General features: G+C 72.4%; 46 protein-coding genes (2 of these 46 cut by a window edge). 24 read left to right on the forward strand and 22 right to left on the reverse strand.

The annotated features are described in order from the left end of the window. Nucleotides 1-33: the start of an ATP-binding protein gene (locus tag ACWCO8_RS04830; RefSeq protein ID WP_451030938.1), read on the reverse strand. Its footprint begins 1545 nt before the window's first position; 33 of the gene's 1578 nt are visible here — the first part of the coding sequence; the start codon lies at nt 31-33; the stop codon falls past the left edge of the window. Continuing rightward, complete coding sequence (locus ACWCO8_RS04835; protein ID WP_451030939.1) at nt 30-719, reverse strand: response regulator; 690 nt, start codon at nt 717-719, stop codon at nt 30-32. Before ACWCO8_RS04835 ends, ACWCO8_RS04830 begins: the two co-directional genes overlap by 4 nt. Before the next feature lie 154 nt (nt 720-873). Between ACWCO8_RS04835 and ACWCO8_RS04840 the strand changes: the two genes are divergently transcribed. From ACWCO8_RS04840 to ACWCO8_RS04860, 5 genes are read left to right on the forward strand one after another with little or no spacing between them, the layout of a single operon-like run. After that, nucleotides 874-1530, forward strand: coding sequence for a hypothetical protein (locus ACWCO8_RS04840; protein WP_451030940.1), 657 nt, complete (start codon nt 874-876; stop codon nt 1528-1530). Further along, complete coding sequence (locus ACWCO8_RS04845) at nt 1527-2609, forward strand: peptidoglycan-binding protein (RefSeq protein WP_451030941.1); 1083 nt, start codon at nt 1527-1529, stop codon at nt 2607-2609. The genes ACWCO8_RS04840 and ACWCO8_RS04845 overlap by 4 nt, the downstream gene beginning before the upstream one ends. Further along, on the forward strand, nt 2606-3355 hold the full coding sequence (locus ACWCO8_RS04850; protein WP_451030942.1) for an ABC transporter ATP-binding protein: 750 nt from the start codon (nt 2606-2608) through the stop codon (nt 3353-3355). Before ACWCO8_RS04845 ends, ACWCO8_RS04850 begins: the two co-directional genes overlap by 4 nt. After that, entirely contained in the window at nt 3352-4584 is a 1233-nt protein-coding gene (locus tag ACWCO8_RS04855) for an ABC transporter permease (protein WP_451030943.1), read from the forward strand. Before ACWCO8_RS04850 ends, ACWCO8_RS04855 begins: the two co-directional genes overlap by 4 nt. Nucleotides 4585-4630: 46 nt before the next feature. Continuing rightward, nucleotides 4631-5176 carry a hypothetical protein gene (locus ACWCO8_RS04860; protein WP_451030944.1) on the forward strand — a complete coding sequence of 182 codons (546 nt, stop codon included), beginning with the start codon at nt 4631-4633 and terminating at the stop codon, nt 5174-5176. Here ACWCO8_RS04860 and ACWCO8_RS04865 read toward each other — a convergent pair. From ACWCO8_RS04865 to ACWCO8_RS04895, 7 genes are all read right to left on the reverse strand, one after another. Further along, nucleotides 5173-5574, reverse strand: coding sequence for an SCO4402 family protein (locus tag ACWCO8_RS04865; RefSeq protein ID WP_451030945.1), 402 nt, complete (start codon nt 5572-5574; stop codon nt 5173-5175). The two genes, ACWCO8_RS04860 and ACWCO8_RS04865, sit on opposite strands and share 4 nt — an antisense overlap. A gap of 66 nt (nt 5575-5640) precedes the next feature. Further along, nucleotides 5641-5940, reverse strand: coding sequence for an SCO0607 family lipoprotein (locus tag ACWCO8_RS04870; protein ID WP_451030946.1), 300 nt, complete (start codon nt 5938-5940; stop codon nt 5641-5643). A 95-nt stretch (nt 5941-6035) separates the two neighbouring features. Further along, entirely contained in the window at nt 6036-7241 is a 1206-nt protein-coding gene (locus ACWCO8_RS04875) for a cytochrome P450 (RefSeq protein ID WP_451030947.1), read from the reverse strand. After that, complete coding sequence (locus ACWCO8_RS04880) at nt 7238-8920, reverse strand: phytoene desaturase family protein (RefSeq protein ID WP_451031426.1); 1683 nt, start codon at nt 8918-8920, stop codon at nt 7238-7240. The genes ACWCO8_RS04875 and ACWCO8_RS04880 overlap by 4 nt, the downstream gene beginning before the upstream one ends. A 44-nt stretch (nt 8921-8964) precedes the next feature. Then, nucleotides 8965-10635, reverse strand: coding sequence for a phytoene desaturase family protein (locus ACWCO8_RS04885; protein WP_451030948.1), 1671 nt, complete (start codon nt 10633-10635; stop codon nt 8965-8967). Beyond that, a complete protein-coding gene (locus ACWCO8_RS04890; protein WP_451030949.1) occupies nt 10625-20170 on the reverse strand; it encodes a non-ribosomal peptide synthetase/type I polyketide synthase in 9546 nt (3181 codons plus the stop codon). The genes ACWCO8_RS04885 and ACWCO8_RS04890 overlap by 11 nt, the downstream gene beginning before the upstream one ends. A 155-nt stretch (nt 20171-20325) precedes the next feature. Beyond that, entirely contained in the window at nt 20326-21183 is an 858-nt protein-coding gene (locus ACWCO8_RS04895; RefSeq protein ID WP_451030950.1) for a sterol desaturase family protein, read from the reverse strand. 92 nt (nt 21184-21275) lie between these two features. On the opposite strand from ACWCO8_RS04895, the gene ACWCO8_RS04900 reads away from it, so the two are divergent. The 3 genes from ACWCO8_RS04900 to ACWCO8_RS04910 all read left to right on the forward strand — a co-directional run bounded on the left by ACWCO8_RS04900 (nt 21276) and on the right by ACWCO8_RS04910 (nt 24228). Continuing rightward, nucleotides 21276-21467: a hypothetical protein gene (locus ACWCO8_RS04900; protein ID WP_451030951.1), complete on the forward strand. Its 192-nt coding sequence runs from the start codon at nt 21276-21278 to the stop codon at nt 21465-21467. A gap of 229 nt (nt 21468-21696) precedes the next feature. Continuing rightward, a complete protein-coding gene (locus ACWCO8_RS04905) occupies nt 21697-23082 on the forward strand; it encodes an FAD-binding protein (RefSeq protein WP_451030952.1) in 1386 nt (461 codons plus the stop codon). A 90-nt stretch (nt 23083-23172) separates the two neighbouring features. Further along, nucleotides 23173-24228, forward strand: a complete 1056-nt coding sequence (locus ACWCO8_RS04910) for a LacI family DNA-binding transcriptional regulator (protein ID WP_451030953.1) — start codon at nt 23173-23175, stop codon at nt 24226-24228. Between the two features lie 18 nt (nt 24229-24246). Here ACWCO8_RS04910 and ACWCO8_RS04915 read toward each other — a convergent pair whose 3' ends face one another. From ACWCO8_RS04915 to ACWCO8_RS04925, 3 genes are read right to left on the reverse strand one after another with little or no spacing between them, the layout of a single operon-like run. After that, a complete protein-coding gene (locus ACWCO8_RS04915) occupies nt 24247-24957 on the reverse strand; it encodes a sulfite exporter TauE/SafE family protein (protein WP_451030954.1) in 711 nt (236 codons plus the stop codon). Next, the gene (locus ACWCO8_RS04920) at nt 24954-26474 is read right to left on the reverse strand and encodes an amidohydrolase family protein (RefSeq protein WP_451030955.1); all 1521 of its coding nucleotides are present in this window, start codon (nt 26472-26474) and stop codon (nt 24954-24956) included. Before ACWCO8_RS04920 ends, ACWCO8_RS04915 begins: the two co-directional genes overlap by 4 nt. Further along, nucleotides 26471-27760 carry a uracil-xanthine permease family protein gene (locus ACWCO8_RS04925; RefSeq protein ID WP_451031427.1) on the reverse strand — a complete coding sequence of 430 codons (1290 nt, stop codon included), beginning with the start codon at nt 27758-27760 and terminating at the stop codon, nt 26471-26473. The genes ACWCO8_RS04920 and ACWCO8_RS04925 overlap by 4 nt, the downstream gene beginning before the upstream one ends. Nucleotides 27761-28165: 405 nt before the next feature. Between ACWCO8_RS04925 and ACWCO8_RS04930 the strand changes: the two genes are divergently transcribed. Further along, nucleotides 28166-28870 carry a 4'-phosphopantetheinyl transferase family protein gene (locus ACWCO8_RS04930; protein WP_451030956.1) on the forward strand — a complete coding sequence of 235 codons (705 nt, stop codon included), beginning with the start codon at nt 28166-28168 and terminating at the stop codon, nt 28868-28870. A 49-nt stretch (nt 28871-28919) separates the two neighbouring features. Beyond that, the gene (locus ACWCO8_RS04935; protein WP_451030957.1) at nt 28920-30110 is read left to right on the forward strand and encodes an ROK family transcriptional regulator; all 1191 of its coding nucleotides are present in this window, start codon (nt 28920-28922) and stop codon (nt 30108-30110) included. Nucleotides 30111-30128: 18 nt separating this feature from the next. Here ACWCO8_RS04935 and ACWCO8_RS04940 read toward each other — a convergent pair whose 3' ends face one another. Together ACWCO8_RS04940 and ACWCO8_RS04945 are read right to left on the reverse strand one after the other, a co-directional pair. After that, on the reverse strand, nt 30129-30527 hold the full coding sequence (locus ACWCO8_RS04940) for a VOC family protein (protein ID WP_451030958.1): 399 nt from the start codon (nt 30525-30527) through the stop codon (nt 30129-30131). Next, nucleotides 30524-31045 carry a cupin domain-containing protein gene (locus ACWCO8_RS04945; RefSeq protein WP_451030959.1) on the reverse strand — a complete coding sequence of 174 codons (522 nt, stop codon included), beginning with the start codon at nt 31043-31045 and terminating at the stop codon, nt 30524-30526. Before ACWCO8_RS04945 ends, ACWCO8_RS04940 begins: the two co-directional genes overlap by 4 nt. Nucleotides 31046-31352: 307 nt before the next feature. Between ACWCO8_RS04945 and ACWCO8_RS04950 the strand changes: the two genes are divergently transcribed. From ACWCO8_RS04950 to ACWCO8_RS04975, 6 genes are all read left to right on the forward strand, one after another. Continuing rightward, nucleotides 31353-32525 (forward strand): ATP-binding protein, encoded by a 1173-nt coding sequence (locus ACWCO8_RS04950; RefSeq protein ID WP_451030960.1) that lies wholly within the window; start codon nt 31353-31355, stop codon nt 32523-32525. Then, nucleotides 32522-32923 (forward strand): roadblock/LC7 domain-containing protein, encoded by a 402-nt coding sequence (locus ACWCO8_RS04955; protein WP_362010740.1) that lies wholly within the window; start codon nt 32522-32524, stop codon nt 32921-32923. Before ACWCO8_RS04950 ends, ACWCO8_RS04955 begins: the two co-directional genes overlap by 4 nt. Next, nucleotides 32920-33297 carry a DUF742 domain-containing protein gene (locus ACWCO8_RS04960; protein WP_362010738.1) on the forward strand — a complete coding sequence of 126 codons (378 nt, stop codon included), beginning with the start codon at nt 32920-32922 and terminating at the stop codon, nt 33295-33297. The genes ACWCO8_RS04955 and ACWCO8_RS04960 overlap by 4 nt, the downstream gene beginning before the upstream one ends. Then, nucleotides 33272-33865 carry a GTP-binding protein gene (locus tag ACWCO8_RS04965; protein WP_362010735.1) on the forward strand — a complete coding sequence of 198 codons (594 nt, stop codon included), beginning with the start codon at nt 33272-33274 and terminating at the stop codon, nt 33863-33865. The genes ACWCO8_RS04960 and ACWCO8_RS04965 overlap by 26 nt, the downstream gene beginning before the upstream one ends. A gap of 15 nt (nt 33866-33880) precedes the next feature. Next, nucleotides 33881-35230, forward strand: coding sequence for a cytochrome P450 (locus ACWCO8_RS04970; RefSeq protein ID WP_451030961.1), 1350 nt, complete (start codon nt 33881-33883; stop codon nt 35228-35230). A 104-nt stretch (nt 35231-35334) separates the two neighbouring features. Beyond that, nucleotides 35335-36558, forward strand: a complete 1224-nt coding sequence (locus tag ACWCO8_RS04975) for a DMATS family aromatic prenyltransferase (protein ID WP_451030962.1) — start codon at nt 35335-35337, stop codon at nt 36556-36558. Nucleotides 36559-36573: 15 nt separating this feature from the next. On the opposite strand, the gene ACWCO8_RS04980 is transcribed toward ACWCO8_RS04975, so the two are convergent. Next, entirely contained in the window at nt 36574-37911 is a 1338-nt protein-coding gene (locus ACWCO8_RS04980) for a flavin-containing monooxygenase (RefSeq protein WP_451030963.1), read from the reverse strand. A 349-nt stretch (nt 37912-38260) separates the two neighbouring features. On the opposite strand from ACWCO8_RS04980, the gene ACWCO8_RS04985 reads away from it, so the two are divergent. The 3 genes from ACWCO8_RS04985 (at nt 38261) to ACWCO8_RS04995 (ending at nt 41380) form a co-directional block, all read left to right on the forward strand. Continuing rightward, complete coding sequence (locus ACWCO8_RS04985; protein WP_451030964.1) at nt 38261-39064, forward strand: endonuclease I family protein; 804 nt, start codon at nt 38261-38263, stop codon at nt 39062-39064. Nucleotides 39065-39217: 153 nt separating this feature from the next. Further along, the gene (locus ACWCO8_RS04990) at nt 39218-40474 is read left to right on the forward strand and encodes a serine hydrolase domain-containing protein (protein ID WP_451030965.1); all 1257 of its coding nucleotides are present in this window, start codon (nt 39218-39220) and stop codon (nt 40472-40474) included. 138 nt (nt 40475-40612) lie between these two features. After that, nucleotides 40613-41380 (forward strand): hypothetical protein, encoded by a 768-nt coding sequence (locus ACWCO8_RS04995; RefSeq protein WP_451030966.1) that lies wholly within the window; start codon nt 40613-40615, stop codon nt 41378-41380. Here ACWCO8_RS04995 and ACWCO8_RS05000 read toward each other — a convergent pair. The 5 genes from ACWCO8_RS05000 to ACWCO8_RS05020 all read right to left on the reverse strand — a co-directional run bounded on the left by ACWCO8_RS05000 (nt 41365) and on the right by ACWCO8_RS05020 (nt 48009). Then, the gene (locus ACWCO8_RS05000; protein WP_451030967.1) at nt 41365-42663 is read right to left on the reverse strand and encodes an MFS transporter; all 1299 of its coding nucleotides are present in this window, start codon (nt 42661-42663) and stop codon (nt 41365-41367) included. The two genes, ACWCO8_RS04995 and ACWCO8_RS05000, sit on opposite strands and share 16 nt — an antisense overlap. Nucleotides 42664-42858: 195 nt before the next feature. Continuing rightward, nucleotides 42859-43452 (reverse strand): DUF998 domain-containing protein, encoded by a 594-nt coding sequence (locus ACWCO8_RS05005; RefSeq protein ID WP_451030968.1) that lies wholly within the window; start codon nt 43450-43452, stop codon nt 42859-42861. Between the two features lie 100 nt (nt 43453-43552). Continuing rightward, nucleotides 43553-44362, reverse strand: a complete 810-nt coding sequence (locus tag ACWCO8_RS05010; RefSeq protein WP_451030969.1) for a pyridoxamine 5'-phosphate oxidase family protein — start codon at nt 44360-44362, stop codon at nt 43553-43555. After that, nucleotides 44359-45753 carry a globin domain-containing protein gene (locus tag ACWCO8_RS05015; protein WP_451030970.1) on the reverse strand — a complete coding sequence of 465 codons (1395 nt, stop codon included), beginning with the start codon at nt 45751-45753 and terminating at the stop codon, nt 44359-44361. Before ACWCO8_RS05015 ends, ACWCO8_RS05010 begins: the two co-directional genes overlap by 4 nt. A gap of 207 nt (nt 45754-45960) precedes the next feature. Further along, the gene (locus tag ACWCO8_RS05020) at nt 45961-48009 is read right to left on the reverse strand and encodes a prolyl oligopeptidase family serine peptidase (protein WP_451030971.1); all 2049 of its coding nucleotides are present in this window, start codon (nt 48007-48009) and stop codon (nt 45961-45963) included. A 357-nt stretch (nt 48010-48366) separates the two neighbouring features. Between ACWCO8_RS05020 and ACWCO8_RS05025 the strand changes: the two genes are divergently transcribed. The 4 genes from ACWCO8_RS05025 (at nt 48367) to ACWCO8_RS05040 (ending at nt 54715) form a co-directional block, all read left to right on the forward strand. Then, nucleotides 48367-48618 (forward strand): hypothetical protein, encoded by a 252-nt coding sequence (locus ACWCO8_RS05025; protein ID WP_362010705.1) that lies wholly within the window; start codon nt 48367-48369, stop codon nt 48616-48618. Nucleotides 48619-48736: 118 nt separating this feature from the next. Beyond that, nucleotides 48737-49543, forward strand: a complete 807-nt coding sequence (locus ACWCO8_RS05030) for an HlyD family efflux transporter periplasmic adaptor subunit (protein WP_451030972.1) — start codon at nt 48737-48739, stop codon at nt 49541-49543. After that, nucleotides 49540-51810, forward strand: coding sequence for an NHLP family bacteriocin export ABC transporter peptidase/permease/ATPase subunit (locus tag ACWCO8_RS05035; RefSeq protein WP_451030973.1), 2271 nt, complete (start codon nt 49540-49542; stop codon nt 51808-51810). Before ACWCO8_RS05030 ends, ACWCO8_RS05035 begins: the two co-directional genes overlap by 4 nt. Before the next feature lies 1 nt (nt 51811). Further along, nucleotides 51812-54715 (forward strand): NHLP bacteriocin export ABC transporter permease/ATPase subunit, encoded by a 2904-nt coding sequence (locus tag ACWCO8_RS05040; protein ID WP_451030974.1) that lies wholly within the window; start codon nt 51812-51814, stop codon nt 54713-54715. On the opposite strand, the gene ACWCO8_RS05045 is transcribed toward ACWCO8_RS05040, so the two are convergent. Then, nucleotides 54703-55929 (reverse strand): MFS transporter, encoded by a 1227-nt coding sequence (locus ACWCO8_RS05045; protein WP_362010700.1) that lies wholly within the window; start codon nt 55927-55929, stop codon nt 54703-54705. The two genes, ACWCO8_RS05040 and ACWCO8_RS05045, sit on opposite strands and share 13 nt — an antisense overlap. After that, the gene (locus ACWCO8_RS05050) at nt 55926-56777 is read right to left on the reverse strand and encodes a DMT family transporter (RefSeq protein ID WP_451030975.1); all 852 of its coding nucleotides are present in this window, start codon (nt 56775-56777) and stop codon (nt 55926-55928) included. Before ACWCO8_RS05050 ends, ACWCO8_RS05045 begins: the two co-directional genes overlap by 4 nt. 150 nt (nt 56778-56927) lie before the next feature. Here ACWCO8_RS05050 and ACWCO8_RS05055 point away from each other — a divergent pair, with 150 nt between their 5' ends. Next, nucleotides 56928-57671, forward strand: partial view of an AI-2E family transporter gene (locus ACWCO8_RS05055; RefSeq protein ID WP_451030976.1) — the 5' portion only. It continues 393 nt past the right edge of the window; 744 of the gene's 1137 nt are visible here — the first part of the coding sequence; its start codon is at nt 56928-56930; the stop codon falls past the right edge of the window.

The raw sequence follows: 57671 nt of genomic DNA on the forward strand, positions 1-57671 counted from the left end.
CGCGCGGTCCCGGGTCAAGTCGGTCCGGGTCATATCGGCCCGAAGCGGTAGCCGAAGCCGCGGACGGTCTGGATATAGCGGGGCCGCGCGGGTTCGTCCTCGATCTTGGCGCGCAGGCGCCCCACCGCGGCGTCGACGAGGCGCGAGTCTCCGAGGAAGTCGTGCTCCCAGACCCGTTCGAGCAGCTGCTCCCGGCTGAGCACCCGGCCGGGTGCGGCGGAGAGTTCCAGGAGGAGCCTCAGCTCGGTGGGCGGCAGGGCGAGCGGGTTCCCGTTCTTGGTGACGGTCAGGCCGGCCCGGTCGAGGACGAGTCCGGTGTACTCGGAGCGTTCCGGGTGCGCGGGCATCGGCTCGGCGCGGCGCAGCGCCGCCTTGATGCGGGCCTCCAGGACGGGGGCGGTGACGGGCTTCACGACGTAGTCGTCGGCGCCGGCCTCCAGGCCCCGGACGATGTCGGAGTCGTCGCCGCGGGCGGTGAGCATGATGACGGGCACGGTGGAGCGCGTACGGATGCGACGGCAGACCTCGAATCCGTCGATGCCGGGCAGCATGAGATCGAGGACCGCGAGCTCCACGGCCCGCCCGGCGGGTCCTTCGAGGAGGGCGAGGGCTTCCTCGCCGGTGGCCGCGGTGTCGACGTCGTAGCCGTGTCGGCGCAGGACGAGTTCCATCCCGTCGCGCACGGCGGCGTCGTCCTCGATGAGCAGAACATGGGGCATGCGCCAGATTATGGGCGAGATTCTCGTCCGGAAACCGCGATCGGCGCCCTGGATCGAAGGCCGCCCGGCATTGTTACGTGCTCATCATGTGATGTTACGTATCCATCGAACGGCGCGGGAGAGACCATCACGTCCTCGCCCGAGAGTCGTCCGCATGACCTCGAAGAGCACTCCTCGATCCCGTTCCTCCCTCCCTTCCGGGCTGCGTCTCGCCGCGCTCGTCGCCGTCCCTCTCCTCACCTTCACGGTGGCCTGCGGCTCCGACGGGCAGGCGCGGGACGCCGGTGTCGCCACCGTCCCCGAGGAGCCGGCGGGCCCGGGCACGACCCCGACCACGCCTTCCGGAGAGGGTGACGGAGCCTCGGCCGCCGGCGACAAGGGGGCCTTCTACGACGCGCAGATGAACTACGTCCGGTGCATGCGCGGCAAGGGCGGCGTCAAGGAGTTCCCCGATCCCAAGCTGAGCGGCTACCTGGACTGGACGAAGATCGACGAGCTGAGCCCCAGGTACCCGGAAGTCTCCAAGGGTGGCAAGAACGGGGTCTGCGTGACCGAGATGACCGAGGCGACGAACCACGAGCCGGACCGCGACGCGCAGCAGGAGTACGAGTCGATGCTCGCGCACGCCCAGTGCATGCGCGAGAAGGGCGTCTCCCGTTTCCAGAACCCGACGATGTCCGGCGGCAACGTGCTCCCGGGCGGCGACCCCAACCCGGCGAATCCCTCGTTCAGCCACGACTCCCCCGCGTACAAGCAGGCCCGTACAGCGTGCGCGGACAAGCTGCTCGACGGCCTGGACGGCATGCAGTGACGCGGCGCAGGACGCTCCTGGTCGCCGGTGCGCTGACGGTGGCGATCACGGGCGGCGCCGGGGCGGTGGTCGTGCTCGGCGCCGAGGACGAGGCCAAGGGCGGGGCCGGTGCCTCCGGCCTTCCGCCCGCCACCACCACGGTCGTCCGCACCGACCTGGTGAGCAGCAAGACCGTCGACGGGCGCCTCGACTTCGCGGGCCGGCGGCCGGTCAAGGCGGCGGTCGAGGGCACGGTCACGGTCGCGGCCCGGGAGGGCGCGACCGTGAAGGCGGGGCAGCCGCTGTACGAGCTGAACGACAAGCCGGTCACGCTGCTGTACGGGCAGGTGCCCATGTTCCGCGAGATGAAGACCGGTGACCGGGGCACGGACGTCCTCCAGCTCGAACGCAACCTGCGCGACCTGGGGTACGGCGGCGGCCTGTACGTGGACCCCCGCTACGACGCGGCCACGGAGGCGGCCGTCAAGCGCTGGCAGAAGTCGCTGAACCGCGAGCCGACCGGGCGGGTCGGCAAGGGTGACGTGGTCTTCCAGCCGGACCGGGTGCGGATCGTCTCGGCCGACGCGGCTCTGGCCGACCAGGTCGGGCCGGACAAGCCGGTGCTCACCGCCGCGTCCCCGCGTCCCGTGGTCAGGGCCGCGCTGGAGCAGTCGGACGCCCCGCTGACCGCGCCGGGCACCCGCGTCGAGGTGACCCTGCCCAGCGGTACGACCGTACGCGGAAAGGTCACCGGCACCGTCCGGCCCGAGGGCGCCGGCTCCGGGGAAGGGGCGGGCGGCGCCGCCCAGGACGGGATCACCGTCGAGGTCACCTTGGAGGGGCCCGCGCCGACGGGCGAGGACACGCGGGCGACCGCGAGCGTGAAGTTCGTCAGCGAGAGCCGGAAGGGCGTGCTCGTGGTGCCGGTCGAGGCGGTCGTGGCGCTGCGCGGCGAGAAGGGCGGCTACGGACTCGAAGTCGTCCAGGGCACCGGCACCCGCATGGTGCGGGTGGAGACCGGGATGACCGCCGACGGCAAGATCGAGGTCAGCGGCGCCGGTCTGCGCGAGGGCATGACGGTGGGGGTGGCCGCGCCGTGAACCCGCACGCGTCCCCGCCGGCCGCACGCGCCACCCCGGCCACGCCCTCCCCACCCACCTCGGCCGGCGTCCCGGTGATCGAGCTCCGGGGTGTGTCGAAGACCCACCCCGGCCCCGTCCACGCCCTGCGCGCGGTGGACCTGACCGTCGGTGCGGGCGAACTCCTCGCCGTCGTCGGCCCTTCGGGCTCGGGCAAGTCGACCGTGCTGAACATCATCGGCACCCTCGACCGGCCCACCACTGGAACCGTCCATGTCGCGGGGCACGAGGTCGGCGCCCTGAGCGACGCCCAGCTCTCCGCGCTGCGGGCCCGGCACATCGGCTTCGTCTTCCAGCACTTCCACCTCTCCCCCGGGCGGGACGCGGTCGACAACGTCGGCGACGGGCTGCTGTACGCGGGCGTCGGTGCGAAGGAACGCCGGGCGCGGGCCCGTGCGGCGCTGGAGCGGGTGGGGCTCGGGCACCGCCTCGACCACCGGCCCACCGAACTCTCCGGTGGGGAGAAGCAGCGCGTCGCCATCGCCCGGGCGCTCGTGGGCGAGCCGGACCTGCTGCTCGCCGACGAGCCGACGGGCGCCCTCGACACGGCGTCGGGCCGGATCGTGATGGAGCTGCTGCACGAGCTGAACGCGGCCGGCACCACCGTGTGCGTGATCACCCACGACCAGGACATCGCCGACTCCCTGCCCCGGCGGGTCCGTTTCCGCGACGGCGAGATCGTCGACGACGCGGGGGTGGCGGCATGATCTCCACACCGTCACGCCCCGGGGCTCGGTACGAGACCTCCCGTAGGCTGCGGCCGGCCCGGCTGGCTCCCCGCGATGTCCTGCGTACGGGAGCGGTCGGCCTGCGGGCACGCCGTACGCGGGTCGTGCTGTCCGCCCTCGGGATCGCCATCGGCATCGCGACCATGATCGCCGTCGTCGGTCTCTCCACGTCCAGCCGCGCCGACCTGATGAGCCGCCTCGACCGGCTGGGCACCAACCTGCTGACCGCCGAGGCCGGTCAGGACGCCTACGGGCAGCGGGTCAAGCTGCCCAAGAACGCCGTCGCCATGGTCGAGCGCATCGGACCTGTCCAGCACGCGACGGCCACGGCGGACGTCGACGCGCGGATCCGCCGGAGCGATGTCGTCCCCGAGGAGCGGACGGCGGGTGTCACCGCCCAGGCCGCCCGCCCCGACCTGCTCGCGGCGCTCGGCGCGGAGGTCGGCCGAGGGGTGTGGTTGGACGAGGCGAACGAACGGCTGCCGGTGACCGTTCTCGGATCGGTCGCGGCGAGGCGGCTCGGCATCACCGCGCCGGGCGAGAAGATCATGATGGACGACGAGTACGTCGTGGTCGTCGGCATCCTCGAACCGATCGAGCTGGTCCCCACTCTGGACCGGGTCGCGCTCGTCGGATTCCCGGCCGCCGAGCGTTACTTCGGCTTCGACGGCCATCCCACCACCATCTTCGAACGCTCGTCGGACCCGTCGGTGGCGGACGTGCGCGCCGTGCTCGCCCGGACGGTCAGCCCCGGCAGTCCGGCCGGGGTGAAGGTCTCCCGTCCCTCCGACGCGCTCGCCGCGAAGGCCGCGACCGACGAGGGTCTCACCACGCTGATGCTCGGCCTTGGGGCCGTGGCCCTGCTCGTCGGGGGTGTGGGGGTCGCGAACACGATGGTCGTGTCCGTACTGGAACGGCGTCAGGAGATCGGTCTGCGCCGCGCGCTGGGCGCCACGCGGAACGCGATCCGTCTCCAGTTCCTCACCGAGTCGCTCCTCCTGTCCGCTCTCGGCGGCCTGGCGGGCGCGGCTCTGGGCACGGCGGCCACCCACGGCTTCGCCCTCGTCCAGGGCTGGACGCCGGTGGTCCCGCCGTGGTCCCTGGCGGGCGGACTGGCCGCGACCCTCGCCATCGGCGCCCTCGCGGGCCTCTACCCCGCGATCCGGGCCTCCCGCCTGGACCCGACCACGGCGCTCAACGCGACCTGACGAAAATCCCTGGCCCGATCCGGTCGCCGTCGGGCACGGTCTCTCCATGACTCACGCAGAGGTGCTGCTCATCGGAGGACGTGCCGGTGTCGGCAAGACGACGGTCGGCTGGGAGGTCTCGGCCCTCCTGAGGGCGGCAACGGTCCCCCACTGCGTCCTCGAGGGGGACTACATGGGCCAGGCGCACCCCGCTCCGGAGGACGACCCGCACCGCGTCGCCCTCGGCGAGCGCAACCTGACCGCGGTCTGGTCGAACTTCGCGGACCTGGGCTACCGCCGCCTGATCTACACGAACACGGTGAGCGTGCTCCCGGCGAACACGGCCATGTTCCAGCGCGTCATGGGCAGCGACGTCAGGATCATCCGCGTCCTGCTCACCGCCACCGACACGACGGCAGGCGAGCGCCTGCGGGGCCGGGAACTGGGCTCGGAACTGGAACACGAACTCCGCACCAGCACCCGCAAAGCCCGCCTCCTGGACACGGAGTCCCCCGAGGACACCCTCCGAGTCCCCACGGACGCCCGCTCCGTCCCCGAGATCGCGACGGAGGTGGCGACAGCCACGGGTTGGCTACGCGGCCTGGGTGGTTAGGCCCCCGCCTCCTGCTCGCCCTCGGCCACGCGGTCGTTCGCCACCATCACCTCGGCCAGCCGACCTGCAGCCGTCACCACGGCCGCCCACCCCGGCGCGGCGAGGTACACCTCGTCCCGCGCATCGGCCCCGACCGCGTCCTGCACCGCGCCGTAGGCGACGCCGAGACGCGCCATCAGTTCGACCTCCTCCTCGGTCCGGAGGCTCTGCCCCAGCCAGGGCAAGGGATCGTCCGCGTCGCAGAAGTCGTCGAAGAGCACGTGCACGGTGTAGTCGAGATTCTCGAACGCGGCCGGGTCGAGCCACACCTCTCGCTGCCACGCCGGGCTCGCAAGCGCCACCACCGCCGGCACGACGTGCTGGCGGTAATAGGGCAGGGCAATGCCGTGATCGATCACGAGGCGAGCGTACGCACCCTGCGATCGCCCGACCAGGACCAGTCATCGGCCGGCCGGCGCAGTCGGTCACGGCGCGTCGATGATCTTGCCGTCCTTGTCCAGCGTGTGGGTGTTCCAGTAGACGTCCCACTTGTCGTCGACCTTCAGGGGGACCTTGCCCTCGGGATAGCGGACGTAGCCCTCCGGGGGCTGCTCCTCGTTGGGTACGCAGGCGGAGCCCGTGGCGCCGACGGTCATGACCGGGTACTCGCCGCTGCTGCAGATGTCCTCCTCGTACGCGCAGCCGGTGAGGACCCAGGCCGCCGCCACGGCGGTGACGGCGGCGAGGGCGAACCCTCGTGCGGTGGAGGGGCGGGGGGTGGACATCGTGGTCTCTCCTGTCGGTCGGCGTGGGCACCACCCTCGCCGACCGTGATCGCCGTGCCATGAGTACGCGTACTCAGAGACCCCGTGTCGTGCACTCACCAAGCAACCGGCAACGCCTTCAGTCCGCTGAAGAACTCCCGTGAGCGCCAGCGCAGTTCCTGCTCCGGGACCGCGAGGCGCAGCCCCGGGAAGCGGGTCGTGACGCGTTCGAGGGTGATCTGGAGTTCCAGGCGGGCCAGGTGCGCGCCCAGGCAGTAGTGGATGCCGTGGCCGAAGCTGATGTGCGCGGCGCCCGGCCGGTCCAGGACCAGGCGGTCGGGGTCCGGGAAGACGGCCGGATCGTGGTTGGCGGCCGCCTGGGAGACCACGACCGCCTCGCCCTCGCGGATCAGGACGCCCCCCAGTTCCACGTCCTCGCGGGCGTAGCGGGGCAGGGTGAGGCCGTTGAGCAGGGGGACGTAGCGCAGGAGCTCCTCCACCGCCCGGGGGATCAGTTCGGGTTGGGCGCGCAGGGTCGCGAGCCACTCGATGCCGTCGCCCCGCGCCTCGCCCGGCAGCAGCAGGACCGCGAAGAAGTTGGCGATCTGGTTCGTCGTCGTGACGAAGCCCGCGATGAGCAACTCGCCCAGCAGGCCCGTCAGTTCCGGCTCCGTCAGGGTGCCGTCCTCGTGCGCGCGGACCAGGAGCGTGAGCAGGTCATCGGCGGGGGCCCGCCGGCGCTCCTCGATCCAGCCGTGCATCCGGGTGAAGAAGTCCTTGCCCCGCTGCTCAAGCGCCTCGGGCGTCTCGCTTCCCGAGCAGATGACGTCCGCCCACGCCCGCACGGAGGGCACGTCTGCCGCGGGGACGCCGATCAGTTCGCAGATCAGGGTCATCGGCAGCGGGAAGGACAGGTCCTCCACCAGGTCGGCAGGCGGCCCGGACTCCTCGATCCGGTCGAGCAGTTCGTCGGCCACCTCCCGGACGCGGACCCGCAGGCCCTCCATGCGGCGTGCCGTGAACTCCTTGGCCAGCAGCGCCCGCAGGGGCGTGTGGCGCGGCGCGTCGAGGGCGATGAGGCCACCGCCGGCGCGGGGCATCGGGTCGATGCGCGGATGGTCGCGCCGCAGCGCCTCCGCGAGGGAGAACCGGCCGTCCGAGAGGACGGCGCGCACGTCCTCGTACGAGGTGGCGAGCCAGGCCTCGTCGCCGTACGGGAGTCGGACCCGGGTCAGCGGCCCGCCGCGCAGCGGCGCGTACCCGGCGGAGACGCCGAGTCCGTGGTCGGTCCAGAAGGGGTACGCCAGCGGGGTCGCGGTCATGGGGCGGTGCCTTTCTCGGCGGAGGCGGAGGGGGCCTGCGGGCCCGGGCCCACGGGGACGAGGACGTGGGTGGGCGGGGGTGCGCTGGTGTCGACGTCGGCGGTGAAGTCGAGGCCGTCGTCCCGGCAGACGAACTGCATGACCTGGCGTCCGGCCGCGGCGGCCCGGATCAGGCCGCCGGTGGTGGCCCACACCCCGGAGAGGTAGAAGTTGCTCAGCCCCGGCAGGACGGGGCCGTTCTTCTTGACGAGCTCCTCCATCGCCTCGCCGCTCTCCACGAAGGGCTGCCAGCCGAGGAACGTGCCCTCGTAGCTGCCCGTGTAGCGGATCTGGGTGAGGGGCGTGCTGGTGTCCCGTACGGCGATGGAGTCCTTCAGTCCGGGGTAGCGGGCGTCGAGGAAGTCGACGACGGCGTCCCGGGTCCGGCGCTTGGCCAGGGCATACGGCTTGCCCCGCCGCACCGGCAGGGTGTGCAGCTCCGTTCCGCGCCGGGGCCGGCTGAGCCGCTCGGGACCCTCGGCAAGCTCCCGCCAGGGCGCGGTGTCGGAGAAGTACGTGGCGTAGATGACGGTCGTGTCCTCGGGCGACAGCTCGGGATAGAACCGGTTGCGGAACTGGACGTTGAGGCTCGGGTGCCGGATCCCGGTGAGCCGTCCCGCCGTCTCCTCGTCGAGGAGGTGGGTGGTGGTGGGGTCCGCGTCCGGGAAGGGGCGGCGCAGGCCCAGGAAGACGCTGACGTAGCCGGGGAAGACCATCCCGGGCTTGTGCAGGGTCTCCCGGTAGAGCGTCCCGTAATCCTCGTCCAGGTAGCGGCCGTCGAGGAGCTTCAGGAGCGTGGTGGGGCCGTCGCACGCGGAGACGACGATGTCCGCGTAGTGCTCCTCGCCGTTGGCCAGCCGGACGCCGATCGCGCGGTCGCCCTTGACGAGGATCTCCTCGACGAGGGCGTTGTAGGTGATCTCGCCGCCGAGCCGGAGATAGCGCTGCTCGATGGAGCGGGCGAGGCCGAGGGAGCCGCCCTCGGGGACCCCCGCAGAGCGGTGGGCCTGCGCGGCCATCTGGAAGTAGAACGGCAGGACCGGGAAGCCGGGGTGCTTCTCGTACAGGATGTAGTTGAACGCCTCCCTCAGCAGCGGGTCCTTGAAGCGCGTCGAGTACTCCGTCATCAGCACGGACATCGAGGTGCGGAAGAGGTTGAAGTACGGCACGAAGCCGGCCAGCATCCGCCAGCGCTCCCGGCGGGTCATCAGCGGCACGGGCTTGAGGAAGGGGTACGAGGGCAGGCAGGTGATGAACTTGCGCAGGCCCGCGCAGAAAGCCCTGATGGGGCTTGCGTCCGCGGGCGAGAGATCGAGGAGATGCGCTTCGAGGCGGTCGGGGTCGCAGTAGAAGTAGACGGCCCGCCCGTCCGCACCGCGCACGGTGTTGAAGACGTCGAAGTGGCGCATCTCCTTGCCCTGGAGCGCCCCGAGTTCGAGCCAGATCTGGTGCATCTCGTTGCCGGGTCCGTTGCCGAGGAGCCAGCTGATGCAGGCGTCGAAGGTGTAGTTGCCCCGGTCCCAGCCGGTGCAGCAGCCGCCGGGGATCTCGTGCATCTCGAAGATCCGGGTGCGGTAGCCGTTCATGCGGGCGTACGCGCCGGTGGAGAGGCCGCCGAGGCCCCCACCGATGATGATCATGGTTTCGCGGCGCTTGGAAGGCGTCTGCGTACTCGTCACAGCCGTCACCTGACCCTGCGGGATTCGAGTTGGGGCAGCCGGCCGAGCCGGTCCGGGTGCCACGGGGTGGTGTCGGTGGACTCCCAGGCCTGGAACTCCAGGCCGAGGTCCCGGCACAGGTACTGGGTGACGAACCGACCGCTCGCGGCGGCGCGGATCAGGCTGCCGCCGCCGAACCACTGGCCCGCGAGCGAGAGCCCGTCGAGGCCCGGAAGCCGCATCCGGTCCTTGTTGATGAGCGCGGTGATGACGTCGTCGGCCGGGGTGAAGGACTTCCAGCCGAGGATGGAGCCGCCCCGCACGCCGGTGTACCGCTCGGTCGTCACCGGGGACGCCACGTCGACGACCTCGATCGCCCGCCCGATGCCCGGGTGGTGCCGTTCCAGGAAGCCCCGGACGAAGTCGGCGACCTCCTGCTTACGGGCCCAGTACGCCCGCCGGTCGGTGCGCCGCAGCTCCTTCCAGGATGCGTAGTCGCTGAAGTACGTGCAGTGGACGACGGACTTGCCCGGCGGGGCGAACCCGTCGGAGTACCGGGAGCGCATCTGCACCACGAGGCTGTTCTGCAGGACGCCCGGCAGGGCCTTGCTGTCCTCGTCGGAGAGCAGATACGTGACGCTGTGCCGGGCGGCCGGGTCCAGCTCGTCCTTCAGGCCGACGAAGGCGGAGACGACGCCCGGGTAGACCACATCCGGGCTCTCGGTCATCTGGGCGAAGAGCTCCTCGACCCGCGGGCTGGTGTAGCGGCCGTCGAGCAGGCCGTGAAGGGTGGTGGCGCCGTCACAGGCGGCCACCACATGGTCGGCGAAGTGCCGTTCGCCACCGCGTAGTTCGACGCCGATCGCGCGGTCGTTCTCCACCAGGATCCGTTCGACCCGGGCCCGGTAGTCGATCCATCCACCGAGTCCGGTGTAGCGGTCCTCGACCGAACGGGCCAGACCCAGCGAACCACCTTGCGGAAAACCGGCGTTGAGGTGGTAGGCGCTGGCCATGTTGAACAGGTACGGCAGCAGCGGGAAGACCTCGTGGTCCTGGAAGAAGATGAACGGGAACGCGCGGCGCAGCAGCGGGTCCTGGAACCGTTCGCAGAAGGTCTCCATCCGCGTCACCGCCGTCCGCCACAGCACCAGGAAGGACGGGAGGACCGCGCGGAGCGTCGCGAGGCGCTCGCGCGGGGACTGCAGCGGCGAAGGGGTCAGGAACGGGTAGAGGTTGATGCGGGTGAAGCGCCGCAGGTCCCGGCAGAACGCCCGGATCGGGCGGGCGTCCGCCGGCGACAGCTCCAGGAGGTGGGCTTCGAGCCGGTCGGGGTCGTTGTAGAAGGTGACGGAACGGCCGGTCTCGTCGGTGACGGTGTTGAACATCTCGAAGTTCGCGATGCTCTTCCCGTCGAGCGCGCCCAACTCCCGCCAGACACGGGCGGCGTCGTTGTCCCGGCCCGTGCCGGTGAGCCACTCGATGCAGTAGTCGAAGACGTAGTCCTGGCGCGACCAGGCGGTGCAGCAGCCCCCGGGCAGCACGTGCCGCTCGAAGATCCGCGTCTCGGCGCCGCTCATCTGGGAGTACACACCGGTGGAGAGCCCGCCGATGCCACCCCCGATGATGATCACCCGGGGCGCCTCGCCCGGCGCCGTGGCCTCCCGCCGCTCCCACACGGGCCTCTTCTCACGCGACATCGGTCTCCTCCTCCGTCGTGGGCGCGGCGGCGAGGAAGGTGAGGCCCTCCCGCGCGGCGGCGGCGATGTCGTCGTCGAGGGCGGCCCGGGCGAGCGCCGCGTTGCGCGCCGCCGGCTTCTCGTCGAGCATCTCGGCGTGCAGGCCTGAGCCGCGTACGAGCCGGTTGCCGGTGGTGGAGGCGGCGGCCCAACTGCCGCGCTGCCCCGCCGCGTACAGCTCGGCCTTGGCCTCGTCGGCGATCACGGTCACCGCCGCGGTCACCGTCCCGAGGTTCGGGGTCCGGCCGCAGAATTCCAGGTAGTCCCTGGCCTGGCTGAGCGTCTGCGCCGTGACCGTCTCGGAGCCGGTGTGCCGGCGCAGATGGTCGCGGAGTTCGTGCTCGAACACCTGGACGTGCTCGGCGGCGATGCCGTACGCCTCCTCGATCCGGTACGAGTCGAGGATCACCACGTGGGACACCTCGCGGCCCCGCCGTTCCAGCTCCTTGGCGACCTCGAAGGCGAGGTTGCCGCCGAGGGAGTAGCCGAGCAGGAGGCACGGGCCTGTGGGCCGCAGTTCCTCGACGAGATCGGCGTATCGGCCGGTCTTGTCGCCGTCGACGTGGTTGAAGGCGATCACTTCGTACGAGGGAAGATGCGCGGCGAAGTGCCGGTAGACGAGGCCGTGGCCGCCGGCCGGCGGGAAGCAGAACAGGGCGGGGCCCGCGCCCGCGTTGAACGTCAGCTGGGGCAGGGTTCCGGAGACCCGGCCGGTGACGATGGACTCGACCGTGCGGGCCATGCCGTGGAGCGTGGTGACCTTGAAGAGCAGGCCGACCGGGATGGCGATGCCGAACTCCTTCTGCAGATGGTGGATGAGTTCGATGAGCGTGATGGAGCTGCCGCCGGAGGCGAAGAAGTCGGTGCTCAGGCCGATCCGTTCGATGCCGAGCACCGCCTTCCAGTGCGCGGCGACCCGCTCCTCGTAGAGCGTCACGGGCGGTTCGTGGTCCTCCTCCGCTGCTTCGGCCCGGGGCTCGGGGAGCGCAGCCGGATCGACCTTGCCGTTCGGGGTCAGGGGCAGGGCGTCCAGGACGGTCAGATGGGCCGGGATGAGGTAGGTGGGTAGGTGGGCGGCCAGGTGACGGCGCAGGGCGAGCGGGTCCGGTGTGCTCCCGGCCGCCGCGACGACGTACGCGCCGAGCGCCGCCTCACCCGACGCTCCGGCACGGACCGTCACGAACGCCTCGGCGATGCCGGGGACTTCGAGCAGCAGGGACTCGATCTCGCCCGGCTCGATGCGGTGGCCGCGCAGCTTGATCTGGGCGTCGGCGCGGCCGAGCAGATGGATCCGGCCCCGGTCGTCCCTGCGGGCCAGGTCCCCGGTGCGGTAGAGCCGCTCGGGGGCCGCGTCGGGGCCGTGGTCGAGGGTGAGGGTGAGGAAGCGCCGGGCGGTCTGCTCGGGGTCGCCCGCGTAGTCGAGGGCGAGGCCGGGGCCACCGGCCCACAGCTCGCCGACGACCCCGGGCGGTACGGGCTCGAGGCGGGCGTCCAGGACGTGCAGGACGCAGTTGGGCAGGGGTGCGCCGACGGGAACGGTGCCGTTGGGGTCGAGGCCGTCGGTGGAGCCTTCGAAGCAGGCGCTGTCGACGGTCGCCTCCGTGAGGCCGTACGAGTTGATGACCCGGGTCTCCGGGCCGCAGAGCCGCCGCAGCCGCTCGTACTCCGCGACCTTCCACGTGTCGGAGCCGACGATCATCAGGCGCATGAAGTCGAGCCGGTGACCGCCCTCCTCGCAGTGGGCCATCAGGGCGCGGGCCGTGGCGGGCACGAACTCGGCGCAGTCCACGCGCTCGGCCGTCATCGCCTCGTACAGCCGTGCCGTGTTGAGCAGCAGCTCACGGTCGGCGAGGACGAGCCGGCCACCGGAGCACAGAGCGCGGACCAGGTCGCCGGTGAACACGTCGAAGGAGACAGCGGCGAGCTGCAGATGGACGCCGGGCTCGGCGGCGAGGCCGTACTCCTCGCGCCAGGCGCCGTGGACGGCGGCGAGGGCGCGGTGGGAGACGCGGACCGCCTTGGGCCGGCCGGTGGAGCCGGAGGTGTGGATGACGTAGGCGGGGGTGTCCAGGGAGTCTGGGGTGTCGAAGGGTGTTCCTTCGGGGCCCTCCTCCGTGAGCACGTCCGTGAGGAACTCCGTGCCGAGGGCCGCGAGCCGCTCCGCACCGTCGGGCTCGGCGACGACCAGCGCGGCACCCACGTTGCCCGTCATCACGGCGAGCCGGTCGACCGGGTGGCCGGGGTCGAGCGGCAGGTAGGCGGCCCCGGCGCGCCAGACCGCGAGGAGCGCGACGATCAGCTCGGGCGACTTCGGCAGGCAGACGGCGACCACGTCACCGGCGCCCACCCCGCGGGCCCGGAGCCGTCCGGCCAGAGCCGCGGAGGCCTGCTCCAGCTCGCCGTACGTCAGATGGCGCGCCGCTCCCCCGGTCCCGGCGGCGGGCACGGTGACCGCGACCGCGTCGGGTGTACGGGCGGCCGCGTCCTCGAACAGGCGGTGCACCGGGCGGTCCTGGGCGACCACCGGCCCCCGGGCGGCCCGGCCGTGCAGGATCTCGTGGCGCTCGTGCGCGCCGAGCATGTCGAGCTCGGCCACCGGCCGGTCGCCCGTCGCGCGGGTGAGGGCGTCGAGCAGCGTGCGGTAGTGGTCGGCCATGCGGCGGACGGTCCGGGGCCGGAACAGGTCGGTGTTGTACTTCAGGACGCAGTGGAAGCGGCGCTCGCTCTCGTCCTCGTACGCGGAGAGCGTGACGTCGAACTGCCCTTCCTCCTCGGGGAGTTCGATGTAGTCGAGGTGGTAGCCGTACTGCTGCGATGACACCTTGTGGGCCAGCAGGATGAACATCGCCTGGAAGACCGCCGAGCGGCTCGGGTCGTGCTGCAGGCCCAGCTTCTCGACGAGCAGCACGAAGGGGTACTCCTGGTGGTCCAGGCCCCCGAGGACGGTCCGGCGGACCTGGGCGAGCAGCTCGCCGACGGTCGGGTCGCCGGCCAGGTTCACGTGCAGCGGCAGCGGGTTGACGAAGTAGCCGTAGACCGAGCCGAGTTCCTCGTCGGTGCGGCCGGTCACCGGGCTGCCGACGACGAGGTCGTCCTGACCGGAGTGGCGGTGCAGCAGGAGGTAGTACGCGCACAGCAGCACCATGAAGGGCGTGACGCCGTGGTCGCGGGCCAGCGAGTGCACGCGGGCGCTGAGTTCCTCGTCGAGGACGAAGAACTCGGAGGCTCCGTTGTGCGTCTGCACCGGCGGCCGGGGCCCGTCCGTCGGCAGGGCGAGAGGCGGGATCTCGGCGGGCAGGGCGCCGCGCCAGTACTCCAGCATGCGGTCGGCGTCCGGGGAGGCCAGGAAGCGGTTCTGCCGGTTGAGGAAGTCGAGGTACCGGGCCGGGACGGGCGGCAGCTCGACCGGCCGGCCCGCGCGCATGCCCTCGTAGAGCGCGAGCAGCTCCTCGATGAAGGTGAAGGTGGAGATGGCGTCCGAGACGATGTGGTGGACCGCCTTCATGATCACCCAGCGGTCGGGGCCGCGCCGGAAGAGCCGGAACCGCATCAGCGGGTCGTGGGCGAGGTCGTACGGCTCGCGGTACTCCGCGACGATCAGCTCGCGGATCTCGTCCCAGGGCAGGCCCTCGACGTCGAACACCTCGAAGTCCGGCTCCATGGAGTCGGAGACGGTCTGCACCGGGCGCCCGTCCTCCAGGACGAAGTTCGCCCGCAGGACGGGGTGGCGGGCGACGAGCGTACGGACGGCCTCCGCCATCAGTTCGGGCTCGATGACCGTACGGACCTCGACGGCGCCGCCGATGTTGTAGGCGAACCCGTCGGGGTTGAGCTGCTTGAGGAACCAGAGCGCCTTCTGGTTCTGGGTGAGGGGGTGGCGGCCCGGGTCCTCGTACAGCTCGATCGTCGCCGCTCCGTCCTCCGGCCCCTCGCCCTGAGCCGCGAGCGCCTCGGTGGCGGCGTACAGCTGGGCGATCAGCTCTCGTACGGGCGCGCCGCTGAGCAGTGCGACGACGGGCAGCGCGACACCGGTCTCCGCCTGGATCCGGGCCCGCAGTTCCATGGCGAGGAGCGAGTCGAGACCGAGCTCGCCGAGTCCGGCGTCCGGGTCGATCCGCTCGGCGCCCACCCGCAGGACGGTGGCGGCGGGGGCGAGGAAGTGGTCGGCGGCGAGCCGGGCCCGCTCCTCCTCGTCGGCGGCGGCACGGAACCGGGCGAGATAGCCGCCGTGTCCGTCACCCCCGGCCGGGCCGCCGGCGGACGCGGCGGCCTCCGCGGCGAGTCCGGCGACGAGTGGGGGTGAGGTGGGGTACCAGGCGAGGAAGGTCTTCCAGTCGCTGATCGTGGCGATCAGGAGCTGCGCCCGGTCCTGTCCGAAAACCCGCTCCAGGACGGCCGTCCCGGCGGTCGGGGAGAGCGAGCTCATGCCCCGGACCACGCGATAGTGCTCGACGAGGCTCAGCTCCTCGATCATGCCGGTCGCCCACGGGCCCCAGTTCAGGCTGAGCGCGGCCAGGCCGCGTGCCCTGCGGTGGTGGGCGAGGGCGTCGAGGAAGGCGTTGCCCGCCGCGTAGTTGGTCTGTCCGGTGGTGGTGAGCAGCGCGGCGACGGAGGAGAAGAGCACGAAGTGGTCGAGCGGCTCGTCGCGCAGCAGGTGGTGCAGGAGCCAGGCCCCGGCGGCCTTGGGGGCGAGGACGGCGTCGAAGGAGGCCCGGTCCATGTCCTGGACCGGGATGTCCCGTACGTGCCCGGCGAGATGGAACACCCCGCGTACGGGAGGGGCGTCCCGGTCCCTGCGGGCGGCCAGCCAGGCGGCGAGCGCGGGCTCGTCGGCGATGTCGAGGGCCGCGTGCACGGGATGGGCGCCGAGCGCCTCCAGCTCCTTGACGAAGCGCGCTCCGGAGGCCTCGGGGGCGTCCGTGTCGAGGGTCCGCCAGGTGGTGCGGTCGGGCAGCTCGGTGCGGCCCACCAGGATCAGGTGCCGGGCGCCCTGGCGGACGAGGTAGCGGCAGAGCAGCCGGCCGAGGGCGCCGAAGGCCCCGGTCACCAGATAGGCGCCGTCCGGGCGGAGCCGCGGCGGCAGGGGCCGGGTGAGGCCCTCGGGCCGGACGAGGCCGCTGACAAGGCGGCGGCCCGCCCGCAGGGCGACCTCGTCCTGGGGGCGGTCGGGTTCGGGCGTGGCGAGGACCTCGCGCAGGAGGGCGTGGGCCTCGGCCTCGGGGGTGGTGGTCGCCCCCTCGGAAGTGGCTCCCGCGCTCTCCAGGTCGATCAGCTTGCCGGGGTGGGCGATCAGTTCCTGGTGCCGGAGTACGCGGCCGATGCCCCAGGCCGGGGCGCCGAGGGGTTCGACCGGGTCGCCGGGGGCCGCCGCCTGCGTGCCCCGGGTGACGAGGTGCAGGGCCGCGGGAGCGGCAAGCTGTCCGGGGTCGTCCCGCAGGGCCTGCGCGAGGGTGACGACGGAGTAGGTGCCAAGCGCGCTGTGCCGGTCGAGGTCCGCGCGGGAGGTCGCGTCGAGCGCAGGCAGGTCCAGGTTCCACAGGTGCACGACGGCACCGACGGGACGCCCGTCGCGCTCGGCCAGGTCGGCGAGGAGCCGCCGCAGGTCGTCGGCACTCCCGGGCACCACCTCGGAGCGGTCGCCCTCATCCGCGCCGAAGGCGTACGCCTCGCCCGGCCGGACGAGGTGGCAGGTGCCGCCTCGCGCGGTGACGAGCCGCTCCAGGGCGTCCGCCACTCCCCCTGGCCGGTCGGCGAACAGCAGCCAGCTCCCGGGGTCCTGGGCCTCGGCCTCCTCCAACGGCGCTTCTGTCCACGCCAGTTCGGCGAGCCAGCCGTCGATCGTGGCGAGCCCGACCGTCGCCGAGGCCTGCTCGACGTCCGCGGCGCGGAAGCCGTGGACGTGGCCGACGCGTTCGCCTCCCTCGGTGTAGAAGGCGATGTCGCCGACGAGTTCGTCGTCCGCGCGCCGGGTGATCGTGGCGTGGGCCCAGAGGGGCTGGTCACCGATCGGGGTCGTCCGTACCTCGTCGATGGAGAGCGGCAGCAGGATGCCCGTACGGGAGGCGCCGGACGCGTCCTGGTCCGGGAGTCCGGCCACGAGCAGGGCCTGGAAGCAGGCGTCGAGGAGGACCGGGTGGAGCTGGTGGCCCGCCGCGCCGCCGCCGACGCTCGCAGGCGGCCGGATCAGCGCGAGCGCCTCACCCTGTCCGTGCTCGCCGCGCCCCCGCCACACCTCGGCGATGCCCTGGAACGCGGGTCCGTAGTGGTAGCCGCGCGCGCCGAGGGTCTCGTAGCAGGTCGCGGAGTCGAGGGCCTGCTCCGCGCGCTCGCGGACCGCCTCCAGATCCGCCGACGTACGACGTGGCGCGGGCGCCCCGCCGCGTACGACTCCGACGGCGTGGACGGTGGGGGTGTCGCCGCCGGGTGTCGCCACCGTGAACGCGGCCGACCGGGCGGAGAGCGACAGCTGGACGGCCTTGGGGGCGTCGTCCGGCAGGAAGAGGGCCTTGCGCAGTTCGATGTCGCCGAGCACGACGTCCTCCGCGCCGGTCACCGCCCGGACGGCCTGGGTGGCCATCTCGATGTAGCCGGCGGCGGGGAAGAGGGTCCGCCCCTGGATGCGGTGGTCGGCGAGATAGGGCTGCGTCTCGACGTCGAGCGCCACCTCCCAGGTGGGCTCGGCGGTGGCGAGACGCCGGCCGAGCAGCGGGTGGTCCTGCCGGCCGAGGCGTACTTGGGCGACCGGCTCGGGTTCGGTCCAGTAGCGGTCGCGCCGCCAGGGATAGCGCGGGAGGGGTACGGACCGGCCGCGCGGGTGGAGGGCGTGCCAGTCGACCGGGCTGCCGAGGGTGTGGAGCGCGGCCAGGGAGGTGGTGAAGCGCAGGGCCTCGTCCTCGGCGCGGCGGATGGAGGGCAGTGTGGTCGCGTTGGACTCGCCGGTCTCGGCCGCGTGCTGGAAGCACTCCTTGATGGAATGGCCGAGCACCGGGTGGGGCCCGATCTCCAGGAAGGTGCGGTACCCGTCGGCGGCGAGCGCGTCGACGGCGGCGCGGAAGCGCACGGTGTCGCGCACGTTGTGCCACCAGTAGTCGGCGTCCAGCTCCGAGCCTTCGGCCCGGCCTTCCCGGCCGGTCAGGTAGAGCGGCAGCCGGGCGGCGCGGGGCTCGATGTCGGCCAGCTCAGTGAGCAGTTCGTCCTTGATCGCGTTCATCGCGGCGGAGTGGTACGGCACTTGGACGTCGAGGAGCTTCGCGAACACGCCGTCGGCGCGCAGGGAGGTGGCGTACGCGCCGAGCGCGGCCTCCTCGCCGGCCAGGGTCAGGGCGCCCGGGCTGTTGACGGCGGCGACGGAGAGCCGGTCGCCGAAGGGCGCGGCCCGGCGCACCGCCTCGTCCTCGGGGAGCCCGACGGCGAGCATGGTGCCGGTGCCCGCAAGCCTGTGCTGGAGGCGGCTGCGGGTCAGCACGATCCGCACGGCGTCGCGGAGGCTGTAGACCCCGGCCTCGTAGAACGCGGCGATCTCGCCGGTGCTGTGGCCGACGACCGCGGCCGGCCGCACCCCGTGCGCCCGCCAGAGCGCGGCGAGGCCCACCTGGACGGCGAAGTTGGCGGGCTGGGCCAGCCAGGTCTCCGCCATCCGGGAGACGTCCTCGGCCGCGTTCAGCTCGTCGACGAGGGACCAGCCGGCCTGGGCCACGATCTCCCGGTCGACGGCCTCGACGGCCTCCCGGTAGACGGGCCGGGACGCGAACAACTGGCGGCCCATCGCCCACCATTGGGGACCCATGCCGGTGAACACCCAGACGGGTTCGGCCTGTCGGCCCTCGCGTCGCTTCCCGGTCAGCACACGGGGGTGCTCCTCGCCCCTGCCGTACGCGGCGAGGGCCTCGTCGAGCTCCTCGGGCGAGCCGTACACGACGGACAGCCGGACGTCGTGGTGCTGGCGGCGATGCGCGAGGGAGTACGCCAGATCCGGGACGGAAGGGCCCTCGTCGGGGGTAGCCAGTTCCGCGCGGACGGACTCGACGAGCGCGGGCAGGACGGCGGCGTCGCGCGTGCTGAGCGGGAGCACGGAGGGCGTGGGTGCCGGGGTCTCGGCGTCGGACGCCACGGGCATGGGAGCGTCGGTGGCGTGAGTTACGAATGGCGCGGGCGCGGCTTCGAGCAGGACGTGGGCGTTGGTGCCGCCGAAGCCGAAGGAGTTGACCCCGGCACGGGCGGTGCCCTCGTGCGCCGGCCAGGGCGTGAGCCGGTCGGGGATCTCGTACGGCGCGGCATCGAGGTCGATGGCGGGGTTGATCCGCTCCAGGTTGATGTGGGGCGGGATGAGCCGGTGCTTGAGGCTGAGCGCGGTCTTGATGAGCCCGGCGATCCCGGCGGCGGACTCGGTGTGCCCGATGTTCGTCTTGACCGAGCCGACGTAGCAGGCGTCGCCCGGCTTGCGCCCGATGGCGAGGACCCTGGCCAGCGCGCCCGCCTCCACGGGGTCGCCGACGGGCGTGGAGGTGCCGTGGGCCTCGACGTACTGAAGGTCGCCGGGGGTGATGCCGGCCCGTGCGCAGACCTGCTCGATCAGGGTGACCTGGGCGTCGGCGCTGGGGACGGTGATGCCGTTGGTGCGGCCGTCCTGGTTGACGCCGGTCTCGGTGACGACGGCGTGGATCCGGTCCCCGTCCCGTACCGCGTCCGAGAGCCGCTTGAGGACGACGATCCCGACGCCCTCGGCGCGGACGTAGCCGTTCGCCTCGGCGTCGAAGGTCCGGGAGCGGCCCTCCGGGGAGAGGAAGCCGCCCTTCGTCTCGGCGATCGTGTACTGCGGCGTCAGGTGGAGCAGCGTGCCGCCGGCCAGGGCGAGTGAGCTCTCGCCGCGCCGCAGGCTCTCGCAGGCGAGGTGGACGGCGACGAGGGAGGAGCTGCACGCGGAGTCGACGGAGAGGCTGGGGCCCCGGAAGTCGAAGCAGTGCGAGAGCCGGTTCGACACCATCGTCATCATCGTGCCGGTGGCGGTGTGCGCGCCGAGGGTGTCGAAGCGCAGGTCGGCGAATTGCAGGATCTTGTAGTCGAGGGTGAACGCGCCGACGAACACGCCGACGTCCCGCCCGGCGAGCTCGGCCGGCTTCTGCCCGCCGTCCTCCAGGGCCTCCCAGCTCACCTCGAGGAGCTTGCGCTGCTGCGGGTCCATGGAGTGCGCCTCGCGGGGGCTGATCCCGAAGAACTCCGGGTCGAACTCGTCGAAGCCGTCGATGTATCCGCCGCGCCCGCCGACCAGCCGACCGGGTTTGGACTTGTCCCGGCTGCCCAGTGAGGCGACGTCGTACCGGTCGAGCGGCGTGGGGGTGATGCAGTCCTTCCCGTCGACCAGGTTGCGCCAGAAGCCGCGGTGGTCGTTCGCGCCGCCGGGGAAGCGGCAGCCGATCCCGATGATCGCGATCTTCTCGGCGCGCGTGGGGAGGGCGGCCGAGGCGGCGACTTGGGCATGGCGAAGCGATTCAGGCATGAGCGGTCCCTTGATTCGCGTAGCGAGAGAAAAGGTGAGCAGCAGAACAAGGCGGCGCGGGACGAGACGAGTTGCCACCGAAGGCGGACGCGGGCGGCGCGGCACGGGGAGGTCCGAGGTGGGGGCCGAGATGGGCGCCCGAGGTGCGGGGCCGGTCAGCCGGCGGGGCGGCGCCGCCAGGGGTGGACGAGGGTGGCCAGGACGGCGCCGGTGTCGGGGAAGGAGCCCGGGTCGGCCAGGCCGACGGTCTCCGGTTCACGGCCGGGGCGCCAGGTGAACGTGCCGAACACCCGGTCCCAGACGGACAGGTCGGAGGCGTAGTGCCCGGCTTCGGAGAGGTCGGTGCTGTGGTGCAGCCGGTGCTGCTCGGGCCCGGAGAGGACGTGGTTCAGCGGCCCGAGGCGTACGCGGATGTTGGCGTGGACGAAGTACCCCTGGGCGACGACGAAGAGACCGACCGCGAACACCGTCCGCTCGGAGAACCCGACCAGGGCCAGGGCCAGTTGGACGAAGCCCTGGGAGATGACGACGTCGAGCACGTGGTTGACCCCGTTGTTGCCGGCGTTGACCTTCGTGGGGACGTGGTGGACGCCGTGCAGCCGCCAGAGCCAGGCGTAGGTGTGGCCCGCGCGATGCACCGCGTAGCTCGCGAGCGAGCCCAGGAGCAGGGCCACGGGTATCTCGGCCCACAGGGGCAGCCACGGATCGCGGCGGGCGACCTTGCCGACGGCGTACAGGACGAGGTTCTGCCCGAGGGTGCCGCCGGCGGCGGTGAGGACGTAGTACACGCCGTACCACCCCCACTCCCTGCGCTCGGGCTGCCAGGAACGGTCGTACGGGATGAGGAACTCGAGCAGCACGAGATAGCCGAGCACCGAGAACTGGAAGAGCAGAACGGCGCGCCCCGCGTCCCAGCCGCGTCCTTCGGTGAGGAGGAAGACGGCGGCGACCGCGAGCAGCAGGACCGGTTGGGCGGTCACGGCCAGGACATCGCGCGCCGATAACCGGGGCATGGCACTCCACTTCTTGGGGACGACCGGACACGTGGGAGCGCTCCCCGACGAGGAGGGAGGCACCGGGGAGCTTGATGACAGTATGAATTCACATGACTACGCACGGCAACGGCGATCGACCGGCGCACGGTGTCGAACGCGCCGGTCCCAATGATCCAAATACCCCCGCACGCACCCCCGAAGATCGTCTCAACCAGGCTTATTTCTGCTGGGAGTTGATCGCTCGGCTGACGGATCGATTCATCATCGTCGGTCATGACGCGACAGCCCGTTCTGTGGGCTGAAGCCGTCCTCCGCGAGGGCGTCGAGCAGGGCCGGACGGTACGCGCGGGTACCGGAATTGGGCATTTCGGTAGACGGTTCGACTGCTAAATGATCACAATGTGCAGGAAGTGTGGAGGCGACCGGTGCGGGGGTTCCGAGGCCCGTGCCGTGCGTCGGCACACGGCGGCCACCGACCGGTAAGCGGGTCGGCGGCGGCACCCCCTGTACCCGAATCGACCTGGAGTCGGCGTGACGCCACCCCCCGTTCCCACCCCGCAGCCGGACCCGGCCGCCACCTCCGTCGTCGGCGGTGCCTTCGACGCGGTGCCCGCACTCGACGGGGAGCTGTGTTTCGACGGCGCCACCCTGGAAGCGGCCTCCGGCGACTTCGGGCGCATGGTCCGCCAGTCGCCCGCCGCCGTGCTCAAGCCCGGCTCGGCCGACGACGTCGCCACGATGGTCCGCTACTGCCGGGAGCGCGGCCTGAAGGTCGCCGGACGGGGCCAGGGCCACTCCACCCACGGCCAGGCCCAGGTGCCGGCCGGGCTCGTCGTCGACCTCGGCTCCCTCGACGCCGTCGAGATCCGCGACAACACGGCCGTCGTGCAGGCCGGGGTCCTGTGGAGCACCCTGGTCCGCGCCACCCTGCCCCTGGGCCTCACCCCGCCCGTCTTCACCGACTACCTCGAGCTCTCCGTGGGCGGCACGCTGTCCGCCGGGGGTCTCGGCGGGCAGATCGGTCACTACGGCACGCAGGTCGACAACGTCCTCGAACTCGAAGTGGTCACCGGCGAGGGCGAGCTGACGACCTGCTCGCCCACCGTGCGTCCGGACCTGTTCCGGGCCGTCCTCGGCGGCCTCGGGCAGTGCGCGATCATCACCCGCGCCACCCTCGCCCTGGTCCCCGCGCCCCGCTCCGTACGGCTCTACACCCTGACGTACCCGAGCGTCGCCGCGCTCACCGCGCAGGAGGCCGAACTGATCAGGGAAGGCCGGTTCGACTACCTCGTCGGCCAGGTCATGCTCACCCCGGACGGCTGGATCCACTTCATCGAAGCCGCGTCCTACGACGCCACCGCCGACGACGACACCCGGCTCACGGACGGCCTGGGGCACACCTCGGTCCAGGCCCAGGACGTGGAGTACTTCGCCTTCCTCGACCGGATCGCCCCGCTGCTGGACATGCTCAGGGCGAACGGCGAGTGGCAGCGCCCCCACCCCTGGTACGACAGCCTCCTCCCCGCGTCCACCGTGAACGAGGTCGTCACGGAGACGCTGGCCGGCCTCAAGTCCGGCTCCCTCGGCGCGAGCGCGGTCGTCCTCCTCTACCCCGTGCTCACCGGCAAGTGCCGGACCCCGCTCCCGGCCATGCCGGAAGAGGAACTCGCCTACCTCTTCTCCCTCCTCAAGACCGCCTCCCCCGGAGCGGACTCCGCCGAGGAGATGGTCGCCGCGAACCGCGCCCAGTACGACACCACGGTCGCGGCGGGCGGCACCTGGTACCCGATCGGCTCGGTCCCGCTCACCACGGACGACTGGGTCCGCCACTTCGGCGCCTTCTGGCCCGAGTTCCGGGCCGCCCGGCACCGCTACGACCCCGACGGGATCCTCACCCCGGGCCAGCGCATCTTCTGACCCGGGCGGGGCCCGGTCCGGCACGGGGCCGGGCCGGTCGGCGAAGATGGAGGGGTCACCCGTCCCTCGACGCGAGGAGCGTCCGCCCTGATGTCCAGCCCCGGTTCCGGTCCCGGTACGAGGCCGCCGACGATCGCCGACGTCGCCAGGGTCGCCGGTGTGTCGCGTACGACGGTCTCGCACGCCCTCAACGGGCTCGGCAAGGTCGACCCCCGGACCCGGGAGCGCATCAAGCAGGTCGCCGCGGAGCTCGGATACCGGCCCAACCTGCGGGCGCAGCGGCTGCGGCGCGGGGAGGCGAAGGCCATCGCCCTCGCCTCCTCCATGCCGTTCGCGGTGGCCGGCGGACCGTCCCGGCTCGGCTTCTACATGGAGGTCGCGGCCTCCGCCGCCGAGAGCGCCCTCCTGCACGACTACGCGCTGGTGCTCGTCCCGCCCGTGCAGTCCGGCTCCGCGCTGTACTCCGTCGACATCGACGGGGCCATCGTCGTCGAGCCCGACGTCGACGACCCGGCGGTCGCCGCCCTCAAGGAACGGGGGCTGCCGTTCGTGACGCTCGGCAGGCCCGGGTCGCCCGCCGAGGACGTACCGTACGTCGATCTGCGCGGCGGTCTCGTCGCCGAGCTGCTCCTGACCCATCTGCACGAGCAGGGGGCCCGCCGGCCCGCCCTGCTCATCGGCTCCGGCCGGCGGCACTCGGCCGTGGACGCGCGCGCCGCCTACGAACGGCTCGCGGCGGACCACGGCTGGACGCCGATCGTGGCGACCGCTCCCGAGACGGGTGGTGAGCAGGCCGGGTACGAACGGTGCGCGGCCCTGCTCGCCGAGCACCCCGGGATCGACGCGGTCTGCGCGATGGTGGACGCCTTCGCGGTGGGCGCGGTCCGGGCGATCCGGGACAGCGGGCGCGCCGTGCCGGACGACGTCATGGTCGTCACCCGGTACGACGGTCTGCGCGCCCGGACCTGCGAACCGCCCCTGACCGCCGTGGACCTGCACCTGGATCGCGCGGCGGCCGACGCGGTGACGCTGCTCCTCGGCCGGCTGCGCGGGGGCGGCGACGCCGCCACCACCGCGCCCGTGCCGACCGTCCCGGAGCCGCGCGTCATCGCCCGTCGCTCGTCGCAGCGGGGTACGACGGCCTGACACCTCGGCGTTCAGAGTTCAGAGACCCAGGATCAGCACCGCCCCCGAGACGAGCGCGAAGACGAGCACGAAGAGCCGCATCCGCCGCGCGTCCAGCCGGTCGTGCGCCAAGCGGCTCAGCCACGCGCCCACCCCGATCGCGGGCGCGAGGGCGAGGGCCCAGCCCAGGTCGGCCGGCCTCCCCTCCCCCGTAGCGAACAACAGCAGCAGCGAGGCGACTTCACCGACCAGGAAGCACACGGCGACGGTGGACCGCAGCTCCGCCGGCGGCCGGTGCTGGTAGACGAGAGCGAGCGGCGGACCGCCGACCCCCGTCGCCGTCTCCGTCAGCCCTGTCACCGCCCCCGCGCCCACATAGGCGACCCGGCCCGGCGTGAACGCGGGCGCGGCCAGGCTCACGACGGCCGCGAGCACGGTGGCGACGCCCACGAACAGACCGAGGCTGCGCTCCGGGATCAGCCAGAGCAGCGCGAGGCCGCCGGGGGTCGCCGCGAGGCGCGCGGCCGTGATCCAGCCCGCGCCGCGCAGGTCGAGCGAGGCCCGTTCACGCCAGGCGACGTACAGGTTGAGCGGGATCATCGATGCCAGGACGAACACGGGGAGCAGGCGGGGGTCGAGAATGCCGGCCACCGGGGCGACGATCAGGGCGAAGCCGAGTCCGCTGCTGCCCTGGACGAACGCGGCGGCCGTCACGGTGAGGGCGAGGACCGCCAGTGTTTCGACGGTCACTTCGCGGTCCCCTCGACCCGAGCAGTCCCCTCGACCCGAGCCGTCCCCTCGACCCGAGCTGCCCTCTCGGCCCGAGCCGTCCCCACAGCCCGAGCTGTCCCCTCGACCCGAGCTGCCCTCTCGGCCCGAGCCGTCCCCTCGGCCCGCGCCGCCGTCGATGTCGGGTGGACGCGGGTGATGGCGGCGCCGCCCACGGCCGTACGCGCCAGCTCGGCCGCCCGGCGCACGAGAGCGGTCCCGTCCCAGTCGACGGGCCGACCACCCCACAGGCGCAGCCGGCCGGCGACGAACACGGCGGTGATCTGGTCGCGGTTGCCGCGCCGCACCAGCTCCCAGGGCAGGTCCCAGGAGAGCGCGAGTTCCGGCGTGGTGGTGTCGACGAGGAGGAAGTCGGCGGCGAGCCCCTCGGCGATCGTTCCGGTCCGTGCGCCGAGGCCGACGGCGTCGGCTCCGCCGCGGGTGGCGTGCTCCAGCCAGGTCCAGCCGGCGCCGCAGGACGAGTCGCCGATGGCGAGCCCGTACGCGAGCCGCTGCGCGAACTCGGCCGCGTCGGCGAGCCGGAAGCCGTCGCCGCGCGTGCCGTCGGTCCCGAGTCCGAAGCGGATGCCGCGCTCGGCCATGGCGGTGGCGGGCGCGACGGCGTTGCCCTTCCAGGCGCTGGCGACGGGGTTGTAGCTGATGGTGGTGCCCGTCTCGGCGAGCAGGGTGAGTTCGCGCGGGGTGAGGAGCGTGGCGTGCGCGGCGAGCAAGTGGGGGCCGAGCACGCCGAGCCTGTGGAGGTACTCCAGGGGCCGCAGACCGTGGCGTACGAGCGAGCGTTCGACCCCCGCCAGGTGCTCGTTGACGTGGATCTGGAGGACCGCTCCGGACTCGGCCGCGAGACGGGCCGTGTCCCGAAGGGTCTCCTCGGTGGCGGCCTCGGGGATGGAGACGGCGAGGGAGGGGTGGATCAGCGGGTCGCCTTCGTAGCGCGCGAGGTGCTTCTCGGCGGCGTCCGGAACGGACGGCGTCTCGCCGTCGGCGTCGTTGCGGACCAGGCCGAGGACGCACCGGATTCCGGCGTCGCGGGCCGCGGCGGCCACCACCTCCACGTCGACATCGGCGCGGGTCCCCGCGTCGGCGACGGTGGTGAAGCCGCCGCGCAGGGCTTCGAGCACGGCCAACTTGGCGGCGACGTAGGCCGCTTCCTCGCCCAGGGCGCCCTCCAGCGGTACCCACACCCGGCGGAAGATCTCCGACGGCTCCCCGAAGGCGAGCGCCGCACCGAAGCTCTGGGTGAGGTGGTGGTGTGCGTCGACGAAGCCGGGCATGAGGAGGTGTCCGGGGAGCGGGACCGGATCAAGATCGGGGTGGGTGCGCGCGAGGTCCCCGAGGGGTCCCACCCGCTGGAAGCTCCCGTCGGCGATGACGACCGCGTGACCTTCGGCGGGGCCCTCCGGCAGCAGCACGGCGTCCGGCACGAGCAGGAGGGGCCGGTCCGAACCGGTCAGGGCGTCACGGGTGATGAGCTGGTTCATCGGTCGCTTTCCGTACGAGGGGAGCCGAGGCGGGCTCCGGTGGGGCGGGCAGAGGTCAGCCGGGCGGCGAGGTTCGGCCTGACGTGGTGGAAGAGGACGTTGAGGACGGCGGCGACGAACGCGCCGACGGCGACGCCGCTTTCGAGGAGGATGCGGAGGTTCGGCGGGAAGCCCCCGTACACGCCCGGAACGAGGATCGGGAGCAGTCCGAGCGCGAGGGCGACGGCGCAGATGAAGGTGCTCGTGTGCGTACCGAGGTCGGAGCGGCCGAGCATCTGGACGCCGAGCACGGTGATCACGGCGAAGACGACCATCGCCGTGCCGCCGACGACCGCCGACGGGATGACGCTGATCGCGCGGGTCACGGGAGCGAGGAACCCGATGGCGATGAGGACCACGCCGGCCGCGGCGGTCACGTAGCGGCTGCGGACGCCGGTGACGCGGACGATGCCGATGTTCTCGCCGCTGGTGACCATGAGCGGCAGGCCGAAGAAGCCGCCGAAGAGCGAGGTGAGCGCGTCGCCCCTGACGGTCTTGGGGACATCGGCGCGAGTGTCGATCTCCTTGCCGACGGCCTCCGCGTTGATGACGGTCTGTCCGGTTGCCTCCGCCATGGAGGCGAGGCTGTAGAGCATCAGCGGCAGGGCGGCGACCAGGTTGAACTGGGGCGACCCGAACGGCATCAGCTGCGGGAGGGTGAGCAGACCGCCGTCGGTGGCGCTGCCGAGGTCGACGGCGCCGAGGGCGGCGGCGAGGCAGGTGCCGGCCAGGAGGCCGAGCATGACGGCGAGTTGGCGCAGGATGCCGCTGAAGAACAGGTAGAAGGCGACGGTGAAGCCGATGGTGGCCAGGCCGAGGCCGAGGTTGAGGGGGTCGGCGAAGCCCGGCGTGCCGGGGCGTCCGGTGACCAGGACCGCGCCGACCTTCACCAGGTTGACGCCGACGATGACGATCATCGTGCCGATGACGAGGGCCGGGAAGAAGGCCAACAGCCGGGAGAAGACCGGCAGGACGAGGAAGTAGAAGGCCGCGGTGAGGATCACGGCCCCGGTGGCGGTGCGCAGACCGTGCTGTTCGGCGATGGCGAGGAAGAGGATCAGGGGCGCGCCGCCCGGCAGCATGACGAACGGCAGCCGGGGGCCGAACTTCCACGGCCCTAGGGACTGGATCAGGGAGCCGACCCCGGAGAGCACGAAGGCCGCCGAGAGCAGGTTGACGGTGAGTCCGGGGTCGAGGCGGAGGGTCGCGCTCATCAGGAAGATCGCCGAGATGGGGGTGGCGGCCATGACGAGCACGTGCTGGACCCCGAAGAGCAGGATCCTGCCGAGGGGGCGGGACTGGTCGACGGGGTGGGGGGCCTCGGGGGCGGAGGGCTCGGGGGTCGCGGGGCTGGGGCTCTCGGGCTCGAGGGTCTCGGGCTCGAGGGTCTCGGAAGTCTCGGGGCTGGGGGTCTCAGGCTCGGAGGTCCCGCGGACCGGTGTCTCAGAAGCGGGGGATCGTCGTTCCGTGCCGGGAAGGCCAGGGAGGTGCTGGGGAGTGGACACGTTCGGGCTCCGTTCGGGCGTCGCTGCACGCTCGGATATCAGCCGCGATCCAGCCCCGGACGGAGGGCCAAAGCGAGGTGGCCAAATCGATTTGGCCGCCAGTATCCGAGGGCTCCCGCCCACCGTCAAGACTCCTAGACTGTCCCCATGAAGATCGAGCCGCGGCTGTTCCCGCGCGTCCCCGGGCAGGAGCCGCCGGCGCCGCTCGCCCCGCCCGCTCCCGACGAGGCTCCGCACGTGTGGCTCGTCCGGGCGGCCGAAGTCGACCTGCCCGCCGCGCGGATGGACGTGCTCGACGCCCGGGAGCTGGAGACCGCGCGGGGGTTCCGGAGCGCCGCGGACCGGCGTACGTACACCGAAGTGCACGTGGGGCTACGGGTGCTGTTGGGGGCCTACCTCGGGGTGAAGCCAGGAGACGTGCCGTTCGTACGGCGGCCGTGCCCCGAGTGCGGGGAGCCGCACGGGCGGCCCGCCGTCGCGGGCGATCCCCTCCACTTCTCCCTCTCGCACAGCGACGGCCTCGGCCTGCTCGCCTTCGCCGCGAGCCCGGTCGGAGTGGACGTGGAGCGGCTTCCGGATCTCGCCACGGTCGAGGAGGTCGCGCCGATGCTGCATCCGCGCGAGACGCGGGAGTTGGCCGGGTACGCGGCGGCCGACTGCCCACGTGCCTTCGCCCGGACCTGGGCGCGCAAGGAGGCGTACCTGAAGGGCCTCGGCACCGGCCTCGCCCGCGGGCTCACCCTCGACCACGTCGGCGCGGCCGAGCCGTGCGAGGCCCAACTGCCGGGCTGGCGGATCGCCGACGTTCCGGTCGACCCCACGCACGCGGGGGCCGTGGCCATACGGGTCTGAGCGCGCGGCCACGTGCCGAAGGGCTTGTGCGATACGCCAGAATGACGGGATGACCAGCAACGACGTGGGTGGAGAGCAGATCTGGAACCCGCAGCGCCTGCGCAGCGGGAACGAGCGGTTGCTGCTCGGCCTGCTGCGCTCGGGCGGGCCAGCCTCCCGGGCCCAGCTCGCCCGGACCACGGGCCTGTCCAAGCCCACGGTCTCCAGCGCCCTGGCCTCGCTCGAACAGGCCGGGCTCGTCAGGGAAGCGGGCGTCCACACGCCCGAACGCGGCCGGACCGCAGTGCTGTACGCGCCGGATCCGACCGCCGGCTACGCGCTCGGCATCGACATCGGCCGGGCCTGGCTCCGCGTGGCCCTCGCCGACCTCGACGGCACGGTCGTGGCCCGTACGGAGGTCCGCAACCAGGCTCGCACGTCGGGCCCGATGGCGGACCTGGTGGTCGCCACCGCCCGGGAGCTCGTGGGGAGTTCGGGTGTCGCGCCGGCCACGATCGTGCAGGCGGTCGCGGGTACGCCCGGCGTATACGACGAGGAGCTCCGGCGGGTCAGGTTCGCGGGCAACCTGCCCGGCTGGGGGCGCCCGGGGCTCTTCGACCGGATGCGCGAGGGCCTCGGCCTTCCCCTGGCCGTGCACAACGACGCCAACCTCGCGGCGCTCGGCGAGTACACCGTCGGGGTCGGCGCGGGCAGCAGGCTCTTCGTGTACCTGATGATCGGTACCGGCCTGGGCATGGGCGTGGTGAGCGAGGGCCGGCTCTTCACCGGCGCGCACGGCGGTGCGGGCGAGATCGGCTTCATGCCGTGGCCGGGGCGCCAGGGCCCGGGCACCCTGGAGGGGCTCGTCGCGGGCGACGCGGTGGTCGCGGCCGCCAAGGACCGTGGCATGACCGGGGACCTCAGCGCGAAGGACGTCTTCGACGCGGCCCGGTCGGGCGACCCGGCCGCCGTCGAGGCGGTCGAGCTGGAGGGCGAGCGCCTGGCGCACACGGTGGCCGCCGTGTCCGCGGTGCTCGACCCCGACCTCGTGGTCCTCGGCGGCGGCATCGGCCACAGCGCGGATCTGCTGCTGCGTACGGTACGGAGCGCCCTGCGGTCCCTCACCCCGATCCGACCCAGGGTCGCCGCGAGCACCCTCGGCGAGGACGCGGTGCTCCACGGCGCCCTGGCCATCGCCCTGGACACGGCGCGGGACGTCGTCTTCGAACGCCGCCCGCACCCTGGCCGCCTGCACTCCTAGGAGCGCACCGCCAGGCCCTCAGCCCCAGGTGCGGGAGCAGAGCACGAGCCGGTAGCCGTCCGGGTCCGCGATGGTCACGCCGTGCTCGTCCCAGTAGGGGTTGTGCGCCGCGACCCGCGTACCGCCGGCCGCCGTCAGCCGGTCGATCAGGGACTCGTCCGCAGACTCGCCGAGGTAGAGCACGAACAGGTCGTCCACGGTGGGAGTCGGCTCCAGCGGGTGCTCCGGGTCGTGGGTCAACTCGAAGTGCCAGGGCCCGTTCCGCGGTCCGACCATCAGCAGGTCGTGCTCGCCCGGGACGCGTTCGGTCGTCCGCCAGAGCACGTCGAGGCCGAGGCCGTCGACGTAGAACCGCTCGGCGGCGGCGAGGTCCCGCGAGGGCCTGGCGACGCGGACGTGCGTGCTGGGGTCGATCATTCCGAGACCTCCAGCGCCGCGCGCCAGACCGGGCTGTCGGCGTAGTGGTTGTCGTACCGCTCGGCGGAGGCGGCGATCTCCTTCGGGTCGGCCTCGCCGCGCATCACGCGGCCGAGCAGCCGCAGATAGTCGAAGCGGCCCATGCCGGGCGTGAAGACGAAGAGCACGTCCGCCTCGCAGCCGGGCGCGGCGGCGAAAGCGTGCGGGGTGTGGGGCGGCACGGCGAGGAAGTCACCCGCCTCCAGGACGGTGACCTCCTCCCCCACGAGCACCTGGAGGGAGCCGCTGATCACGAAGAAGAGCTCGGTCGCCTTGGTGTGGAAGTGCGCGGGTGCGCCCACGGCACCCTTGGCGAAGCTGGACCGGTAGCTGGTGAATCCGTCCGCCGTGCCGTCCGAGTCAGCGAGCAGCGTCATCACGCTGCTGGGGTCGGCGCAGGTCTCGGCCTCGGCGTGCCGGGTCAGGACGGGCGGGAACGGTGCGGCGGACGGCGTCTCGTGGGACGCGTTCTGGGTCATGATCCGGACCTTACGATCATGAACAGGCTTCTGACCAGGGCTGTCGCGCCCGGGACGGGGCGGCGTGAGATGAACGAGCAGTGAACACTCGCGGAACCAAGAGGCCATACGTGGTTCAGTCTTTGACGATCGGTCACCTGTTCGTGCCCGGTGCTAAGATCACCACGCTTGCGGAGCGGTGGATGGGTGCAAGACGACATCTCCGACCACGGCGACCCTCCGGACGGTACCCCGGACACGGAAGGAAGCCGGGCCACCCGCATTGACGGAATTCAGCAACGACCGTCAGTCGCCTGAAGAGAGTCTTATGACGTATTACGCACAGAACCCGGTCCTCTGGGTCCTCCTGGCCGCCACACTTGGCGCCGTCGCCGTCATCGTTCGCCAGCGCAAGGCGATTCGGACCTTACGGCAGGGGACCGAGGAGCTCAAGGCACATTACTCCGAATTGGAGACCAGTTACACGAAGTCCGTCGAGGACGAGAAGGACCGCGCCCAGGAATCGACCAAGTCGGTTCTGAAGTCCGCCATGCGGACGCTCCAAGGCCTCGCCGCCGAGCAGCAGTTGGTCATCTCGGGACTGCAGAACAAGTACGGTGACTCGGTCATTCTCCGGGACCTCCTGGAAATCGACCACACCAATTCACAGTTCGGCCGGCGCGCCCAGTCGATCGCCGTGCTCTGCGACGGCTGGCTCGGCCGGCACCGCGAGATCGCCTCGGTGTACGACGTGGTGCGCAGCGCCCAGGGTCGTATCCGGCACTTCCGGCGTGTGGAGATCCTCTCCCAGGTCGACTTCGGCATCACCAGCCGTGCCGTCGAGCCGGTGGCCCTCGCGCTCGCCGAGCTTCTCGACAACGCGACCAGCTATTCCAGCCCGGACACCGTGGTCGAGATCAATATCCGTACCGTGCCCAAGGGCATTTGCATCGTCGTCGACGACGCCGGTGTCGGTATGAACGACGAGGAACGGGTCAGGGCCGAGAAGCTCCTGTCCACCGAGCGGGTGTCCGGTGTCTCCGGACTCGGTAGCCCGCCGCAGTTCGGTTTCGCCGTGATCGGTGTGCTCTGTGAGCGCTTCGGATTCGAGGTGTCCGTGGATTCCAGTTCGCCGTACGGAGGCGTCCGCGGCGTCCTCCTGCTTCCGCACGACCTGCTCACCGGAATGCCGGAGAAGAAGGCCCCGCAGCCGGTCGCCCCGGCCGCCGCGGTCCCGGAACCGAGTGGCCCCGCTCCCGTGATGGCCGCGACGGCCACCACCGACGACGGTCTGCCGAAGCGCCGCCGCAAGCGGCCGATGGCGATCGTGAGCGGCGGCGAGCAGTCCGCGCCCGCTCCGGCGCGCTCCGGCGCGGAGACCGCCGCGATCATGGGGGCCTTCCAGCGGGGCACGCAGTCCGGACGGGCGGCCCGGCCGGAGTCGGCGGATCAATCGAGCAGCACACGTGATGCGAGCAGCGAAGGGCATGAGGTCTCGTGAACGACGATCTGTCATGGATGCTTGACAGCGCCTTGGAGATACCCGGGGCGCTGCACGCGGTCCTCGTCTCCGCGGACGGTCTGCTGATGGCCCGGACCAAGGAGTTCGGGAAGGACAACGCGGACACGGTCGCCGCCGCGATGAGCGGCATGCAGTCGCTCAGCCGCTCGCTCGGCTTCTTCGTGGAGCCGGGGCGCCTGCAGTGGCGTCAGACGCTGGTCGAGTTCGACGGCGGCTGGGTCTTCCTGATCTCCGCGGGCGAGGGCGCCTACCTCGGCGTCTCGGCCTCGCCCGACGTCGACATGCAGGACATCACGTTCCGGATGCAGCAGCTCGTCGGCCAGCTGGGCAAGGCCCTGACGACGCCGCCGCGCGAGAACCTCGGCGCCCGCTCATGAGCCGCTACGACGAACGGGAGCCGGAGTCGGCGGAGTTAGTCCGTCCCTACGTCATCACCAAGGGACGTGGCCTGCCCGACGAGGAGCAGCTGTCGCTGGTGACCCTGGTCACCGCGTCGGCCGACCACCAGCAGCGCCCGACCCGGCTCTCGCCGGAGGAGCAGAGCCTGTTGGACCTGTGCACCGCCGGCTATCTCTCGGTCGCCGAGGTCGCGGGGCACACCAAGCTGCCCATCGGCGTGGTCAGGATCCTCCTCTCCGCCCTCACCGAGGGCGGATACCTCATCACCCGCCCTCCCGTGCAGCGTGCCGCGCTCGCGGACCGAGACATCCTCGAGGAGGTACTGAATGGTCTCCGCGCCAAGTTTGGGTGAGCAGGCGTACGTGCGCGACGGCGCCACGCAGACCGCCGTCAAGATCCTCGTCGTCGGCCACTTCGCCGTCGGCAAGACCACGTTCATCGGTGCGATCTCGGAGATCCCTCCGCTGACCACCGAGGAGACGATGACCCGCGCGGGCGAGTCGTTCGACGACCTCAAGGGCGTCCGGTCCAAGACCACCACCACGGTGGCCATGGACTTCGGCCGGCTGACGATCAGCGAGCGGGTCGTGCTCTATCTGTTCGGAACGCCCGGTCAGCAGCGCTTCGTCCAGATGTGGGAGGACATGGCGCGCGGCGCGCTCGGCGCGCTCGTGCTCGTCGACCCCGAGCGGCTCGCGGACTCCTTCGCCGTGATCGACCTGATCGAGCAGTACGGGCTCGACTACGCGATCGCCGTCAACCACTTCGACGGGACCGCCGGCCGTGAGGAGCGGGCGCTCCGCGAGGCGCTGGACCTGCTCGACGACACCCCGATCGTCACCTGCGACGCGCGCGACGAGAAGTCGTCCGCCGACGCGCTGATCACCCTCGTCCGGTACCTGCTGGACCGCGCTCACTAGAAGCAGAGAGAAATCATGGACGCTCGATCCACCGCCCCCGTACCCCCGCCGGGGTGCCCCGCGCACGCCGACGGCGGCCGGGTCCCGCTGTACGGGCCGGAGTTCCAGGCCGACCCGGACGCGTATTACGCGTACATGCGCCACTTCGGGCCGACCGCTCCCGTGGAGCTGGCTCCCGGGGTGGAGGCCACCCTCGTCACGGACTACGCGACGGCCCTCCAGCTCCTCCAGGACTCGGGCAACTTCCGTAAGGACGCCCGCCGCTGGCGGCACCTCAACGAGGGGCTCGTCAGCCCGGACAACCCGATCGTGCCCGTGCTCGCGTACCGGCCCAACTGCATGTTCAGCGACGGGGCCGAGCACCTGCGGCTGCGCCAGGCGGTCACGGACAGCATGGCGCGGGTCGACGTGCGCAAGCTGAGCCGGACCACGGAGCAGGTCTCCGCGTACCTCATCGCGCAGTTCGCCGCCCGCGGCTCCGCCGACCTGCTCGGCGACTACGCCAAGCAGCTGCCGCTGCTCGTCTTCAACGAGCTCTTCGGCTGCCCGGCCGACATCGGCGACCGCATCCTGTTCGGCATCACCGGCATGTTCGACGGTGTGAACGCCGAGCGCGCCGTCGAGGTGCTGTTCGGGGCCGTCGGCGAACTCGTGGCGCTGAAGCGTGCCAGGCCCGGGGACGACGTCACCTCGTGGCTGATGGAGCACCAGTCGAGGCTGACCGACGAGGAGATGGTCCACCAGCTCGCTCTCCTGCTCGTGGCGGGCAACGAGCCGCTGCGCAACCTCATCGGCAACACCCTGCACCGGCTGCTCACCCATGACGCGTACGCCCACAAGGGCGGGCTGATCGACGAGGCGATCGACGACACGCTGTGGGAGAACCCGCCCATGCCGAACCTCGCGCCGCACTATCCGGCCGCCGACATGGAGTTCGCCGGTCAGAAGCTGCAGGCGGGCGATCTCGTGCTGGTCAGTTTCGCGGCCGCCAACACCGGTCCCGCGCTGACGGCGGCGCGCGAGTCCGGCAGCAACAGGGCCCATCTGGCGTGGAGCGCGGGCCCGCACGCGTGCCCGTCCAAGGACCCCGCCCGGCAGATCACCGTCATCGCCATCGAGAACCTCCTCAACCAGCTCGCGGACGTCGAACTCGCGGTGCCGGAGGACAGCCTCGTCTGGCGTCCGGGCCCGTTCAACCGGGGCCTGGCCACGCTGCCCGCCCGGTTCACGCCGGTCGAGACCGTGCGCCGGGGCGGCGCGCAGGGCCACGCCGAGACGTCGGCCCGGCCGGGGCCGGAGCAGGCGGAGGCGGGTCGCAAGCGCGGCGGAATGTGGAGCCAGTTCCTCAACTGGCTGGCCAAGTGATGGAGGCCACTCCGCTTGGCTCCCCCGCCGCTGCATGATCGATCAGCGGCGGGGGTAGTGAGCACGGCGAATATTCTGGCGTGCTCATGAGGAGAAGAGATCTCGTGGAACCGATATCCGTCGATGCCGGTTTTGCTCGCAGACCCCGCGCGGTCGGCCCCCTCGATACCCGCCCCTCCGGGCGGGTATCTTCTTGCGCCCTCCCGCGCCACGCGGAGACGCTCGGCGGTCACACGGCGCGGCAGCTCCTGCGGCTGTGCGAGACCGCGGGGTTGAGCGGGCCCGACTCCGCGGCGTACGCCCGGACGCTGCTCACGCTCCTCGGGCCGGTCGGCGAGCGCCCGCTCGATCTGCCGGCCCCGGACGACTCGTTCGTCGCGGACGACCACACGCCGGTGGAGTTCTCGCTCGCCTTCACCCCGGACGCCGCGCCGACGCTGCGGGTGGTCCTCGAACCGGGGTGCGGCGCCCCCGACCTGGCGAGCAACGGCCGTGCGGGACTTGAGGCCGTCCGCCGGATGGCGCGGGGCTGGGGCATCGACACCGGGCGCCTCGACCAGCTCGAGGACCTGTTCTTCCCGCCCGACCCGCAGGGGCCGCTGGCGCTCTGGTGCGCGCTGGAGATGGTCCCGGGCGGAGTACCCAGGGTCAAGGTGTATCTCAACCCGGCGGCGTCCGGGCAGGAACGTTCCGCCGATACGGTACGGGAGGCCCTGAGCCGACTCGGTCACCACCAGGCCTTCGCGGCGCTCCCCCAGGGCGATCGCCCGCTGTTCTTCGCCCTCGATCTCGGTGACTGGGACGAGCCCCGGGTGAAGGTCTACCTCGCGCACCACGACATGTCGGCCGAGGAGGCCGCGAAACTCTCCCGTGTGGACGGCGGGCCGGGTCCCGCGGAGATCGCGTCCTTCTTCCGCACGATGGCCGGCCACGACCCCGACGGGGCCGAGTCCGCGGAGGGCCGGGACCCTCGGCTCGACCTGCGTCCCGTCCAGTCCTGCCACTCGTTCACCGAGACGGCGACCGGCCGGCCGAGCGGCTTCACCCTCTACATCCCGGTCCGCGACTACGCCCGGCACGACGGCGAGGCCCTCGACCGGGCGCTGGCGGTCCTCGGCCGGTACGGCATGGACCCCACCCCGCTCCTGCGTTCGCTCTCCGCCGTGACCGCGCGCCGGCTGCGGGACGGCGTGGGCCTCGTCGCGTACGTGGGGCTCGCCCACCAGGAGGGCCGCCCGACGCGGGTGACGACCTACATCTCCTCGGAGGCGTACGAGGTCAAGCCGCCCGCCATCACGGGAGTACCGTCTCCCCGGTCCCGGCGCTGATCCGCCGGGCGGCGCCTACGCGTCCTGCGGCTCACTCAACTCCCGCAGGTAGGAGGCGACGTCCACCTGGAACGAGGCACCCTGGCTGGAGCCGTAGCGCTCCTCGACACCCTTCAGGTACAGGTCGATCTCGTCGCACATGACGTCGGCGGCCGGCAGGGGCTCGTCGCCGGCCACGACCCGCGTCACCCACCGCGCCTGGGCCTCCACCAGGCGCGTGATCGAGCCCACGGGACGGATCAGGCCGACGAAGTACAGGCCGGGGCGGTCCGGGGCGACCATCCGCCGGTACAGCTCGACCTGGTCGTCCTGCCCGTCCGTGGGACACCCCGCGGGCAGGAAGGGGAAGGACATGCGGAAGCCGGTGCAGTAGACGATCGCGTCCGCCTCCTCCACGGTTCCGTCGGTGAAGGTCACCCGGTCGCCCTTCAGGGACTGGATGGCGGGCTTGGGGATCACCCCGCCGTGCCGTATGCGGCTGAGTATCTCGTCCGAGATGGTGACGGCCGAGGAGAAGATCGCGTGGTCGGGCTCGGGCAGGCCGTAGTCCGACAGCCGCCCACGGGCCACGAGCAGCGCCTGCTCGACGAAGGCGCGCTGCTCGGGCATGGACATCTCGGCCCACCACGGCGCGTCGGCGATCAGGTCCACGGGCATGCCGAAGAGCTGCTTGGGCACGATGTGCAGCGCACGGCGGATGGACAGCGACGTCCGCGCGGCGTGCCGGGAGAGGTCCGCGGCGATGTCCACGCCGGAGGCCCCCATACCCACGACCACCACCCGCTGTCCCGCGAAGTCGGCGCCGTCGCGGTAGTCCATCGAGTGGAGGATCGTTCCGGCGAAGGAGTCGGCGCCCGGCGGAAGCGGATTCGGCAGCTGCGCCTCCGTGTTGTGGCCCGAGGCGACGACCACGTGCGGGAACCGCCGTTCCGTCACCTCCCCGCGCGCGTCCCGGCTGGTGACCGTCCAGGAGCCGTCGCCGTCCTGTCGTACGGCGAGCACCTCGGTCCGCAGCTCCACCCGGTCGAGCAGCCCGGCCTCCTCGGCGAACGACCGCAGATAGGCGGCGACGTCGGCGTGTCCCGGGTACAGGGGGAACGCGTCAGGCATCGGGAAGTCGACGAATTCGGTGAGCTGCTTGGAGCTGTTCAGGTGCAGCGACCGGTAGCCGGGCCCCGGTTCGCCCGCCGCCGTCCGGCGCCACAGCCCACCGACGTCGGGTGCCTTCTCCAGGCAGACGAAGTCGATGCCGCGGCCCGCCAGGGCGTGCGCGGTCGCCAGACCCGACGGGCCCGCGCCGATGACGCACACGGTCGCGGTACGGGGAGCGCCACCGGCCTGTGACCCGCCCAAGGAAGCCTCCACAGAACACCATCCGTCCTCGCCCCGGGCAACGACGGCCGCCGCTGTCCCCCGGACCTCGGCCCGGGAAGATCACGATACCGACCAGGCTTTCGAGACCGGCCGCCGAGGGGCGGACGCGGATCGCGGCGTCGGGCCCGGGCAGGACGGGGCGGCGCAGAGCGGCAACGGCGGTGCTCCGTATGCGAGAACGTCACGAAAAAGCCTTCTCCGGGTTACACGGTCATCCCCTCCCCCGTGCGATTCTCCCGCTTGCACGTCGTCAACACGCGTAGATCGCGGCGGTGTTGAGCCCACCCGGTCGGTCCCGCGCGTGCCGTCCCCCACGAAAGGCCCCCCCATGTCCGCCCTGCACATCGGAAGATGGAAGTCCGTGGCCGCGGCGATATCCGCCGTCCTCGTCGCCCTCACGGTTCCCACCGTCGCCGCCACCCCCGCGAGCGCGACGACCACCGCGTACGACAGCACGTACTACAAGAACGCGATCGGCAAGACCGGTCCGGCCCTGAAGTCCTCGCTGCACACGATCATCAAGAGCCAGACGAAGATCTCGTACGACGCCGTCTGGAACGCGCTCAAGGTCACCGACCAGGACCCGAACAACACCGCCAACGTGATCCTGCTGTACAGCGGCACCTCGCGCAGCAAGTCCCTCAACGGCGGCGCCGTCGGCAACTGGAACCGCGAGCACGTGTGGGCCCAGTCGCACGGCAACTTCGGCACCTCGGCAGGGCCCGGCACCGACCTGCACCACCTGCGCCCCGCCGACGTCCAGGTCAACAGCATCCGCGGCAACAAGGACTTCGACAACGGCGGCAGCCCGGTCAGCGGCGCGCCCGGCAGCTACACGGACTCCAACTCCTTCGAGCCGCGCGCCGCCGACAAGGGCGACGTGGCCCGCATGATCCTCTACATGGCCGTCCGCTACGAGGGTGACGACGCCTGGGCCGACCTGGAGCCCAACGAGTCGACCTCCAACGGCAGCGTCCCGCTGCACGGCCGGCTCTCGGTCCTGAAGCAGTGGAACGAGCAGGACCCGCCGAGCGCGTTCGAGGAGCGGCGCAACGACCTCATCTACGGGACCTACCAGGGCAACCGGAACCCGTTCATCGACCACCCCGAGTGGGTCGAGGCGATCTGGTAGAGCACAGCTTCGCAGGCGGTCCGCTGAGCCTCGCTCCCTGGCGGGCGGGGCTCAGCCCCCTGGCGGACACGCCCTGCCCCACTTGGGCGCGTCTCGCCCCATGTGCGGAGTGTTCGACCGGTTCGCGGCGGGCTTCCCGCCATAGTGCCGGGCATGACACAGACACCCTCCCCGCGGCGTCGGCGCACGCGTGCGGCCGCCCGTACGGCCCTGCTCTGCGCCGCCCTCCTCGGCCTCACCGCCCCGACGACCGTCGCCTCGCCCGCTCCCGCGCCCGGCAAGGGCCCGGACGGCCGCGGCGGAAGCGACTGCGTGCGGACCGAGCACACACGCGACCCGCGGGCCCGCGAGGTCATGGAGATCGCCCGCAAGGCCGCGAACGACCTCGCCCTGAACTCCGTGGAGCTGAAGGTCACCGTCGACGGGCGCGAGGTCGTCACCGAGGCGCTCGGACAGTCCATGACCGGGGTCCCGGCCCGGCCGGACATGCACTTCCGCGCGGGTTCCGTGGCCTTCGCCCACATCGCCACGGGCCTCCTGCAGCTGGTCGAGGAGAAGAAGGTCCGGCTCGACGACACCGTGGAGCGCTGGCTGCCCGATCTCCCCAAGGCCGAGCAGATCACCCTGCGCATGCTGGCCTCCAACACCACCGGCCTGCACGACTACGTCACCGACCCGGCGTTCGGGGCCGAGCTGGAGGCCCATCCGTTCAAGCAGTGGACCCCGGCGGAGCTGCTCGCCTTCCCGCTCAAGCACTCGTTCTGGTACGAGCCGGGCACCAGCTGGAGCTACTCGCACGCCAACTATCTGCTCCTGATCTCCGCGATCGAGAAGATCACGGGCACCCCGATCGACACGTTCATGAAGGAGCGGGTCTGGAAGCCCCTGGGGCTCCGCGAGACGCGGAGCAACCTCACCCCGGACATCCCGCGCCCGGTCCTGCACGCCTTCACCTCCGACCGCGGCATCTACGAGGAGTCCACCTTCTGGAACCCGTCGTGGACCACCGCCCCCGGCGCGGTCATCACCACCGACGTCTGCGACCTGGCCCGCTCGGCAGAGGGCATCGGCAGCGGTGAACTCCTCTCGCCCCGCTCGTACCGCACCCTGCTCAACCCGGGCACGGTCGGCCTCGGCGGAGCGAGCGAGACCTGCCCCGCCTCGATCTGCCTGAAGCAGACCGAGGCCCAGCACTTCGGCTTCGGTGTCATCGTGGTCAACGGATGGCTGGTGCAGAACCCGTCGTTCTCGGGCTACCAGGCGATCCAGGCGTACCTCCCGTCGAAGCGGCTCGCCATCGCGGTCTCCGCGACCAAGACGGCGACCACACCCGACGGCAACCAGGCCGAGGTGGTCGCGCAGCGCATCGCGGCGAAGCTCGCCCCTGGCACGCCCCTGTCGATCGACTGACCGACCGGGACACCGGCCCCGGCCGGTACGGGCACCGCTCCCTGGTAGGACCCGCCGAACCTCGGGACCGGAATTCCGGTGGATCCGGTCCCGACGGCGTTCACCTGACGGAGGGTCCCGTCGGGCAGCATGGGCACCATGAACTCGGAGCAGCCGCCGCCTCACGAAGAGAACGTCGCCCACCCCGCCACCCTGGTGCACTCGGCCGACGTCATGAACGCGAAGACGACCCTCCTCCAACTCCTCGGGCGCACCGGCGTACCCGCGGACGAGGCCGGGCGGCTGCTCGCGCTCGTCGAGGCGGGCGCCCTCACCCAGGCGCACGGCGACATCGCCGGGATCGAGGCCGGCACCCCGGCGGGCAAGGGCCAGCGCTACGCCACCGGGTGGCACGACTGCGCCCGGACGGCCGGCGACGCGCTGCTCCGCAGGGCCGACCACGCCGTACGCGAGGCCCTGGGACCGGACGCGCCCGTCCCCGACACCGCGCACGTCCATCCCCCGGTCGCAGGGGTGGACGTGGCGCGGGCGATGGTGGCGGTTACTCCGCTCTACCTCAGGTTCACGCAGGTCTCGGACCTCGACCCCGAGGTGTCGGACGACGTCCTCGTCGCCGTCCTCGGCACGATGAGCACCGCCGAGCGCGCCGGGTACGCGCGCCGTCTCGAGGAGTTCACCGAGGAGCGGCGCACCCGCCTCGCCGCGCTGTACGCGGAGTACGGACCCGGCAGCGACGTCTCCATCCACGGCCGCTACTCCCTCCTGCACTCCCCCAGCAGCGTCGCCGTGCTCGAACGCCTCGTCGCCGCGCCGGACGCGCTGCGGGAGGAGTGGGACCTCGGGGAACTGCCCCCGGTCTGGCTGGAGGGGCTCTCGAAGGCCTGGGAGGCTCAGCCGGGCGGCTGACGCGCGCCGGCCGCCCGGACGTCCGCAGGACCCGAGGCCCGGCTCACGCCCGGCTCGGGGCCCGAGCGGCCGGAGCGGTGGGCGAGCGCGGCGAGGGCGGTGACGAGGGAGGCGAGGCCGCCGACGACGAAGCAGGCCCGGGCGCCCCACTCCGCCCCGATGGCGCCCACCAGGAGCGCGCCGACGGGGGTGGAACCCTGGAGGATGAGGGTGTAGAGGGCGAGCACCCGGCCCCGGTAGTGGGGGTCGCTGCCGAGCTGGACGCGGTGGTTGGCGGCCTGGGCGAAGTAGATCGAGGCGCCGCCGGTGAGGAAGAGCAGGACCACGGCGGCCGGATAGCCCGGCGCCCAGCCGACCGTCGTCTCCAGGACGGCGAAGACCAGGGCCGAGCAGGTGACGAGCCGCCCCGACGGCCGGGACCTGCGGGCCGTGGTGAGGAAGGCGGCGGCCAGCGAGCCGGCGGCGAAGGCCGTGGTCAGCAGGCCGAAGGAGGTGGCGTCGGCGTGGAACACGGTCTTCGCGAGCAGCGGCAGCGTGAGCTGGAAGTTCAGCCCGAAGAGGCTCACTCCCGCGACCAGGGCGAGCGGCACCAGCAGGTCCGGGCGGCCCCGGACATGGCGCAGGCCGTCGACGACCCGGGTGCGGCCGGGCGGGCGGGCGGCGCGCAGGATCTCCCCCGGGCGCATGCGCCGCAGGGCGAGCACGGTCGCGGCGTAGCTGAGCCCGTTGATCAGCAGGACCCAGCCGGTGCCGAACGCGGTGATGACGAGTCCGGCGACGGCGGGGCCCGCGACCCGGGCCACGTTGAAGTACGCGGCGCTCAAGGCCGAGGCGTTGGGCAGAAGCTCCGGGCCGACGAGCTCGCCGACGAAGGACATTCGGGTGGGCACCTCTACCGCGTTGACCAGGCCCAGGGCGCACGCGAAGACGTAGATGTGCGGGAGGCCGGCTGTCCCGGTGAGGACGAGGACGGCGAGGGCGAGCGCGAGCAGCCCGGAGACGAGGTTGGCGCCGGTCAGCAGGGCCCGCTTGTCGTAGCGGTCGGCGAGCCTCCCGCCGTACAGGGTGAGGAGCAGCATCGGGGCGAACTGCAGGGCGGTGACGGTGCCGAGGGCGGTCGCGGAGTCGTCGGTCAGCTCCAGGACGAGCCAGTCCTGGGCGACGACGGACATCCAGGTGCCGGCGACGGAAACGACCTGCCCGGTGGCGAAGAGGCGGAAGTTGCGGACGCGCAGGGCCCGGAACGGATGGGTGGACGCCGCCGGGTCCGTGCTCGTCTCCATGCCAGCCCGTCCTCGCTCCTGCCCCACCGGGCGCACCGGATTCCATGATCGGGCGGCTGCCCGACGCCGTACAAGGGACCTTTGTTCAGGGCTCCTTCAGGTCTCTCCCCCGACGTCAGAGCCGGGTCAGGGAAGGTTCAGGGAAAGGTCGGGGGCGGTCCCCAGGTCCGCGTCGGTCGGGGAGGTCGGAGGCGGTCAGGTGCGGTCGTCGGTGGAGAAGCGGAGGCAGGAGGTGACGACCAGGAAGGGCCACAGCGACTGCATGCAGGTCACGAGGCGTTCGGCGGCGCCGGGGGCGCCCTGGCGTTGCGTCTCGATCAAGTACCAGACCGCCCCGAGCCCCATCAGGGCGGTCGCGGCGAGCGCGGGCGCCAGCCGCAGGCCCCACGGGGCGGCTCGGCCGCGGTGGGCGGCCAGGATCGGCCAGAGGGCCAGGAGGGCGAAGCCGAGCGCGGCGGCCGAGCCGTGGCGCAGGGATCCTCCGCTGCTGGGTGTCGGGAGCAGGGCCACCGCCAGGGACGCCACCCCGCCGGCCGCGAGGGCGACCCGTCCGGCGGGCGCGGCCGGGCGCAGTCCCCAGGCGGTCAGCAGATGGCAGAAGCCCAGGGCGAGCAGGGCGCCGGTCATCACCCAGAACCCCTCGGACCCGTAGGCGGCCAGGACGCTGATCGTCTGGGTGGCGGGGTCGTACCCCGGTCCCTCGAGGCGTGCGGCGAGCACCCAGCCCCCGGCCAGCAGGAGCGGCGCGCATCCCGAGGAGACCAGGGCCCACCGTGGAACAGGTCGCATCCGCCCACCGTAAGCCGATCGGTCGCCGCCGCCACGTGGACGCGGACGGGCCGGAGTCCGAACGGGTGGCGCCTGCGAGCCGGGGCCGCCGCGGCGAGGGTCAGGCGGTCACCTTGCGCTGGAACCAGCCGTGGAACTCCTCGTCCTCGGCTCCGTCGGCCGCCGCCGGGCGCGGCGCGGCCCGCTCCAGGGCCTTCTCCGCCTCCGCCCGCCAGGTCTCCGCGTCGGCGCGCGGCGGGGGCGCGTACGCGCCCCGCTCGGGAGCGTCGGCGGCGGCGCCGAAGAAGTCGCCGCCCTTGCGGCGGACGTCGTCCGTGCCCCACGCGCGTCCGGAGCCGGACCTGTCCACCTTCCGCAGGAGCGGGATGTGCTTGGCGCAGTGGATGTACGCCTCCTCGACCGTGACCTCCACCCACGCCTGGGCGCGTCGGCCCGGCACGGGGTCGACGGGGAGCCCGGCGTGGGCGCGGCGCATGGCGTCGTCCGGCACGATCCGGGCCCGGCCGTTGACGTGGAGGCCGATGCGGTCCTGCAGGAAGTCCATCATGAGGATGCCGACGTGGGCGTTCTCCTCGATGTTGCCGAGGCTGGCGTGCACGCCGTTGCCCCGGTACTCGGGGTACGCGAGGGTCCGGTCGTCCAGGACGTGGAGGAAGCCGGGCGGTCCGGCCCGGAAGGTGTTGTCGCACTCCCCGTGCCGGTCGGCGGTGGCCAGGAAGAACATCTCCTGGCGCGCCACGAACTCCCGCATGCGCGGGTTGAGCCGGTCGAGGACCTGCTCGTTGTAGAACTTGTCGGCCCGCTCGGTGGTCCCCATGCGCCGCTGGACCTGGTGTTCGCCGTCGCTGCCCGGACGGGCGGTGCGGACCGGCGTCGGCCGCCGGTGGCCGGTCTCTTCGAAAGTGCTCAATTCCGTGCCCCGACCAGTTCTTCGATGGAGTCGTGCCGTATGCGGTGGGTGGGGATGCCGATGCCGAGCAGCGTGTCGACGCCGCGCCGGATCATTCCGGGCGGTCCCGAGAGATAGGCGTCGTACGTGTGCCACGGGCCGTACTGGTGGACCGCGTCCGGGAGCTGGCCGCACAGCTGCCCTTCGAGGCCGTCGTCGACGACCGGGCGGACCGAGAGCCACGGATGCGACTGCTGGAGCCGGAGCATGGTGTCGATGTCGTACAGGTCGTTGCCGTGTCTCGCCCCGTAGAAGACCTGGACGGAGCGCCGTCTGCCGTGCTGGGCCACGTCCTCGACGAGGGCCTTGATGGGCGCGATGCCGGTGCCGCCGCCGAGGCAGAGCAGCCCGTTGTCGGTGCTGTGGTCCACGGTCATGGAGCCCGAGGGCCCGCCGAGGCGGATGACATGGCCCGGACGGGCCCGGTGCACGAGGGCGTTGGAGACCCAGCCCGCAGGGACGGCCTTGACGTGGAAGGAGAGCAGTCCGTCGGAGCGGGGCGCGGAGGCGAAGGAGTAGTGCCGCCAGACGCGCGGCCACCAGGGGGTCTCCAGGGCGGTGTACTGCCCGGCGAGGAAGGGGTAGGGCTGGTCGGGGCGGACCGTCACCACGGCGACGTCCCGGGTCCGCATCTCGTGGGCGACCACCTCGGCCTGCCACCAGGCGGGGGCGCGCAGTTCGTCCTCGGCCGCCGCGTCGATCATGATCTGGGAGATCGCGGTGTAGGCGCCGACCCAGGCGGCTTCTGTACGGGGTCCCCAGCTGCGCGGGGCGTAGCGGGCGAGGGCGCCGATGAGGCATTCGCCGACGGCCGGGTAGTGCTCGGGCTGCGTCCCGTACTTCCGGTGCCCCTTGCCGAGCCGGGTGAGGTACGCGGTGAGGGTGGCGGCGTCGTCGACATGGGTCGCGGCGGTGAGCAGCGCCCCGAAGAGGCGGTCGCGCTGGGTGTCCATAGCGGCGGGGAAGAGGGCGCGCAGCTCGGGGTGTTTGAGGAAGAGCAGCGCGTAGAAGTGCCCGGTGACGGTGTGGGCGATCGGCTCGATCTCGGCGAGCGTCCGGCGCAGCAGCGCGGCGTCCGACGTGTCCTCGGGCGGCTCGGGGGCCGGCCGGGCCGGAGCGGGGGCCGGTGCGGGACGGGGCGCGGGGGCGGGAGCCGGGCTCGGTACGGGGCGGGGCGCGGGGCCGGGAGCGGGGGTCGGCGCGGGGCCGGGTGCGGGGCGCGCCGTGCCGGCCGAAGGGCCGCCCGGTGCGGGGCCCGGTGTGCCGCCGGGGCTGCGCCCGAACCAGCCTGCGTCCCGGCCTATGCCGCCTGAGCTCTCGTTGTCGGCCGACGTGTGGGTCGGACCATCCATCGGTTTGCCTCGCCTCGAACGTCTTTCGGTCGGTCTACGCGCATGGGGTCCGAATGTGCCCCGTTTTCCCTCTCCTTTTCGGAATTCCTGGCACGGGTGTGCGAACGCGGTCGACCATACCCCGGGGGCCGGATTCCATAAAGGGAAGCCCGGCCTCCTTGCTACCACGGCGAGTTCAACACGACCTGCAATACTCCGAGAAAACACTCACCGAATATTTGCGCCTTCTTCACTTTCGGCGAGCCGCTGCCACAGGAACGTGTGCATCAAGGCGTTGTTGTGCGCCACCTGTTCGTTGTCGCTGGCGCCGGCGTGGCCGCCGCCCGTGTTCTCGTGGAGCAGCACCCGGTGCCCCAGCTCGCGCAGGCGCGCGGCCGTCTTGCGGGCGTGGCCCGGGTGGACGCGGTCGTCGCGGGTGGAGGTCATCAGCAGGACCGGCGGGTAGGCGCGGTCCGCGGCGAGCTGGTGGTACGGGGAGAGCGCGCGGAGGTGGGGCAGGTCGGCCTCGTCGTCCGGGTCGCCGTACTCGGCGATCCAGGACGCGCCCGCGAGGAGCCGGTGGAAGCGGGTCATGTCGAGCAGCGGAACCTGGGCGACGATCGCGCCGAACAGCTCTGGGTGGCGGGTGAGCATCGCGCCCATGAGCAGCCCGCCGTTGCTGCCGCCGGCGGCTCCGAGTCGCGCCGGGGTGGTGATGCCGCGCGCGACGAGGTCCTCGGCGACGGCCGCGAAGTCCTCGAAGGCGCGGGGCCGGTTCGCGCGGAGCGCGGCCTGGTGCCAGTCCGGTCCGTACTCCCCGCCGCCCCGGATGTTCGCGATCACGTACGTGCCGCCCCGCTCCAGCCAGGCGCGGCCGCGCACCGATCCGTAGCCGGGGGTGAGGGAGACCTCGAAGCCGCCGTAGCCGTAGAGGAGGGTGGGCCCGGGCCCGTGGCTCCCGGTGGTGCGGTCCGGGCCGATGACGAAGTACGGCACGCGGGTGCCGTCCCTCGACGTGGCGAAGAACTGGTCCACGGCTAGGCCCGCGGTCTCGAAGCGGGCCGGGGCCTGCTTGAGGATCTCGGTGTCCCCGCCGACGGTCCCCCGGTAGAGGGTGGAGGGCTGGAGGAAGCCGGAGACGTCCAGGAAGTACTCGTCGGAGACGTCGGGGTCGGTGTCGACGACGGTGACGGCGGAGAGCGGCGGTACGTCGGTGAGCGGCCGGCGCGCCCAGCCGCCGCCTTCGCCGCCTCCCGGCGTGAGGATCTCGATGCGGGCGCTGACGTCGCACATCGTCTCCAGGAGGAGGTGGTGGCGGGTCCACGAGTGCCCGGCCAGGGCCGTCCGCTCGTCCGGCGTGAAGAGCACCTCGTGGGTGCGGTCGCCCGCGAGGAAGGCGTCGAAGTCGAAGGCGAGCAGGGAGCCAGCGGGGCGGCCGAGCCAGTCGGACTTGAGGGTGACGATCAGGTGGTCGCGGTGGGCGTACGCCCGCGCGTCGTCGGGGACGTCGATCTTCACAAGGCCGTCGTCGGCGGTCAGGAGATAGGTCTCGCTGCGGTAGAAGTCCTGCGCGCGGCCGACGAAGTCCCGCTCGAAGCCGGGTGTGGTGTCGCGCAGCCCCCAGGCCGACACGTCGCCCGGTTCGGCCTCGAAGACCAGGTCGGCGCTCTCCAGGGGCGTGCCCCGGCGCCATCGGCGGACCGTACGGGGATACCCCGAGTCGGTCAGCGAGCCAGGCCCGTGGTCCGTGCCGACGAAGACGGTGTCGGCGTCGATCCACCCGATCCGCGTCTTCGCCTCCGCCACCCGGAAACCGCCCTCCACGAAGGCCCGGGCGGCGAGGTCGAACTCGCGGACCTCCACGGCGTCCCCGCCGTCCCGCGAGAGGCACACCAGCGCGAGGTCGTCCTCGGGCCGCCGGACCCTGGCACCTCCCCACACCCACTTCTCGCCCTCGGCGTCGGCGAGCGCGTCGACGTCGAGGAGGACCTCCCACTCCGGTTCGTCCTTGCGGTACCGCTCCAGGGTCGTGCGCCGCCACACTCCCCGCACATGGTCGGCGTCCCGCCAGAAGTTGTAGAGGAACGCGCCGCGCCGGGCGGTGTACGGGATGCGGTCCGAGGCGTCCAGCGCCTCCCGCAGCCGTTCCTTGAGGGCGTCGAAGCCGTCGTCGGCGGCCAGCTCGGCCGCGGTCTCGGCGTTCCGCTCGGTCACCCACGCCAGGGCGGCCTCACCCTCGACGTCTTCCAGCCACAGGTACGGGTCGTCATCGCTCACCTCCGCATTGTGCAGGCGTTCGGCCGCGCGCACCTGCCGAAAACCTGCACAACATGCGTGTGTTGAGGTCGGCCCCCTTCACCGTTCCTCGACCCGGGCCGTTCGGAAATCGTCAGGACGGCGCCGTTCTGTCCGGTTGGTACCGCGCCCTCTTCGGCGCCTCGAAATGTGTTACTCGTTCCTGCGGAGAAGATGTCGGCGTTCCGTGAATATGGCGGCACGGCCGTTTCCCCAGGAACACAACCGTGCACGTGGCGACGTCAACTGAATTGGTCCACTCACCCGTTCGCGTGCTTTGATCAGCGCCCTGCGGCCGCAGAAACGGATTCCCCCCCCAACAAATGAAGGGTGCGCATCATGCGTCACGACCTTGAGACCGTTGAGATCTCCGACGCCGACCTCGACGCCGTGTCCGGCGGTCTGGTCTCCGTCTCCGGTGGCCTCGGCGGCGCCGTGACCAGCGACGTCACGGGCCTGCTCGGCACCGTCGGCTCGCTCGAGACGGTCCAGGGCGTCACCGCCCTCGCCGGCGGCGTCCCCGGCCTGGCCCAGGGCGTCACCGGTGTCTCCGTGAACGCCACCGGCATCACCGGCATCGCCGGCCTCTGAGCCGAACACCGCCCGCAAACCCCGGAACTTCCCCGTTCCGGGGTTTGCGGGCACCCCGTGTACTCCCCGCGTACACCCCCCGTGTCCGCCCGTACGAATGCAGTCGAGGGAATAGTCCGTGCAGTTCCGCCAGAAGGCGCTTTCCAAGCTGCAATCGCCCGAAGAACTCGATGTGCCCGTGCGATTCGCGCGCCCGCCGGGCCGCCTCGTGCTCGCCGTCACGGTCGTCGTCATGGCCGTCGCCGGCTACTGGGCGCTCACGGGCACGGTGGCCGCCAAGCTGAGCGCGTCCGGCGTCCTCACCCACGCCGAGGGCAGCTACCTGCTGCAGAGTCCGGTCGCCGGACAGGTCACCGAGGTCCTCGTCGAGGAGGGCCGCCCCGTGGCCCCCGGAGCGCCCGTGCTGACCGTCCGTACCGACCAGGGGGACCGGCCCGTGCGCGCCGTGGCCGGCGGCCGGGTGACCACGCTCTTCGCCCGGATGGGACAGGTCGTCACCACCGGGGCGGACGTGGCGACGGTGGAGCGCGTGACCGACCGGGACGCGCCCCTGGTCGCCGTCCTCTACCTCCCGGGCGACAGCGCCGCGACCGTCCGGGTGGGCGCCTCCGTCGACCTCGGTGTCCAGTCCGCCCCGCGCGACCGTTTCGGCGTCCTGCGGGGGCACGTCAAGGCGGTGAGCCGCACGCCCCAGACGCGCGAGCAGATCGGCTCCTTCCTCGGCGACAGCGGGCTCGCCGAACGCTTCGCCGGGCAGGGCAACCCGGTCGCCGTCCTGGTCGCCCTCGACCGCTCCGCCGCGACCGCCTCCGGCTACGCCTGGTCCTCCGCGGGCGGCCCGCCGCACACGCTCGACTCCGGTACGCCCGTTACGGGCGCCGTCCACCTCTCCGCGCAGCGGCCCGTCGACTGGCTGCTGCCGTGAGCGCCCCCACCGAGTCCCCGCAGGGCCGGTCCCGCTCCCGCTCGGGGTCCCGGGCCTCGGCGCGCCGGCTCCCGCCCGCCCGGCGCCGTCGGGCGCCCGTGCCCACGGGCCGCCGTACCCGGACCGTCCGTACGCCGACCGTGCTCCAGATGGAGGCCGTCGAGTGCGGCGCGGCCGCCCTGGCGATGGTGCTCGGCCACTACGGCCGCTTCGTCGCCCTGGAGGAGCTGCGCATCGCCTGCGGTGTCTCGCGCGACGGGTCCCGGGCGAGCAACCTCCTGAAGGCGGCGCGCGGTTACGGTCTCCAGGCCAAGGGCATGCAGATGGACCTGGCCGCCCTCGCCGACGTGGCGGCCCCGGCCGTGCTGTTCTGGGAGTTCAACCACTACGTCGTCTACGACGGCATGGGGCGCCGCTTCGGCCGCAGGGGCGTGTACGTCAACGACCCCGGCAAGGGGCGCCGGTTCGTCCCCATGGAGGAGTTCGACACGAGCTTCACCGGGATCGTCCTCACCTTCGAGCCGGGCCCGGGGTTCCGGCGCGGCGGGCGCAAGCCCGGTGTCATGGGCGGGCTGCCGGCCCGGCTGCGCGGCACGTCCGGCACGATGGCGGCCGCCGTCGTCTCCAGCCTGCTGCTCGTGCTCGTCGGCGCGTGGGTGCCCGCGCTGAGCCGTACGTACATCGACATGTTCCTCATCGGGAACCAGACCTCGCTGCTCGGCGTGCTCTTCGCGGCGATGGCGACCGCCCTCGTCCTCACCGCGACGCTCACCGCGATCCAGCAGGCCAACCTGCTGCGCGGGCGGATCATCTCCTCCACCCTGGGCAGCGCCCGCTTCCTGCGGCATCTGCTCAGGCTCCCCCTCACGTTCTACGCCCAGCGCAATCCGGCCGACCTGGTCCAGCGGCTGCAGTCCAACGACGCGGTCGCCGAGACCCTCGCCCGCGACCTGGCGGCCGCCGGCGTGGACGCCGTCGTGGTGCTGCTCTACGCCGTGCTGCTGTGGACGTACGACCCCCAACTGACCGTCGTCGGCGTGGCCGTGGCGCTGCTCAACGTGGTGGCCATGCGGGTCGTGCTCCATCTGCGGGCCACCGGCACGCAGAAGCTGCGCGCCGAGAGCGCCCGGCTGACCAACACCGCGTACAGCGGCCTCCAGTTGATCGAGACGATGAAGGCGACCGGCGGCGAGAACGGCTTCTTCCGCCGCTGGGCCGGTCAGCACGCGACCACCCTCGACGTGCAGCAGCGGCTCGGCGTGCCCACCGCCTGGCTGGCGGTCGTCGCGCCCACCCTGGCCGCGCTCAACAGCGCGCTGATCCTGATGATCGGCGGTCTGCGCGCGGTGGAGGGCGCTCTCACGGTCGGTCTGCTCGTCGCCTTCCAGTCCCTGGTGACCAGCTTCACCGCGCCCATCACCCGCCTCAACGGCGTCGCGGGCCGGATCCAGGACTTCGCGGCCGACGTCGCCCGGCTCAAGGACGTCGAGAACTTCCCCGTCGACCCGGTGTACACCCGGCGTGAGCCGCAGGCCAGGACCCGGCGGCTCAAGGGCCATGTGGAGCTGGACGGCGTCACCTTCGGCTACAGCCCGCTGGACGCCCCGCTGCTCACGGGCTTCACGCTCTCGGTCGGCCCCGGGCAGCAGGTGGCGCTCGTGGGCGGCTCCGGCAGCGGCAAGTCGACGGTCTCCCGGCTGATCTCGGGCCTGTACGCGCCGTGGGAGGGCGCTGTCCGGATCGACGGGATGCGTCTGGAGGACATTCCCCGCAGCGCGCTCGCCGCCTCCGTCTCCTTCGTCGACCAGGACGTCTTCCTCTTCGAGGGCACGGTCCGCGACAACATCGCGCTGTGGGACCCCTCCGTCCCGGATGAGGCCGTGGTCGCCGCCCTGGAGGACGCGGCCGTGTACGACGTGGTCGCCCGTCGGCCCGGGGGCATCCACAGCCGCGTGGAGCAGGACGGCCGCAACTTCTCCGGCGGTCAGCGCCAGCGGCTCGAGATCGCCCGGGCGCTCGTGCGCCGCCCCAGCGTCATGGTCCTCGACGAGGTGACCAGCGCCCTGGACGCGGCGACCGAGCAGATCATCATCGACAACCTGCGGCGGCGCGGCTGCGCCTGCGTGGTCATCGCGCACCGGCTGAGCACGGTGCGGGACAGCGACGAGATCCTCGTCCTCGACCGGGGCACGGTCGTGGAGCGCGGCCGGCACGCCCAGCTGGTCGCGGCCGGGGGCGCGTACGCCGAACTCGTCAAGGAGCACTGAGGTGACGTTCCCTCACCAGCCGACGACCGTCGGCGTCGACCCCGTGGTCGCCGCCCTGGGCGGCCTGGGCACGGCGGTCGACTGCACCGGCCTGGGCAGCGTCCCCCTCGAAGGCCCGCACGTGCTGTGGCTCGTCGTCGACGGCGCCATGGACCTGTTCGCCGTGGACGCGGCACAGCTCGGCCCCTGGCACTTCCTGGGCCGCCTGGAGGCGGGCACGCTCCTGCTCGGCCCGGTGGACGGCCCCGAGCACACGCTGATCGGGCGCCCCTTGGAGGGTTGCCTGCTGCGCCGCGTGGAGCTGCGCGAACTGCAGCCGTACGCCTACGGAGCCCAGCCGTACGGCGGTCAGGCGCAGGGGGGCCAGTGGTACGGCGGTCAGTGGTACGCCGACCAGGACCCCTACGGGACGGCCGAACCGCGCCTGAGCCCGCTGGAGCACGCCTTCGCGCTCGGCATCGGGCGCGGGCTGCGGGTGCTGTACCAGGCGCCGTTGGACGGCGGCGCGGGCAGCGAGTCCGCCGGCGCGGACGACGACATCCTGTGGATGCAGATCGCCCCCGGCAGCGTCCTCTACGGGGCCGCCTACGAGGGGTACGGCGACGACGCCGCCGGCACGCTCCTCGTCGAGCCGACGATGTGGCAGGGGATGGTCGACCAGCAGTACCGGCTGCTGTACGCCCTGGACAGCTGGATCGAGGAGCTCGAGCGCGCCCACGAGGACCGCACGGCGGCCGGGATCGAGGCCGGCCGGGCGGCTCGTACGCAGGCGGACCGGGCACTGCTCGCCTCCATCGGCCGGTCGGGCGCTTCCGGCGCGTCCCGCGAGCGGGGGCGCGCGAGCGACGACGCCACCTACGCCGTCTGCCGACTGGTCGCCGAGGAGGCCCGGATCACGCTGGCCGGGGCGGCGGAGGCGAGCGGCCTCCCCGGCCGCCTCGACCCCGTCGAGCGCATCGCGCTCGCCTCCCGGATCCGTACCCGGGTCGTCCGGCTCGACGGCCGCTGGTGGCGGGAGAACAGCGGGCCCCTGGTCGGGCGGCGTGAGGCGGACGAGGCCCCGGTCGCGCTCCTGTGGCGGCGCGGCCGGTACGAGATCGTCGACCCCGCCACCGGCACGCGCGAGCGCCTCGGGAAGGCGGGCGCCTCCTCGGTCGTGCCGCGCGCCGTCATGCTCTACCGTCCGCTGCCCGACCGGCCGCTGGGCCTGCTTCCGCTGCTGCGCTTCAGCGTGCGAGGCACCCGGTCGGAGCTGCGGATGCTGCTGCTCTCCGGTCTGGTGGCGGTCGGTCTGGGCGCCCTTGTGCCCATCGCCACGGGCAAGGTGCTCGGCGACTACGTGCCCCGGGGCGAGACCGGGCTCATCGTGCAGACCGCGCTCGCGATCCTCGCGACCGCCGTCGTCTCGGCCGCCTTCATGCTGCTGCAGAACGTCACCATCCTGCGCCTGGAGGGCCGTATCGAGGCCACGCTCCAGCCCGCCGTCTGGGACCGGCTGCTGCGCCTGCCGACCCGGTTCTTCGCAGGACGCTCCACTGGTGAACTGGCGAGTGCGGCCATGGGCATCAGCGCAATTCGCAGGGTGCTGTCCGGCACCGGTCCGGTGGTCGTCCAGGCCGGCACCGTCGGCACGATGAACCTGGTCCTGCTGCTGGTGTACAGCGTGCCCCTGGCCCTCGCGGCGCTCGCCATGCTGGCCGTCGTCGCGGCGGTGTTCCTGGGCCTGGGGCTGTGGCAGCTGCGCTATCAGCGGCGGCTGATCCGGCTCGGCAACAAGCTCAACAACCAGGCGTTCCAGACCCTGCGCGGGCTGCCCAAGCTCCGGGTCGCGGCGGCCGAGAGCTTCGCGTACGCGGCCTGGGCGGGCGAGTTCGCCCGGACCCGGGAGCTGCAGCAGCGGGTCGGTCGGATCGCGAACGTCCTCACGGTGCTCGGCGCGGTCTGTCTGCCGCTCTGCACACTCGTGATGTTCATGCTCCTCGCCGGACCGGCCCGGGGCTCGATGTCCGCCAGTGAGTTCCTCACGTTCAGCACCGCCGTGACGATGCTGCTGTCCTCGGTCACCCAGCTCACCGGCGCGCTCCTGTCGGCCGCCGCCGTGCAGCCGATGTTCGAACAGGTCAGGCCGGTGTTCCAGGAGACGCCCGAGGTACGGGGGTCCAGCGCCCAGCCCGGCGAGCTGAGCGGGGCGATCGAGGCCGAGAACCTGTCCTTCCGCTACACCGATGACGGTCCTCTGGTCCTCGACGGGGTCGACTTCCAGGTGCGTCCGGGTGAGTTCGTGGCGGTCGTCGGCGCCAGCGGCTGCGGCAAGTCGACGCTGCTGCGGCTGCTCATCGGCTTCGACCGGCCCTCGTCCGGCAGCGTGCGCTACGACGGGCAGGACTTGGCGGCGCTCGACCAGGCGGCCGTGCGCCGCCAGTGCGGTGTCGTGCTGCAGAACGCGCAGCCGTTCTCCGGCACGATCCTCGACTGCATCTGCGGCGCCGAGACGTTCCCGCTCGAGGACGCGTGGGCGGCGGCCGCGATGGCGGGCCTTGCCGAGGACATCAAGGCCATGCCGATGGGCATGCACACGATGCTGTCCGACGGCGGCGGCACCATCTCGGGCGGTCAGCGGCAGCGGTTGATGATCGCCCAGGCGCTGATCCGCAGGCCCAGGGTCCTCTTCTTCGACGAGGCCACGAGCGCGCTCGACAACGAGGCGCAGCGGGTGGTGATCGAGTCCACGCGGGCCCTGAACGCCACCCGGGTGGTGATCGCCCACCGGCTTTCCACGATCATGGACGCCGACCGGGTGATCGCCATGGCGGACGGCCGGATCGTGCAGCAGGGGTCACCGGCCGAGCTGCTCGCGGACACGACCGGGCTCTTCCACGAACTGGTCCGCCGTCAGCTGCGCTGATCCGGCTCGCGGATGCCCCGCGCCAGGTAGAGGCCGGTGGCCGTGGCGAGCAGGGTCACGCAGCCCGTGAAGATCAGCCCGGCGGCGTCCAGGCCCAGCCACATCGTCAGCGCGCCGACGCCCACGACCGGCAGCGAGATGCCCGTGTAGGCGACGACGAAGAACGAGGAGACCGTCGCCGCCCGGTGCGCGGGCGGGGCGGCCTCGCCGACGGCGGTCAGTCCGGCGCGGAAGGCGAGCCCCTGGCCGATCCCGCCGCAGACCGCGCCGGCCACCAGGAGCGGCAGGGTCTCCGCCCACAGGGACGCGCCGACGAGGAGCAGCCCGAGCACCAGGACCGCGCAGCCGAGCGGCAGGGCGACCCGCCCGGGCATCCGGGCCGTCCACGACTGGCCCACGGTCGAGGCGAGGAACACCGAGAAGACCACCAGGCCCGAGACGGCGTGGTTGGTGATGTCGAGGGTCTGCGCGACGAAGCTCGGGGCCACCGCGGTGAAGAGGCCGAGCAGCGCGAACCCGGCGAAGGCGGCGAGCGCCGAGGGCGTGAAGACGCTGCGGACCTCGGGCGGTACGTAGAGCCCCTGCGGCCGCAGCCGGCTGCGGAGCCGGGGATGCTCGACGGTCTCCGGCAGGAGGAGCACGATGACGCAGGCGACGGCGACCAGGCCGAGGTGGACGAGGAACGGCAGGATCAGCGGCTCCGGTGCGTACTCCGCGAGGAGCCCGGCGAGGAGCGGTCCGCAGCCGAGACCGCCCATGTTCGCGGCGGTCGCGGCGAAGCCCGCGCGGGACTTGCGGTCCGGCCGCGCCAGTTCGAGCACGGTGACCGTGCCCGCCCCGCTCAGCAGCCCGGCCGAGAAGCCCGACAGGAGCCGGCCGGCGAAGAGGAAGGGCAGCCCGCCCTCGAAGAGGAAGCAGAGCGCGCTGGCGGCGGCGAACCCCAGCGCCGCCCACAGGACGGGCCGGCGGCCCACCCGGTCGGAGTGGTTGCCCACGAGCAGGAGGGTGGCGATGACTCCGACGGCGTAGCTGGCGAAGATGACCGTCACCATCAGCTCGGAGAAGCCCAGCTCCTCGCGGTAGAGACCGTACAGCGGGGTGGGAATCGTCGTGCCGGCCATGCCGATGGCGAAGACGACGGCCGCCGCGACATAGCCGAGGCGCCGCGGGTGGCGGGAGGTGCTCCGTACGGTCGGAGCGGCCTCGCCGGTCATGCCGGCGCCTCCTTCCGCGCGAGCGCGAACACGCCGACGACGACCAGACCGACGCCCAGCACCTCCGGTACGAGCCACCAGCCCACGCGTACGTCCTCTTCGTAGATCAGGATGCCCAGCATCAGGCTCACCGTGGCGTCGCCCAGTGTGAGCGCGGGCTGGGAGGCGACCAGCGGCCCGCCCTGCATGGCGTGTTCGAGCAGCAGGAGCGCCGCGATCCCGGCCACACAGAAGGCATACGTCTGCCACGCCGTCAGGAACCCGGCCAGGCCGTCGTCGTCCAGGATGTGCATGGACGTCTTCATCAGCCCCGCGGTGAGGGCGTAACAGATCGCGGTGGCGGCGCCGAGGCACCCGGCGCGGGCGCGCCCGGCCGGCCTCCGTAGTCCGGCCACCGTCAGGGCGACGACCGCGCCGGCGGCGATCGCGAGCGCCGGGATCCAGCGGTCGAGCGGCACGTGCGTGCGGTTCCCGTCGGGCGAGGCTGCCATGAGGGCCACCCCGAGACCGACCACCACGGCCGCCACGGCACCCCACTGGGCCTTCGGCAGCCGCTCCCGTGTCATCAGGGAGGCGATCAGCAGCGCGAGCGGCAGCTCGAGCACGAACAGCGGCTGTACGAGCGAGAGGGGGCCGGTCGCCAGGGCCGCCGCCTGCCCGACGCCTGCGACGATGACGGCGAGGATCCCGGCGAGCCAGAGCGGGCGCTTCAGCAGATCGAGGATCAGGCCGGGCCGGAACGAGTCGGTCTGACGGACGGTGAGCGCGGCACGGCGCTGCAGCACCGTGGCGAGCGCGTTGCTGAACGCGGCGCACACGGCGAAGAGGACCGGCAGGACGACACTCACCTCCCGATGGTCACCGTCGCCGCCGGACGCCCGGGCGACGACACCGGCGGGGGCGCGCGGTTCACCCGGTACGCGCCCCTCCTGCCGCCGGTCGGCCGAATCCCGGGCCGCGGGCGTGGGCGGCCCGGCCCATGGTGGTACGTCGTCGGAATGCAGCCTGGCACACCGCCGCAGGTGATCCCGTTCCTCCGTACCGCCGCCGCCTACGCCTGGCGCCTGCTCGTCGTCGGCGCGCTGGTGTACAGCCTGTTCGCGCTGCTCGGGCGCTTCCACGAGATCGGGGTCGCCGTCTTCCTCGGTCTGGTGATCACGGCACTCCTGCGCCCGGTCGCGGACATCGTCGCCAAGGGACTCCCCCGCCCACTGGCCGTCGCCCTCACCCTCCTCGGCAGCCTCGCGCTGGTCCTGGGCGTCCTCGCCCTGGTCGGTGAGGCGGTGGAGGGCGAGCGGACGACGCTGGTACGGGAGTTCCGGGACGGCATCGACCGGATCGAGGACTGGCTGGAGCGGCCGCCCTTCCGGCTGAACCCGGAAGCGCTGACGGATGTGCAGAGCAGGATCGGGCAGTTCCTGTCGAGCCACCGCTCGGCCCTCATCAGCGAGGCGATGAGCGGCGCCCACCGGCTGGTCGCGGTCCTCACGACGCTGGCCCTCGCGCTGTTCTGCTCGGTGTTCTTCATCCACTCGGGAGACCGGCAGTGGGTGTGGCTGAAGGACCAGCTGCCGGACCGCGTGCGCGAGCACCTGGACGTCGGCGGCCGGGCGGCCTGGCGTACGTTCACCGGCTACACGCACGGGATCGTGCTGGTCGCGGCGGTGAACGCGACCCTCGTCGGGCTCGCCCTCTGGCTCCTCGGGGTGCCGCTCGCGGTCCCGTTGGCGCTCCTGGAGTTC

The organism is Streptomyces sp. NPDC001927 (genome assembly GCF_053594455.1).

Excerpts from the sequence above, each read along its gene's own strand:
- ACWCO8_RS04870 (WP_451030946.1), bottom strand. The coding sequence starts at position 5,940 with ATGTCCACCCCCCGCCCCTCCACCGCACGAGGGTTCGCCCTCGCCGCC.
- ACWCO8_RS04940 (WP_451030958.1), bottom strand. The coding sequence starts at position 30,527 with ATGATCGACCCCAGCACGCACGTCCGCGTCGCCAGGCCCTCGCGGGAC.
- ACWCO8_RS04860 (WP_451030944.1), top strand. The coding sequence starts at position 4,631 with ATGACTCACGCAGAGGTGCTGCTCATCGGAGGACGTGCCGGTGTCGGC.
- ACWCO8_RS05005 (WP_451030968.1), bottom strand. The coding sequence starts at position 43,452 with ATGCGACCTGTTCCACGGTGGGCCCTGGTCTCCTCGGGATGCGCGCCG.
- ACWCO8_RS04840 (WP_451030940.1), top strand. The coding sequence starts at position 874 with ATGACCTCGAAGAGCACTCCTCGATCCCGTTCCTCCCTCCCTTCCGGG.
- ACWCO8_RS04960 (WP_362010738.1), top strand. The coding sequence starts at position 32,920 with ATGAGCCGCTACGACGAACGGGAGCCGGAGTCGGCGGAGTTAGTCCGT.
- ACWCO8_RS04920 (WP_451030955.1), bottom strand. The coding sequence starts at position 26,474 with ATGAACCAGCTCATCACCCGTGACGCCCTGACCGGTTCGGACCGGCCC.
- ACWCO8_RS05015 (WP_451030970.1), bottom strand. The coding sequence starts at position 45,753 with ATGGATGGTCCGACCCACACGTCGGCCGACAACGAGAGCTCAGGCGGC.
- ACWCO8_RS04935 (WP_451030957.1), top strand. The coding sequence starts at position 28,920 with ATGACCAGCAACGACGTGGGTGGAGAGCAGATCTGGAACCCGCAGCGC.
- ACWCO8_RS04950 (WP_451030960.1), top strand. The coding sequence starts at position 31,353 with ATGACGTATTACGCACAGAACCCGGTCCTCTGGGTCCTCCTGGCCGCC.
- ACWCO8_RS04945 (WP_451030959.1), bottom strand. The coding sequence starts at position 31,045 with ATGACCCAGAACGCGTCCCACGAGACGCCGTCCGCCGCACCGTTCCCG.
- ACWCO8_RS04880 (WP_451031426.1), bottom strand. The coding sequence starts at position 8,920 with ATGATCATCATCGGTGGGGGCCTCGGCGGCCTCTCCACCGGCGCGTAC.
- ACWCO8_RS04900 (WP_451030951.1), top strand. The coding sequence starts at position 21,276 with ATGACTACGCACGGCAACGGCGATCGACCGGCGCACGGTGTCGAACGC.
- ACWCO8_RS04910 (WP_451030953.1), top strand. The coding sequence starts at position 23,173 with ATGTCCAGCCCCGGTTCCGGTCCCGGTACGAGGCCGCCGACGATCGCC.
- ACWCO8_RS04835 (WP_451030939.1), bottom strand. The coding sequence starts at position 719 with ATGCCCCATGTTCTGCTCATCGAGGACGACGCCGCCGTGCGCGACGGG.
- ACWCO8_RS05045 (WP_362010700.1), bottom strand. The coding sequence starts at position 55,929 with ATGACCGGCGAGGCCGCTCCGACCGTACGGAGCACCTCCCGCCACCCG.
- ACWCO8_RS04890 (WP_451030949.1), bottom strand. The coding sequence starts at position 20,170 with ATGCCTGAATCGCTTCGCCATGCCCAAGTCGCCGCCTCGGCCGCCCTC.
- ACWCO8_RS04895 (WP_451030950.1), bottom strand. The coding sequence starts at position 21,183 with ATGCCCCGGTTATCGGCGCGCGATGTCCTGGCCGTGACCGCCCAACCG.
- ACWCO8_RS04970 (WP_451030961.1), top strand. The coding sequence starts at position 33,881 with ATGGACGCTCGATCCACCGCCCCCGTACCCCCGCCGGGGTGCCCCGCG.
- ACWCO8_RS05025 (WP_362010705.1), top strand. The coding sequence starts at position 48,367 with ATGCGTCACGACCTTGAGACCGTTGAGATCTCCGACGCCGACCTCGAC.
- ACWCO8_RS04990 (WP_451030965.1), top strand. The coding sequence starts at position 39,218 with ATGACACAGACACCCTCCCCGCGGCGTCGGCGCACGCGTGCGGCCGCC.
- ACWCO8_RS05000 (WP_451030967.1), bottom strand. The coding sequence starts at position 42,663 with ATGGAGACGAGCACGGACCCGGCGGCGTCCACCCATCCGTTCCGGGCC.
- ACWCO8_RS04855 (WP_451030943.1), top strand. The coding sequence starts at position 3,352 with ATGATCTCCACACCGTCACGCCCCGGGGCTCGGTACGAGACCTCCCGT.
- ACWCO8_RS04995 (WP_451030966.1), top strand. The coding sequence starts at position 40,613 with ATGAACTCGGAGCAGCCGCCGCCTCACGAAGAGAACGTCGCCCACCCC.
- ACWCO8_RS04985 (WP_451030964.1), top strand. The coding sequence starts at position 38,261 with ATGTCCGCCCTGCACATCGGAAGATGGAAGTCCGTGGCCGCGGCGATA.
- ACWCO8_RS04965 (WP_362010735.1), top strand. The coding sequence starts at position 33,272 with ATGGTCTCCGCGCCAAGTTTGGGTGAGCAGGCGTACGTGCGCGACGGC.
- ACWCO8_RS04875 (WP_451030947.1), bottom strand. The coding sequence starts at position 7,241 with ATGACCGCGACCCCGCTGGCGTACCCCTTCTGGACCGACCACGGACTC.
- ACWCO8_RS04885 (WP_451030948.1), bottom strand. The coding sequence starts at position 10,635 with ATGTCGCGTGAGAAGAGGCCCGTGTGGGAGCGGCGGGAGGCCACGGCG.
- ACWCO8_RS04930 (WP_451030956.1), top strand. The coding sequence starts at position 28,166 with ATGAAGATCGAGCCGCGGCTGTTCCCGCGCGTCCCCGGGCAGGAGCCG.
- ACWCO8_RS04925 (WP_451031427.1), bottom strand. The coding sequence starts at position 27,760 with ATGGCCGCCACCCCCATCTCGGCGATCTTCCTGATGAGCGCGACCCTC.